Annotated in this window: 53 protein-coding genes and 1 other RNA gene (1 of these 54 only partly in view); 18 read left to right on the top strand and 36 right to left on the bottom strand. The window is 55.8% G+C overall.

The genetic code is table 11. The features are described from left to right. From ABLU78_RS16915 to kbaZ, 9 genes are all read right to left on the bottom strand, one after another. Positions 1-962, bottom strand: partial view of an enterotoxin gene (locus tag ABLU78_RS16915; protein ID WP_032712578.1) — the 5' portion only. 928 nt of this gene lie to the left of the window's left edge; 962 of the gene's 1,890 nt are visible here — the first part of the coding sequence; the start codon lies at positions 960-962; the stop codon falls past the left edge of the window. A gap of 82 nt (positions 963-1,044) precedes the next feature. Then, positions 1,045-1,917 (bottom strand): tagatose-bisphosphate aldolase subunit KbaY, encoded by an 873-nt coding sequence (kbaY, locus tag ABLU78_RS16910; RefSeq protein WP_032712577.1) that lies wholly within the window; start codon positions 1,915-1,917, stop codon positions 1,045-1,047. Between the two features lie 12 nt (positions 1,918-1,929). Further along, positions 1,930-3,084, bottom strand: coding sequence for an SIS domain-containing protein (locus ABLU78_RS16905; RefSeq protein WP_015369550.1), 1,155 nt, complete (start codon positions 3,082-3,084; stop codon positions 1,930-1,932). Positions 3,085-3,365: 281 nt separating this feature from the next. Next, a complete protein-coding gene (gene nagA / locus ABLU78_RS16900) occupies positions 3,366-4,499 on the bottom strand; it encodes an N-acetylglucosamine-6-phosphate deacetylase (RefSeq protein WP_015703583.1) in 1,134 nt (377 codons plus the stop codon). Further along, complete coding sequence (agaF, locus tag ABLU78_RS16895) at positions 4,496-4,930, bottom strand: PTS galactosamine/N-acetylgalactosamine transporter subunit IIA (RefSeq protein ID WP_015369552.1); 435 nt, start codon at positions 4,928-4,930, stop codon at positions 4,496-4,498. The genes nagA and agaF overlap by 4 nt, the downstream gene beginning before the upstream one ends. A gap of 16 nt (positions 4,931-4,946) precedes the next feature. After that, complete coding sequence (gene agaE, locus ABLU78_RS16890) at positions 4,947-5,825, bottom strand: PTS N-acetylgalactosamine transporter subunit IID (RefSeq protein ID WP_015369553.1); 879 nt, start codon at positions 5,823-5,825, stop codon at positions 4,947-4,949. Then, complete coding sequence (gene agaW / locus ABLU78_RS16885) at positions 5,815-6,594, bottom strand: PTS N-acetylgalactosamine transporter subunit IIC (RefSeq protein WP_015369554.1); 780 nt, start codon at positions 6,592-6,594, stop codon at positions 5,815-5,817. The genes agaE and agaW overlap by 11 nt, the downstream gene beginning before the upstream one ends. Positions 6,595-6,604: 10 nt before the next feature. Next, positions 6,605-7,078: a PTS N-acetylgalactosamine transporter subunit IIB gene (gene agaV / locus ABLU78_RS16880; protein WP_015369555.1), complete on the bottom strand. Its 474-nt coding sequence runs from the start codon at positions 7,076-7,078 to the stop codon at positions 6,605-6,607. A 19-nt stretch (positions 7,079-7,097) separates the two neighbouring features. Beyond that, the gene (gene kbaZ, locus ABLU78_RS16875) at positions 7,098-8,393 is read right to left on the bottom strand and encodes a tagatose-bisphosphate aldolase subunit KbaZ (RefSeq protein WP_048229543.1); all 1,296 of its coding nucleotides are present in this window, start codon (positions 8,391-8,393) and stop codon (positions 7,098-7,100) included. A 249-nt stretch (positions 8,394-8,642) separates the two neighbouring features. Here kbaZ and ABLU78_RS16870 point away from each other — a divergent pair, with 249 nt between their 5' ends. Next, entirely contained in the window at positions 8,643-9,452 is an 810-nt protein-coding gene (locus ABLU78_RS16870; protein ID WP_015703580.1) for a DeoR family transcriptional regulator, read from the top strand. A gap of 67 nt (positions 9,453-9,519) precedes the next feature. On the opposite strand, the gene garD is transcribed toward ABLU78_RS16870, so the two are convergent. Continuing rightward, on the bottom strand, positions 9,520-11,091 hold the full coding sequence (gene garD, locus ABLU78_RS16865) for a galactarate dehydratase (protein ID WP_015703579.1): 1,572 nt from the start codon (positions 11,089-11,091) through the stop codon (positions 9,520-9,522). Between the two features lie 517 nt (positions 11,092-11,608). Between garD and garL the strand changes: the two genes are divergently transcribed. From garL to ABLU78_RS16835, 6 genes are all read left to right on the top strand, one after another. After that, a complete protein-coding gene (garL, locus tag ABLU78_RS16860) occupies positions 11,609-12,379 on the top strand; it encodes a 2-dehydro-3-deoxyglucarate aldolase (protein ID WP_032715882.1) in 771 nt (256 codons plus the stop codon). Between the two features lie 26 nt (positions 12,380-12,405). After that, positions 12,406-13,296, top strand: a complete 891-nt coding sequence (gene garR / locus ABLU78_RS16855) for a 2-hydroxy-3-oxopropionate reductase (protein ID WP_015369560.1) — start codon at positions 12,406-12,408, stop codon at positions 13,294-13,296. A gap of 65 nt (positions 13,297-13,361) precedes the next feature. Continuing rightward, the gene (garK, locus tag ABLU78_RS16850) at positions 13,362-14,507 is read left to right on the top strand and encodes a glycerate 2-kinase (protein ID WP_020077863.1); all 1,146 of its coding nucleotides are present in this window, start codon (positions 13,362-13,364) and stop codon (positions 14,505-14,507) included. Between the two features lie 32 nt (positions 14,508-14,539). Continuing rightward, positions 14,540-14,920, top strand: an RNA gene (gene rnpB, locus ABLU78_RS16845) — RNase P RNA component class A. Between the two features lie 237 nt (positions 14,921-15,157). Continuing rightward, the gene (locus tag ABLU78_RS16840) at positions 15,158-16,018 is read left to right on the top strand and encodes a mechanosensitive ion channel domain-containing protein (protein ID WP_048229542.1); all 861 of its coding nucleotides are present in this window, start codon (positions 15,158-15,160) and stop codon (positions 16,016-16,018) included. Positions 16,019-16,167: 149 nt separating this feature from the next. Next, entirely contained in the window at positions 16,168-16,578 is a 411-nt protein-coding gene (locus tag ABLU78_RS16835) for a hypothetical protein (protein WP_045359734.1), read from the top strand. A gap of 31 nt (positions 16,579-16,609) precedes the next feature. On the opposite strand, the gene ABLU78_RS16830 is transcribed toward ABLU78_RS16835, so the two are convergent. Both ABLU78_RS16830 and ABLU78_RS16825 read right to left on the bottom strand, forming a co-directional pair. Beyond that, complete coding sequence (locus tag ABLU78_RS16830) at positions 16,610-16,771, bottom strand: hypothetical protein (RefSeq protein ID WP_080968070.1); 162 nt, start codon at positions 16,769-16,771, stop codon at positions 16,610-16,612. A 23-nt stretch (positions 16,772-16,794) separates the two neighbouring features. Further along, positions 16,795-17,496, bottom strand: a complete 702-nt coding sequence (locus ABLU78_RS16825; RefSeq protein ID WP_015703573.1) for a pirin family protein — start codon at positions 17,494-17,496, stop codon at positions 16,795-16,797. Between the two features lie 104 nt (positions 17,497-17,600). Between ABLU78_RS16825 and ABLU78_RS16820 the strand changes: the two genes are divergently transcribed. Further along, complete coding sequence (locus ABLU78_RS16820; RefSeq protein ID WP_015369566.1) at positions 17,601-18,497, top strand: LysR family transcriptional regulator; 897 nt, start codon at positions 17,601-17,603, stop codon at positions 18,495-18,497. Positions 18,498-18,535: 38 nt separating this feature from the next. On the opposite strand, the gene ABLU78_RS16815 is transcribed toward ABLU78_RS16820, so the two are convergent. From ABLU78_RS16815 to ABLU78_RS16805, 3 genes are all read right to left on the bottom strand, one after another. Further along, positions 18,536-18,904, bottom strand: coding sequence for a DUF805 domain-containing protein (locus ABLU78_RS16815; RefSeq protein ID WP_015369567.1), 369 nt, complete (start codon positions 18,902-18,904; stop codon positions 18,536-18,538). A 125-nt stretch (positions 18,905-19,029) separates the two neighbouring features. Beyond that, a complete protein-coding gene (locus tag ABLU78_RS16810) occupies positions 19,030-20,016 on the bottom strand; it encodes a glutathione S-transferase family protein (RefSeq protein WP_048229540.1) in 987 nt (328 codons plus the stop codon). Between the two features lie 74 nt (positions 20,017-20,090). Next, positions 20,091-20,483: a DoxX family protein gene (locus tag ABLU78_RS16805; protein WP_015703571.1), complete on the bottom strand. Its 393-nt coding sequence runs from the start codon at positions 20,481-20,483 to the stop codon at positions 20,091-20,093. Between the two features lie 276 nt (positions 20,484-20,759). Between ABLU78_RS16805 and ABLU78_RS16800 the strand changes: the two genes are divergently transcribed. Continuing rightward, on the top strand, positions 20,760-21,695 hold the full coding sequence (locus ABLU78_RS16800) for an Rpn family recombination-promoting nuclease/putative transposase (protein ID WP_047053678.1): 936 nt from the start codon (positions 20,760-20,762) through the stop codon (positions 21,693-21,695). Between the two features lie 8 nt (positions 21,696-21,703). Here ABLU78_RS16800 and ABLU78_RS16795 read toward each other — a convergent pair whose 3' ends face one another. The 8 genes from ABLU78_RS16795 to exuT form a co-directional block, all read right to left on the bottom strand. Continuing rightward, positions 21,704-22,000, bottom strand: a complete 297-nt coding sequence (locus ABLU78_RS16795) for a YqjK-like family protein (RefSeq protein WP_015703570.1) — start codon at positions 21,998-22,000, stop codon at positions 21,704-21,706. Next, the gene (locus ABLU78_RS16790; protein ID WP_048229539.1) at positions 21,997-22,395 is read right to left on the bottom strand and encodes a phage holin family protein; all 399 of its coding nucleotides are present in this window, start codon (positions 22,393-22,395) and stop codon (positions 21,997-21,999) included. The genes ABLU78_RS16795 and ABLU78_RS16790 overlap by 4 nt, the downstream gene beginning before the upstream one ends. Positions 22,396-22,397: 2 nt before the next feature. Beyond that, on the bottom strand, positions 22,398-22,703 hold the full coding sequence (locus tag ABLU78_RS16785; protein ID WP_015369573.1) for a YqjD family protein: 306 nt from the start codon (positions 22,701-22,703) through the stop codon (positions 22,398-22,400). Between the two features lie 25 nt (positions 22,704-22,728). Further along, positions 22,729-23,097 carry a DUF1090 domain-containing protein gene (locus ABLU78_RS16780; RefSeq protein ID WP_032712569.1) on the bottom strand — a complete coding sequence of 123 codons (369 nt, stop codon included), beginning with the start codon at positions 23,095-23,097 and terminating at the stop codon, positions 22,729-22,731. 148 nt (positions 23,098-23,245) lie between these two features. Further along, on the bottom strand, positions 23,246-23,623 hold the full coding sequence (mzrA, locus tag ABLU78_RS16775) for an EnvZ/OmpR regulon moderator MzrA (protein ID WP_161798763.1): 378 nt from the start codon (positions 23,621-23,623) through the stop codon (positions 23,246-23,248). A gap of 8 nt (positions 23,624-23,631) precedes the next feature. Continuing rightward, on the bottom strand, positions 23,632-24,294 hold the full coding sequence (gene yqjA, locus ABLU78_RS16770) for a DedA family general envelope maintenance protein YqjA (RefSeq protein WP_015369576.1): 663 nt from the start codon (positions 24,292-24,294) through the stop codon (positions 23,632-23,634). A gap of 327 nt (positions 24,295-24,621) precedes the next feature. Continuing rightward, complete coding sequence (gene exuR, locus ABLU78_RS16765; RefSeq protein WP_015369577.1) at positions 24,622-25,398, bottom strand: transcriptional regulator ExuR; 777 nt, start codon at positions 25,396-25,398, stop codon at positions 24,622-24,624. A 127-nt stretch (positions 25,399-25,525) separates the two neighbouring features. Then, entirely contained in the window at positions 25,526-26,827 is a 1,302-nt protein-coding gene (gene exuT / locus ABLU78_RS16760; RefSeq protein ID WP_048229534.1) for a hexuronate transporter ExuT, read from the bottom strand. Between the two features lie 467 nt (positions 26,828-27,294). On the opposite strand from exuT, the gene uxaC reads away from it, so the two are divergent. Beyond that, positions 27,295-28,707 (top strand): glucuronate isomerase, encoded by a 1,413-nt coding sequence (gene uxaC, locus ABLU78_RS16755; protein ID WP_015369579.1) that lies wholly within the window; start codon positions 27,295-27,297, stop codon positions 28,705-28,707. Between the two features lie 18 nt (positions 28,708-28,725). After that, positions 28,726-30,213 carry an altronate dehydratase family protein gene (locus ABLU78_RS16750; RefSeq protein ID WP_015369580.1) on the top strand — a complete coding sequence of 496 codons (1,488 nt, stop codon included), beginning with the start codon at positions 28,726-28,728 and terminating at the stop codon, positions 30,211-30,213. Between the two features lie 529 nt (positions 30,214-30,742). Here ABLU78_RS16750 and sstT read toward each other — a convergent pair. The 4 genes from sstT to ABLU78_RS16730 form a co-directional block, all read right to left on the bottom strand. Next, positions 30,743-31,990: a serine/threonine transporter SstT gene (sstT, locus tag ABLU78_RS16745; protein ID WP_042897892.1), complete on the bottom strand. Its 1,248-nt coding sequence runs from the start codon at positions 31,988-31,990 to the stop codon at positions 30,743-30,745. 267 nt (positions 31,991-32,257) lie between these two features. After that, on the bottom strand, positions 32,258-33,226 hold the full coding sequence (locus ABLU78_RS16740; RefSeq protein ID WP_020077873.1) for a TerC family protein: 969 nt from the start codon (positions 33,224-33,226) through the stop codon (positions 32,258-32,260). 268 nt (positions 33,227-33,494) lie between these two features. Beyond that, positions 33,495-34,484: a Gfo/Idh/MocA family oxidoreductase gene (locus ABLU78_RS16735; protein WP_047740283.1), complete on the bottom strand. Its 990-nt coding sequence runs from the start codon at positions 34,482-34,484 to the stop codon at positions 33,495-33,497. A gap of 73 nt (positions 34,485-34,557) precedes the next feature. Continuing rightward, positions 34,558-35,058 carry a M48 family metallopeptidase gene (locus ABLU78_RS16730; RefSeq protein WP_015369584.1) on the bottom strand — a complete coding sequence of 167 codons (501 nt, stop codon included), beginning with the start codon at positions 35,056-35,058 and terminating at the stop codon, positions 34,558-34,560. A 70-nt stretch (positions 35,059-35,128) separates the two neighbouring features. Between ABLU78_RS16730 and rlmG the strand changes: the two genes are divergently transcribed. After that, positions 35,129-36,259: a 23S rRNA (guanine(1835)-N(2))-methyltransferase RlmG gene (rlmG, locus tag ABLU78_RS16725; RefSeq protein ID WP_047039095.1), complete on the top strand. Its 1,131-nt coding sequence runs from the start codon at positions 35,129-35,131 to the stop codon at positions 36,257-36,259. A gap of 133 nt (positions 36,260-36,392) precedes the next feature. Here rlmG and ABLU78_RS16720 read toward each other — a convergent pair whose 3' ends face one another. The 3 genes from ABLU78_RS16720 to lsrR all read right to left on the bottom strand — a co-directional run bounded on the left by ABLU78_RS16720 (position 36,393) and on the right by lsrR (position 41,203). Further along, entirely contained in the window at positions 36,393-38,414 is a 2,022-nt protein-coding gene (locus tag ABLU78_RS16720) for an NADPH-dependent 2,4-dienoyl-CoA reductase (RefSeq protein WP_048229531.1), read from the bottom strand. Positions 38,415-38,595: 181 nt separating this feature from the next. Then, complete coding sequence (gene lsrK / locus ABLU78_RS16715; RefSeq protein ID WP_047055034.1) at positions 38,596-40,194, bottom strand: autoinducer-2 kinase; 1,599 nt, start codon at positions 40,192-40,194, stop codon at positions 38,596-38,598. A 37-nt stretch (positions 40,195-40,231) separates the two neighbouring features. Then, a complete protein-coding gene (lsrR, locus tag ABLU78_RS16710; RefSeq protein ID WP_020077877.1) occupies positions 40,232-41,203 on the bottom strand; it encodes a transcriptional regulator LsrR in 972 nt (323 codons plus the stop codon). A 218-nt stretch (positions 41,204-41,421) separates the two neighbouring features. Between lsrR and lsrA the strand changes: the two genes are divergently transcribed. Genes lsrA through lsrG form a run of 6 tightly spaced genes read left to right on the top strand, consistent with a single transcriptional unit; the run spans position 41,422 to position 47,134 of the window. After that, a complete protein-coding gene (gene lsrA / locus ABLU78_RS16705) occupies positions 41,422-42,909 on the top strand; it encodes an autoinducer 2 ABC transporter ATP-binding protein LsrA (protein WP_048229529.1) in 1,488 nt (495 codons plus the stop codon). Further along, positions 42,906-43,940: an autoinducer 2 ABC transporter permease LsrC gene (gene lsrC, locus ABLU78_RS16700; protein ID WP_015369589.1), complete on the top strand. Its 1,035-nt coding sequence runs from the start codon at positions 42,906-42,908 to the stop codon at positions 43,938-43,940. The genes lsrA and lsrC overlap by 4 nt, the downstream gene beginning before the upstream one ends. Beyond that, positions 43,941-44,939 (top strand): autoinducer 2 ABC transporter permease LsrD, encoded by a 999-nt coding sequence (gene lsrD / locus ABLU78_RS16695; RefSeq protein WP_015703557.1) that lies wholly within the window; start codon positions 43,941-43,943, stop codon positions 44,937-44,939. A gap of 1 nt (position 44,940) precedes the next feature. After that, the gene (lsrB, locus tag ABLU78_RS16690; protein WP_004144833.1) at positions 44,941-45,942 is read left to right on the top strand and encodes an autoinducer 2 ABC transporter substrate-binding protein LsrB; all 1,002 of its coding nucleotides are present in this window, start codon (positions 44,941-44,943) and stop codon (positions 45,940-45,942) included. A gap of 11 nt (positions 45,943-45,953) precedes the next feature. After that, positions 45,954-46,841 (top strand): 3-hydroxy-5-phosphonooxypentane-2,4-dione thiolase, encoded by an 888-nt coding sequence (lsrF, locus tag ABLU78_RS16685; protein WP_002917724.1) that lies wholly within the window; start codon positions 45,954-45,956, stop codon positions 46,839-46,841. After that, positions 46,838-47,134, top strand: a complete 297-nt coding sequence (gene lsrG / locus ABLU78_RS16680; RefSeq protein WP_002917723.1) for a (4S)-4-hydroxy-5-phosphonooxypentane-2,3-dione isomerase — start codon at positions 46,838-46,840, stop codon at positions 47,132-47,134. The genes lsrF and lsrG overlap by 4 nt, the downstream gene beginning before the upstream one ends. Before the next feature lie 40 nt (positions 47,135-47,174). Here lsrG and ygjK read toward each other — a convergent pair whose 3' ends face one another. The 6 genes from ygjK to ebgA form a co-directional block, all read right to left on the bottom strand. Continuing rightward, entirely contained in the window at positions 47,175-49,526 is a 2,352-nt protein-coding gene (gene ygjK, locus ABLU78_RS16675) for an alpha-glucosidase (RefSeq protein ID WP_047055035.1), read from the bottom strand. Between the two features lie 17 nt (positions 49,527-49,543). Then, the gene (ygjJ, locus tag ABLU78_RS16670; protein ID WP_045387442.1) at positions 49,544-50,602 is read right to left on the bottom strand and encodes a protein YgjJ; all 1,059 of its coding nucleotides are present in this window, start codon (positions 50,600-50,602) and stop codon (positions 49,544-49,546) included. A gap of 13 nt (positions 50,603-50,615) precedes the next feature. Next, positions 50,616-52,049, bottom strand: coding sequence for an amino acid permease (locus ABLU78_RS16665; RefSeq protein WP_015369594.1), 1,434 nt, complete (start codon positions 52,047-52,049; stop codon positions 50,616-50,618). Positions 52,050-52,278: 229 nt separating this feature from the next. Then, the gene (locus ABLU78_RS16660) at positions 52,279-53,712 is read right to left on the bottom strand and encodes an amino acid permease (protein WP_348820609.1); all 1,434 of its coding nucleotides are present in this window, start codon (positions 53,710-53,712) and stop codon (positions 52,279-52,281) included. A gap of 94 nt (positions 53,713-53,806) precedes the next feature. Beyond that, positions 53,807-54,256 carry a beta-galactosidase subunit beta gene (locus tag ABLU78_RS16655; protein ID WP_047079807.1) on the bottom strand — a complete coding sequence of 150 codons (450 nt, stop codon included), beginning with the start codon at positions 54,254-54,256 and terminating at the stop codon, positions 53,807-53,809. Continuing rightward, a complete protein-coding gene (gene ebgA / locus ABLU78_RS16650) occupies positions 54,253-57,345 on the bottom strand; it encodes a beta-galactosidase subunit alpha (protein WP_048229526.1) in 3,093 nt (1,030 codons plus the stop codon). The genes ABLU78_RS16655 and ebgA overlap by 4 nt, the downstream gene beginning before the upstream one ends. Positions 57,346-57,507 lie beyond the last annotated feature (162 nt).

Here is a 57,507-nt window from a genome sequence, read left to right as displayed (position 1 = left end):
TGAGAGACGCGGATATCTCTGGGCTTATTATAACCACCCCATGGTGAAAGCCACAGCCCCACTGAACTTTGCATGCTGGCTGCTTTTTCCCGAACCTTACTGAACCCCTGGCTGAAAGCGGGGCCAAAGAGCCATCTGCCAGTACGATCGTCCCAACCATCATCCAGAAGAAAGGCATCTAATGTGACGCCGCGTCCGGTGATAAATTCCTTATTCCACTCATCCATCCGGCGTAGAACATCCTGCTCGCTATAGGTGGTGAAGAAGCCGATATCCATCCAGCTGTTATAGTGCAGATAGGGTTTATAGGGGCGGGGACGCACGGCATTAATAAAGAGGTTTACGCTGCGACGAAGCTGATTGGTTGCTGGAAAGGTGCCGAAGTAGGTCGTATAGCTGAGCGGTGTGGCAGGGTCGATAGCGGTTTTTAATTCTACATTCAGATTCGTGGTTGCCTCATAAGCCCAGGTATTTACGATAGGTTTATCGGGCAGTATAAAAAAGGAATCAGCAACGATCGGTGAACTATTAATAGCGCCATCGACATAGGGTGCCTGAGATTGTTTTTTAGTTGGGAAAAAGGTTATTTTCGCTACGTCTCTCGATTGGCCCACCGCCGCGATAGTGTAATCAATACTCGCGTAGTTTCCCTTTATCAGGTTCATCTTAACCGTGACATTAAAATCCGGGCGGGAGTAGTCGACGACAATAGAATCATTATGTTTCTCGACATGCTTTATTTTAAAATCAGCGGTGTGGATGATGGTTTCATCAGGTAGTGTGAGAAAAAACAGTTCCTGCGGTGAAAGCTGATGGGCGGATTTTTCATCTTTTACCTTCGCGGAGGAATCCGCATCGTTAAATGAAAGCGCCATCGACGCGTTATTTAATGTGTATTCAGCGGCGGCGGCGCCTTGAGAAATCAGCAGGGCCAGTAACGAAACAGTGAGCGCTTTTTTCATAAGAGAGATCCTTGTTGTCGTTCTATCAGAGGTCAATAACGTTAGCCCTATCGGGCTAACGCGTTTTAATATCGTATGATGTTCAGGCTTCTGCGGTCTGTAATAGTCGGTTAGCGGAACCGCACACGTTAATTTTACTTTTCACGATTTCTTTCATCGCATCCATGCCAACACGCATGTAATAACGCGGATCGTTCCCTTGCGGGTTTTCAGCAAACCAAGTTTTCACCGCGGCGGCGAAGGCGATTTTGAGTTCTGTAGCGACATTGACCTTGCAAATTCCCAGTGTGATAGCGCGGCGGACATAGTCATCCGGTACATCGCTTGCGCCATGCAGCACCAGGGGGACATCAACCACTTCCCGAATTTCTGCCAGCCGTTGGAAATCGATTTTAGGCGTTTTTTGATACAGCCCATGAGCGGTACCGATCGCCACGGCGAGGCTGTCGATACCTGTCAATTCGACAAAGCGTTTCGCCTCTTGCGGGTCTGTGAGAAATGCGCTTTCCGCATCAACGTTAAGATCGTCTTCCATCCCGCCAAGCCGTCCCAGTTCTGCCTCAACGCTGCAATCCAGCGCGTGGCAATAATCGACGACCGATTTCACCAGCTTCACATTCTCTGCAAACGGAAAATGGCTGCCATCGATCATCGCGCTGCGGACCCCGGCATTAACCTTACGACGAATATCCGCCAGCGATTCATGATGGTCGAGATGTAGCGCAATTGGCATAGCGTAGGTGGCGGAGTAGGCCTGGCAGAGTGCGTAAATTTCCTCGAGCGCGATATGCTTAAAGGTTCCCGGCGTGCCGGCAAGGATCACCGGCGATCGCATTTCACTGCACGTTTCAAGGATCGCCTGGATCGTTTCGGCGTTGTGAATATTAAATGCAGGAACCGCATAACCTTTACTCTGTGCATCCTGCAGAAGATATTTGGTGGAAATAATGCTCATGGCGCGCTCCTTTTAAGCCTGCCAGGGATGAATAACAACACCTTGTACGACGCGATTAACGGTACCGCTGGCGGAAGGCGTATCCGGGGTGTTACCCACGGCGAGAGATTGGTTAAGCGCGAAGATCTGGGCATACATCAGGAAGCAGAAAGCCAGTTCGACATCGCTGAAACGGCGTGATGGCGGGATGATGATATGCGGGCCTGCCTCGATAACAGGATCGGTTCCTGCGGCGATGGCCACTATCCGCATGGCCTGGCGATCGCGACGCAACTCAGCGAGAAGATCCAGATCGTACTGGCGGGTATAAGGGTGGTTGGAGATAAACATCACCACCAACGTTTCGTTATTCACCAGTGATTTAGGGCCGTGACGGAAGCCGGTAGGCGAGTCATAAAACGCGGTTAGCTTACCTGCCGTGAGCTCAAGTACTTTCAGGGCGGATTCGCGCGCAGCGCCCTGTAGCCCGCCACTACCGAGGTAAACGATCCTTTTCCACGCTTCGTTGCCGAAAACCCCAGCGTTAACATCGAGCAGCGAGTTAAGAATCGTCTGGCAGCAGTCAGCGACATCGCTGAATGTATGGCTATTAATGAGGTTGGGTGCGAACACTGCAAGGCAGCTGGCCATCATGGTGGTAATACTGCTGGTCATCGCAAAGCCGCGATCGTGAGTTTCTGGCGGCATTAATAGCGGCAGAGCGTTGTCGCTATCCAGCGCAGTTTGATACAGGCTACCTGCTTCGTTGCAGGTAATGGGTAAGTGATAACACTCTGTAACAAACTGATTCGCCAATTTCACTGCGGCCACGCTCTCTGGGCTATTACCTGAACGGGCGAATGAGACCAGCAGCAGTGGATGAGCGGGATCCAGATAATCCATCGGATTGGTCACCAGATCGGTAGTTGGAACGGCGCTAAAATTTTTACCGCTATGACGGGATAACCATGGCGCAATGATGTCGCCAATAAATGCTGAAGTTCCAGCGCCGGTAAGGACGATACGGAGATCGTTTTTTCGTAGTAGCGGCGTGAGAAAGCCGTCAATCTCCGCTCGTAAACGATCGATATGCTTTAAAGATTGGATCCAACTGCCTGGTTGCTGGCGGATCTCTTCTTCGGTCCAGGTACCAGTGGTTGATGGCGCAGGGGTGTATCTTTCTGACATAACGCAATCCTTATGGTGATGATTTCCGCTTTCGGTGTGGGCTAATGCAAGACTTTCGTTTCGTTTCACTTTGACTTGCTTTTAATGTGTTAAAATTTACATGAAAGAAATCGAAAGCTCAATGATGTGATTAACAATAAAACGAAAATAGCGATGCTTTGGCGTTATTTTTTACGTAACAAATTGAAATTATATGGTTTTTATTTGGATATGCCGTGAACTAAAAAGAAAGGAAAAGAAAGGTCTGCAGGCAAGCTGCAGACCAGAGGAGATAAGTGAACTTAAAGCGAAAACGCTTCGCCGCGGATCCAAATGTTTTCCACCCGCAGCTCGTTATCAACTGCAATCATGTCGGCCATTTTTCCCGGCTGTAACGATCCTAATTGCCGATCCAGCCCTAATAGACGCGCCGGGTGTAGAGAAGCCATATGTATAGCCCGTTCAGCCGTCATCCCGGGTAATGAACTGATGGTGCGCACGGCGGAATCCAGTGACAGGGTACTCCCCGCCAGGCTACCGCTGAGGGTACGAACGATCCCATCACGCATTTCTACCCTTTCGCCACATAAGGTGTAATTACCGTCAGGCATACCCGCCGCCTGCATAGCGTCGGTTATCAGCACGATACGATCTCCAGCGCAACGGCAACATAGCTGCATTGCCGCAGGATGTACGTGATGACCGTCAGCAATGAGTTCAAGCCAGGCGCGGTTATCGGTTAATCCAGCGCCGACCATGCCAGGTTCGCGATGATGTAAACCGCTCATGCCGTTGTAACAATGCACCAGGCCATCTGCACCGGCATCGAAGGCGGAACAGGTTTGTTCCCAGGTTGCCGCACTATGCCCCAGCATCACCCGTACACCTTGCCGTTTGAGATGACGGATCGCCTGCAGTGCCCCCTCTTTTTCCGGGGCAAGGGCGACGACGCGTAGCGTCTCGCGAGAAACCGCAATCAACCGATCGAATTCGGCAAGATCCAGTTCTCTGAACCATTGTGCCGGATGAGCGCCTTTATGCGGCGGCGTGAAGTAGGGGCCTTCAAGATAGCTGCCAAGAATTTGCGCTCCCGGACCGCCTGCGTGAACGCGTCGCGCAATACGTTCCAGCGTCGCATGGATTTCCGCTAACGGCGCGGTGACGGTGGTCGGCAACCAGTTGGCGACCCCCTCACGCGCTTTATGTTTCGCAAGGAGGTCTAACGTATCCGGTGCGTCATCCATGACATCTACGCCTGCGCCGCCGTGGACATGAATATCGATATATGCGGGACACAGCAGCTCGGCGTCGCGAGTGAGAACACCCGCGGGGATCGGCTCCAGCGCCACGATAACGTCATTTTCAAACCGTAGCTGATGGTCATCAAGCCAGCCTTGCTCTGTGAGTAAGCGCCTGGCGCGCAGTATGCGGCTCATATACCTTCCTCAACAGCATGATCTTCCCGGCAGCGTCCCAGCTCATCGACCAGACAGGTTAATCCGCGATGACCGCATTCCAGTGCCTGAAGACGAAAGGCTTCGCTGGTTAATCCTTCTCGTTCCAGCACCATCTCCAGCAGTAGCTGCAGGTTAGTGCCGGTAATGACTTCTCGTCCGCGTTTTTGCATCGCCAGCGTGGAGGCGACGCGAAATGGCGTGCCGCCAAGTAAATCAGTCAGAAAAACAATATCTTCTTCGCCATCCAGCTCGTTTACCGCCTGCTCCAGCTGTGCGGTCAGCAGGGCGGTCGTGGAGGATTCAGGAAAATCTATCGCAATGAATTGCGACTGTTCGCCAAGGATCTGTTTCATTGCCTTTTCCATGCCGCTGGCAAATCCGCCATGCCCGGTCAAAATGATTCCTAACATCGAAAACCTCTTAGCGTTACAGGAAGTGACAGAATTTACCTACAATGCCCAGCGCGACGGTGATGCCGATAAGGCGGAGCGGGCTCCAGCCGCGGCGCACCAGCCAGAACATCACCAGGGTATAAACTAGCGGTAAAAAGGCGGGCATCAGCTTATCGATGACATCCGTTTGCAGTTTAACCACGGCATCGCCGGCAGTGATTTCAAGCGTTGTGCTTAAACGAACATAAGTCGCTACCAGCGCGCCAATCACCGTCATCCCGACGATAGAGGCGGCATGGCCGACTTTTTTGGTATTGGCTTTAATGAGCGGAATCGCCGCTACCCCCATTCGGTAGGCATAGTGCGCCAGACCGAAGCGCAGGCCGAGATGGACCACGTTGAACAGAACGATAAAAACAACCGCGCCGAGGATCGACCCTTGTAGCGCCAGGCTGGCGCCAATGCCGCCGCAAATCGGCAATAGCGTTAACCAGAACATAGCATCGCCGATACCGCCGAGCGGCGCGCCAACGGCGATTTTGGTGTTCTGGATACTGTTAACGTCCTGCTTCGAGCGCTCCATCGCCAGAATTATGCCGATGACAAAGGTCACGAGGAACGGATGGGTATTAAAGAAGCCCATATGTCCTTTCATTGCCCGTGCCAGATCGCGCGGATTAGTGTGGATTTTCTTTAATGCCGGCAATAGTCCGTACAGCCAGCCGGAAGCCTGCATACGTTCGTAGTTGAAGGACGCCTGTAATAGCATTGAACGCCAGGCCACCCGATTAATGTCTTTTCTTGTCAGGTCGGCCCCAATGCTTTGATCTTCATAAACGTTTTCATTAACGCCAGTGAGCAGCGTCGTTTCGCTTTCGGCCACGTTGGGCAGCGTGTGTTGATTAGATGCCATCTTCGAATTCCTCTTTAGGCGCAGCAGGTTGAGTCGGTTCGGGAGATTTGCGTAGCAGGTCGATAAGCGCCATGGCCAGCGCGGCGGCAGCAATGGCTAACACCGGGAGCTTGAGCCAGGCCGCCGCGACGAACCCGATGATGAAATAGGGGATATAGACGTTTTTCATCATGATTTTTAGCAGTACGGCAAAACCGATTGCCGGCATGATGCCGCCAGCGACGCCAAGGCCATCGATTAGGCGCTCAGGGAGCACATCTATTGCGGTTTTGGCGTGTTCTGCGCCGAAGTAGATAGGCAGAAAAGCACAGAGAAAATAAAAGGTACCTAATGCCAGCAACGCCAGGTAATTCACACGCTCAATACCGCGGGTATCGGCATTTGCCGCCATGCGATCGCAGCGCGACATAACCCCTGACATCACTGAGAAAAGGAACGTTATCCCCATCTGAACCGCGACGGCGAAGGGGACCGCAACGCCGACGGCGACGTCGGGTTTAACGCCGGTGGTAATAGCGAAGGTGGTGCCGACAATGGTCCCGATAATGACGTTCGGCGGTTGCGCGCCAGCCAGTGGCGCCAGACCCATCCACACCAGCTCCAGCGTGCCGCCGGTTAATATACCGGTATGAAGATCGCCGAGGATCAGGCCCACTAAGGGGCCAAGGACCACCGGACGATGCATATGGGTTAAACCGTTGAACATATCCAGACCGGCGATAAAGGCAAGGATACCCAATGCAATGGCTTGAAAAAGCGAAATTTCCATGGCGAGCCCCTTAGAGCAGTTTATAAAGATCCATTGCCGGTTCTGTCGGAACTCCTTGAATGAAGCACTCAACGCCGGCGGATTTCAGACCGTTAAAGGCGGCAATATCATTGCCGTCGACAGAGACGGTTTTGGCAATTTGTCGTTTCCCGTCGGCGTAGTGCATATTGCCGACGTTGATGCGCGATACCGGCACCCCGCCGGAAACCAGCGTCAGAAAATCGGCGGGCGATTTACATACCAGCAATATTTTTTGCCGATCGGCGGCGCGATGAATGTTGTCGATGACTTTTTGCAACGACCAGAAGCGCACGGCAATCCCCTCTGCCAGCACCATCTCCATCAGGTTCTGTTGTACGGGGTCTTCAGCAACCTCGTCATTGGCAACAAGGACCAGATTCGCCCCCGCGAAACCGACCCACTGCACACCAACCTGGCCGTGGATTAAACGTTCATCAATGCGACTTAACACAATATTTGGCATCGCCGTTTCCTCTTCGTTGTTATCCGTTATGAGATGTCATGCCCTGACAGGCGTCATGGTATTGCTGCAAGATGTCCTGGACGTGGCTAATGATGAGTTCATGCGGCGTAGCGCTGAGCGCCCCCTCGCGAACTTTTACGTACTGTAAAGGCAGATACTGGCTAATGAGCGGAAGTGGAATGGCTTCATCGGCCAGATTGCGCACCAGATGCGCTAAAGCGGTGTCTATCTGGCTGTCCGGCCAGTAGTAGCGAACGCGATCGGAATAGCTGTAGCCGCGTGCTAACCGCCGTGCGTGGCCATCGCCGTGGTAGTGGCTTTGCCAGTATTCCGGACGATCGAGCATGACGTTTTCCAGTACCATGCGTAATCCCGAACAGGATTTTGCCGGTACGATTTCTTCTTCAATCGCTGCTAAAGCGAAAAGCGCTTCACGCAGCGCGAAAGTCAACGCCGGGCCGACTTTCAAAATCGCGAAATGATCGACTACCAGTTGGCGTAGCGCATGCGGGGTCTGATAATCCGTGGAATGCGCTTCAAAGAGCAATGTGGCATAGTCTTCTACCATAGCGCTGAGGGATTTTGCTTTTTCAGATTCGTAATCAATGACTTGTGCATGATCGAATTCCACGCCAGGCTGTACCACGAGCGCGATAATTCGCGGCCAAATACCCTCAAGCCCCACACTGGTAAAGGCGACCCTGTGTGCATCGAGAGTGGCGCGAGCCGCATCCGGGGTGGTGACTTGTAGGGTGTTGAGGGTTTCGTGAGCGCCACCGGGCACGGGAACCTCAGTGCCGATAACGTAAACGAGATCCGATTTGCCTTTCAGGGCAATACAGGTTTCTTCTGCGATTTTTGCCAGCCTTGCGGCGCGTTCAGCGACAAGGTAATCAGTTAAGGGAATGGGATCGTCTTTGCATGACATACTGCAATCGAGGTGGATTTTTTTAAACCCGGCGGCGACATAGCTTTTAATCAGATCGTCGGCGTGGGCCATGGCTTGTGCGACCGGAAGATGTTGCCAGCGGTTTGGCCCCAGATGATCGCCGCCGAGGATGAGCCCGTCGCGGGGGAACCCCAGTGTATCGGCAAGATGATAGATAAAGCCGCAGAAATCAGCGGGGGTCATACCGGTATAACCGCCAAACTGATCAACCTGATTGGAGGTCGCTTCAACGAGCAGGGGCGTATGGTTTGCCTGGGCAAAACGAATGGCGGACTCCAGTACCAGTGGATGCGCGGAGCACACCGCGTAAATACCATTCGCTTCACCCTGTTTGTGTCGCACCACCAATTGTGTAAGATGTTTCACTTTCCTCTCCAGGTCAGAAATCAACGATTCGATCTTTCGTTTTGTTTCGCTTTATAGTGCTTCAGCGTGCTTTAAAAATAAAACGAAAGATAATAGTTTTCCGATCTGTTTCACAAAAGAAACATAATGAAAGCTTTCAGCACGGTGTGGTTCCTTTTTTGCCGTGCCAATAGCGCTTGCATTCTGCTAAAAGAAAGGCGTTAATAGTCAAAACGAAATGAAACGAAAGATACAGCCAAGGATATTGTTATGAACAGCAGCGAGTCATCTGCCGAAAAGCGCATTGCGGGAACAAGTGAAAGGCGTGAGCAGATCATCCAGCGGTTGCGACAGCAGGGAAGCGTCCAGGTTAATGACCTGGCGGAGGCGTATGGTGTATCGACGGTCACGATACGCAACGATCTGGCGTTTCTGGAAAAACAGGGCATTGCGGTGCGAGCATACGGCGGCGCGCTGATTTGCGATAGTCATACTCCAGGCGTTGAACCTTCAGTTGAAGATAAAAGCGCGCTTAATACGGCCATCAAACGCCAAATTGCCAGCGCCGCCGCTGAGCTGATAAAACCGGGACACCGAATTATTCTCGACTCAGGCACTACCACCTGTGAAATCGCGCGCCAGCTCCGACAGCATAGCGATGTTATCGCGATGACTAATGGAATGAATGTCGCCAACGCGTTGTTAGAAGCTGAAGGCGTAGAATTACTGATGACGGGGGGGCACCTGCGTCGCCAGTCGCAGTCATTCTATGGCGATCAGGCTGAGCAGTCCTTGCAGAACTACCACTTTGATATGCTTTTCCTCGGGGTGGATGCGATAGATCTGGAACGTGGGATCAGCACTCATAATGAGGATGAAGCCCGCCTGAACCGTAAAATGTGCGAAGTCGCGGAGTGTATCGTCGTTGTGACTGATTCCAGTAAATTCAATCGTTCCAGTTTACATAAAATCATCGATACGCAGCGCATTGATATCATTATTGTCGATGACGGGATTCCGCAAGAAAGTCTGGAGGGGTTACGTAAGGGCGGGATTGACGTTATTCTCGTCAAATCATAATTCGGTGTAAGTTGCCAGCCGGGGTATGCTCTATAACCCGACTGGCGATAGACGCTGACTTTTAGGGTCACGTCACCGGCGCCGGGTTAAACACCGCCAGCTGGTTATGCAGACCCCATTGATCGGAGAAGGTTTTCTTACGTCCGCTGGCGACGTCGAGAATGAACTCGAACAGTTTCTGCCCAACCTCCTCAATCGTCTCTTCGCCGGTCGCGATAGTACCGGCATTGATATCCATTAAGTCGTACCAGCGGTTGGCAAGCTCGGTACGGGTCGCCATTTTAATCACCGGTACCGCCATCAGCCCGTAAGGGGTGCCGCGCCCGGTGGTGAACACCTGAACGGTAATGCCGGAAGCCACCTGTTGAGTACCGCAGACAAAATCGCTGGCCGGTGTCGCCGCATAGATAAGCCCGCGTTTCGTCGGGCGCTGACCCGGCGAAAGGACTTCGACGATGGCGCTTTTACCTGATTTGGCAATTGAACCCAGCGCTTTTTCCACTACGTTGGCCAGACCGCCTTTCTTATTACCCGGTGACGGGTTGGCGCTGCGGTCGGTTTTCCCCAGCTCCAGATAGTTATCGTACCAGGCCATCTCTTCCAGCAGGCGCTTGCCAACTTCTTCGTTGATGGCGCGCGGGGTTAACAGATGGATAGCATCGCGCACCTCGGTCACTTCCGAGAACATTACCGTCGCGCCGCAGCGCACCAGCAGATCTGAGGCATAGCCCACCGCCGGGTTGGCGGTCACGCCGGAGAAGGCGTCGCTGCCGCCGCACTGCATACCGACCACTAAGTCCGAAGCCGGGCAGGTCTCACGCTGACGAGCATTGAGTTTGGCCAGGTGGCGCTCGGCAACCTGCAGAATATCATCGACCATCGATTTAAAGCCGACATGCTGTTCGTCCTGCAAACGCACTACGCTTGCGCTATCGACGGCGATCGGCTGCACGTCTTCGGTTCCCTGCAGCAGACGTTCCGGCTGCAGCTTTTCACAGCCCAGACCAATCACCATCACCTCACCGCCAAAGTTGGGGTTCAGCGCGATATTGTGGATGGTGCGAATCGGTACGATCGCCGCCGGGGCGTTAATCGCCACGCCGCAGCCGTACAGATGGTTTAGGCCGACCACGCCGTCGACGTTGGGGTATTTTGGGAGCAGATCGCGTTCGATGATCTTGACCACATAATCCACCACACCGGCGACGCAGTGCACGCTGGTGCTGATCCCCAGCAAATTCTTAGTTCCCACGCTGCCATCGGCATTGCGATAGCCTTCAAAAGTGTATCCTTCCAGTGGCGGCAGCGGTTCCGGGACTTTGGTCGCCAGCGGTAAGGTGTTGAGCGGCGGCGCGGTCGGCAGCTCAACCAACGACTCATCAATCCAGCTTCCCTTTGGTATATCGCGAACGGCGAAGCCAATCACTTCGCCGTAGCGGATGATTTCACCATGGGCAGGAATATCGACAAGGGCGACTTTATGACCTTGCGGGATATGTTCAACGAGGGTCAGGCCATCCGGAAAACGCGTTCCGGCGGGTAAACCGCGATCGTTAACAATAATCGCCACATTATCGGTAGGGTGCACTTTTATATAAAACGCCGTCGGCGACTGTTGTCGAATCTCAATCTCAGCCATTGTCCAGTGTTCTCCAGAACGGTGCTAATAATAAAAATAAAACGTTAATTCAGCTTGTGCCTATCAGAATGATGAAATACAGAATGTCAGGAGTTATAGCAGCAAAATGTGATCTTGGTCACTGCTTGCGGTGACGGTTGCCAGCATTGAACGGCAATCCTAAGAACTGTGGATTAGCGCCCATAACCTATGGCATTTGCATAACGAAAATGATTATTAAAGCGCTTATATTGTGATTATGCATAGTGCCTGGTCACGGTGGGATGATTATACTGAGTCATGTTTTTGAGGAATCTGATATGTGAATAGATGGCTTCAATATCGTCAATAAAATAAATAGCCCGCTGAAAATAATAAAAGGTGTTCTGTGTCAGAAGAATATCTAAATGATTCTGCATTGGACCAGAGAAAAAGGAATGCCAGCCCGCTATTTAACTCTGCTAATTATATTGGTGGTTGGCGAGATGAAACGTATAGAACAGTAGAAGTAAGCAATGATTAACCCAAGGTAAAAATCATGGATAACGCAATTTTCCCGAATAAATTTAAGGCCGCGCTGGCGGCCCACCAGGTACAAATCGGCTGCTGGTGCGCTCTGGCGAATCCGATTAGCACCGAGGTATTAGGGCTTGCTGGTTTCGACTGGCTGGTGCTTGACGCGGAGCATGCGCCGAATGATGTGACCACACTTATCCCGCAACTGATGGCGTTGAAGGGCAGCCACAGCGCGCCGGTGGTCCGCGTGCCGACCAATGAACCGATTATCATCAAGCGCATGCTGGACATCGGTTTCTACAACTTCCTCGTGCCGTTTGTCGAAACCGCTGAACAGGCGGCGCAGGCGGTAGCATCGACCCGCTATCCGCCGGAAGGCATCCGCGGGGTCTCCGTTTCTCATCGCGGCAATATGTTCGGCACCGTAGCGGACTACTTCACTCAGTCGAATAACAACATCGCCATTCTGGTGCAAATTGAGAGCCAGACCGGGGTGGACAATGTCGACGCGATCGCCGCGACCGAGGGCGTTGATGGCCTTTTCGTGGGGCCAAGCGACCTGGCCGCAGCATTAGGCCATCTGGGCAATGCCGCACATCCTGACGTCCAGCGCGCCATCCAGCATATCTTCGCCAGCGCGAAGAAACACGGTAAGCCGAGCGGCATTCTTGCACCGGTGGAAGCCGATGCGCGCCGCTATCTGGAGTGGGGCGCGACCTTCGTCGCCGTCGGTAGCGATTTAGGTGTCTTCCGTTCAGCAACCCAGAAACTTGCTGATTCTTTTAAAAAATAATCACCAGGATGAAGAGAGAGAACATTATGACAATCAAAGTGGGTTTTATTGGTCTTGGCATCATGGGCAAGCCGATGAGCAAAAATTTGCTGAAAGCGGGTTATTCGCTGGTGGTATCCGACCGTAACCCTGAAGCCATTGCTGACGTGATTGCCGCGGGCGCAGAGACTGCGAGCACGGCGAAGGCCATTGCTGAGCAGTGCGATGTAATTATCACCATGCTGCCAAACTCTCCGCACGTGAAAGACGTTGCGTTGGGTGAAAACGGCATTATCGAAGGCGCGAAACCGGGCACCGTGGTGATTGATATGAGCTCCATTGCGCCGCTGGCGAGTCGCGAAATCAGCGAAGCGCTGAAGGCCAAAGGCATCGATATGCTGGATGCGCCGGTGAGCGGCGGCGAACCCAAAGCGATCGACGGCACCCTGTCGGTGATGGTTGGCGGCGACAAGGCGATTTTCGATAAATACTACGACCTGATGAAAGCGATGGCGGGATCCGTGGTGCATACCGGCGAGATTGGTGCAGGCAACGTCACCAAGTTGGCCAACCAGGTAATTGTGGCCCTGAACATCGCGGCAATGTCGGAGGCGTTAACTCTGGCCACCAAAGCCGGCGTTAACCCGGAACTGGTTTATCAAGCGATCCGCGGCGGCCTGGCAGGTAGCACCGTGCTCGATGCTAAAGCGCCGATGGTGATGGATCGCAACTTCAAGCCGGGCTTCCGTATCGATCTGCATATTAAAGATCTGGCCAATGCGCTGGATACGTCTCACGGCGTCGGCGCCCAGCTACCGCTAACGGCGGCGGTGATGGAGATGATGCAGGCGCTGCGCGCGGATGGCCTGGGCACCGCTGACCATAGCGCTCTGGCGTGTTACTACGAAAAACTGGCGAAAGTGGAAGTGACTCGCTAACAAGAAGGGCGTGTTCCCGCGCCCTGTCATTCTTGCCTTGCGCGGTACAGTCAGGCGACATAACTATGAAAATCGTAATTGCCCCAGACTCTTATAAAGAAAGCCTTTCTGCCAGCGAGGTAGCTCAGGCGATAGAAAAAGGATTTCGGGAAATTTTCCCCGATGCGCAATATGTTTCTGTTCCGCTTGCCGATGGCGGCGAGGGAACGGTTGAGGCCATGATTGCCGCCACGCAGGGTACGGCGCATACGGCGCTGGTCACCGGGCCGCTGGGGGAAAAAGTGAATGCCCGCTGGGGCATGTCCGGGGACGGCAAAACCGCATTTATTGAGATGGCCGCGGCCAGCGGGCTGGCGCTCGTGCCGCCTGAGAAACGTAATCCTCTGATCACCACTTCTCGCGGTACCGGCGAGCTGATTTTACAGGCGCTGGAGCACGGCGCGACCAGCATCATTATCGGCATCGGCGGTAGCGCGACCAATGACGGCGGCGCCGGGATGATGCAGGCGCTGGGCGCAAAGCTCTGTGATGCCAACGGCAGCGACATCGGTAATGGCGGTGGTTCCCTTAACTGCCTGAATTCAATTGATGTTTCGTCCATGGACCCACGTCTTAAACACTGTGCTATTCGCGTGGCTTGCGACGTGACAAATCCGTTGATTGGCGAACAGGGGGCATCGCGCATTTTTGGCCCACAAAAAGGGGCGACCGAAGCGCTCATTGTCGAGCTTGATAATAATCTTGCCCACTACGCCTCGGTTATCAAAAAATCGCTGCGCGTGGAGGTGAAAGATGTCCCCGGCGCCGGAGCGGCGGGGGGAATGGGGGCCGCGCTAATGGCTTTTCTGGGGGCTGAACTGCGCAGCGGGATTGAGATTGTGACGATGGCGCTTAATCTGGAAGAACATATTCACGACTGCACGCTGGTGGTAACCGGCGAAGGGCGACTCGATAGCCAGAGCATCAACGGCAAAGTACCGGTTGGCGTAGCCAATGTGGCGAAGAAATACCATAAACCGGTGATTGCTATTGCCGGCAGTCTGACCCGCGATGTCGGCGTGGTACATCAATATGGCATCGATGCGGTGTTCAGCGTACTGACCAGCATCGGCTCGCTGGAAGAGGCATTCCGCGGCGCATTCGACAATATTTATCGCGCTTCGCGAAATATTGCCGCGACGCTGGCGATCGGAATGCGTTGTGCGGGGTGACAAAGGCGCGCGAACCCTCTATACTTCGCGCCGAAGCTGACCAGACAGTCGCCGCTTCGTCGTCGTCCTCTTAGGGGGAGACGGGCGGAGGGGAGGAAAGTCCGGGCTCCATAGGGCAAGGTGCCAGGTAACGCCTGGGGGGTGTCACAGCCCACGACCAGTGCAACAGAGAGCAAACCGCCGATGGCCCGCGCAAGCGGGATCAGGTAAGGGTGAAAGGGTGCGGTAAGAGCGCACCGCGCGGCTGGTAACAGTCCGCGGCACGGTAAACTCCACCCGGAGCAAGGCCAAATAGGGGTTCATAAGGTACGGCCCGTACTGAACCCGGGTAGGCTGCTTGAGCCAGTGAGCGATTGCTGGCCTAGATGAATGACTGTCCACGACAGAACCCGGCTTATCGGTCAGTTTCACCTCTTCAATGTAAAAACCCCGCTCCGGCGGGGTTTTTGCTATCCGGAGGTTGGAACAAAGATGAATGACTGTCCACTTTTAAACAGCTTTCTGGCTGCATTGCAGGCCGCGCTCGTTGATACTGTCACGCTTTGAAAATGTATCTTCTATCCATTAATCTCAATCCCTCATTTGCAGCGGTCATCATTCAGCTTAATGGATAGCAGGTTTTACGTGTTATCCAGACAGGGGCGGTGGACGTGAAAAATGTAGTGTTATTCCCTCAACTCAAAACGGCAATAGCATGGCTGGTTGGTCATGGCGAGACGATTATGCAGTTTGCCTGGAATATCGTGGCGGCGCTGATTATTCTTTTTATCGGGAGAATGCTTGCAAAAGTCCTCGCCAAAACCTTCGAGAAAATTCTGCTGCGACGCAACGTAGATGCGACAATCGTCCACTTCTTCGCCGCGCTGGTGCGCTATATCACCATGGCTTTTGCGATTATCGCCGCGTTAGGTCGAGTAGGGATTGAAACTTCTTCCATCATCGCGGTTATTGGCGCGGCGGGTCTGGCCATTGGCCTGGCGCTGCAGGGCTCGCTGTCAAATTTTGCCGCTGGCGTACTGCTGGTGACTCTGCGTCCATTCAGGGCGGGTAATTTCGTGCAGGTTGGTTCGGTATCAGGGATGGTGCAATCGGTACATGTTTTTTCTACGACGCTGCTTACTGTAGATAATAAAGAAGTCATTATCCCGAACGGTAAAATTATTGCCGATAGCATCGTTAACTACTCCCGCCATCCCTATCGCCGCATCGATCTTACGCTCGGCGTAGCGTGTCATAGCCAAATATCGCACGTTAAACAGGTTATCCAGACGCTCATCGATGATGAAAAGCGCATCGATCATTCTCGCGGTACCACCGTTCGCCTGATTGAGCTGGCGCCCGGTTCGCTTAACTTTACCATTCGCGTATGGGTGAAAAATGCTGAGTATTGGGATACCTATTTCGATTTTCTGGAGAATATCAAAAATACGCTTGATGAAAATAATATCTTGCTGGCCGCGCCACGCATGGATATTAATTTAACATCAGCGGATTTAGCACGTGTTCAATAAGAAAGAAGAATTTTATATTTTATACAATTCATTTGGTGAATATATTATCTGAATATTTACACTGGTGAACATGATTTTTTACACATCGTCATTATTGTTCAGGGAATAATAGGTCGTCTTATCACTACGTACTTATTCAGGATAACAAGATGAACAAACTTTCTCGGATGGTATTAATGATGGCTGTAGCCGCAGGGTTCTCCATGGCGGCACAGGCCGCTGAGGTTACCGCCGCGCCGGCGCCGGCTCAGGATCCTATCGTTCAGCATTTAAAATTGAGCCAGGATCAGGTCGCAAAAATTAAGAGCCTGCATCAGGAAATGGAAAAGAACGTCCAGCAGATTTCACAGAAAGATATTAAAGATGGCGTGTTATTTGACGTGATCGATTCTGGTAAGTGGAATGAAAAAGCGGTTAAAGATCAGCTGGCGGCCTTTAGCAAGGTTGAGCAACAGGTGCGCTATTATCGCGTGAAGTACTATTTCGGCGTAAATCAGGTACTGACACCGGAACAACGTACTCAGGTGAAAAAAGATCTCTCTCAGGCATTGAGCGAGTAATAAAGTCGGCCCCGCTATGGGGCCGATTTCTTCAGGCGGCGTTATCTTCATCCTGCAACCGCGTTTGCGCATCTTCCACGATGACTTCCAGTTCACTCAGCATCTCTTCATAGCCAAAGCCGATTGGGCTCATGGTTTCCACAGCGACTGGCTGGTCTAACGATTTTGCCTTTTTGCTTTTTTTCTTGCTCACTCACAAACTCCCGGGCTTCCTTGTTACACCGGTAAATCTATCAGCAAAGCGCGCAGCGGCGTATCGGCGACGAGGGTAATGTTAGCTTCGTCACGAATAAACGCGCCATCGCCGCAGGTTAATGCCTGTTTCTCTTCCTTTTTTGCCACGGCATGTACCGTCCCGTGAATCGACTGCAGATAGGCGCGCGGGCCGTGCAGTTGAACGTTGATCTCTTCGCCCTTCGCCAGCTGCAGATGATGAATCCACACCTGCTGACGCAGCTGTAAACTGTCGCCGCTGCCGTCCGGTGAGGCTAATAGCTGAATCGGCGAATCGCCAACCGTCATTTTCTGTACCAGCGGGTTTTCGCGCTCCGGACAGGCGTCGAGCCACAGCTGCATGCGCGTCAACGACTGCTCTTTACTGAGATTATGCTCGCTGTAACTGACCCCCGGTTGGGTTGAGAGCAGCAGGGCTTCGCCAGCTTTTGCCTGTATGTGGTTGCCGTCGCTATCGCGGTATTCCGCTTCACCTTCCAGAATCAGATTCAGGATATCGACCTTTGGGTAGGTGCGCGGCTGAAATGACGCGCCCGGCGCCAGCACTTCTTGATTGAGTACGCGCAATGAGGCGTAACCCAGCAATTTAGGGTCGAAGTAGTGGCCAAAGGAAAAGGTGTAGCGGGCCTGCAGCCAGCCGAAGTCTGCTTGACCGCATTGTTTGGCTGTTCGGGTTGTAATCATTTTCTTGACCTCTCTTTACACTAAATCAATGGTAAAGGTATGGACGCTGTATTGTTAGCCAGATATTCTGCCCGGTATGTTCAAAATTCCTGAATGAGAGCGAAATGGCGAAAGAGAGAGCATTAACGCTGGAAGCGTTACGCGTAATGGATGCAATAGACCGACGCGGGAGCTTTGCCGCTGCGGCTGACGAGCTGGGGCGCGTGCCTTCAGCCCTAAGCTACACCATGCAAAAACTGGAAGAAGAACTGGATGTGGTGTTGTTTGACCGTTCCGGCCATCGCACAAAATTTACGAACGTTGGCCGCATGCTGCTGGAACGCGGCCGCGTGCTGCTGGAAGCGGCGGACAAGCTGACCACCGATGCCGAAGCGCTGTCGCGCGGCTGGGAAACTCACCTGACCATCGTGACCGAAGCGTTGGTTCCTACCACCGATCTGTTTCCGCTGATTGAGAAACTGGCGACTAAATCCAATACCCAGCTGTCGATTATTACCGAAGTGCTGGCCGGTGCCTGGGAACGGCTGGAGCAGGGACGTGCTGATATTGTCGTCGCGCCGGATATGCATTTTCGTTCATCGTCAGAAATTAACTCGCGTAAGCTCTATTCGGTGTTAAGCGTTTACGTTGCCGCGCCGGATCACCCGATTCATCAGGAGCCAGAACCGCTTTCTGAGGTGACGCGGGTGAAATATCGCGGCGTCGCGGTGGCGGATACCGCGCGCGAGCGTCCGGTTCTGACGGTGCAGCTGCTGGATAAGCAGCCGCGTTTAACCGTCAGCACTATTGAAGATAAACGCCAGGCGCTGCTGGCGGGGCTTGGCGTGGCAACCATGCCGTATCCGTTGGTTGAGAAGGATATTGCCGAAGGGCGCCTGCGGGTTGTGAGTCCTGAATATACCAACGAAATCGATATCATTATGGCCTGGCGCCGCGACAGCATGGGCGAAGCCAAATCCTGGTGTCTGCGGGAGATCCCGAAACTGTTTACCGGCAGATAACGGGAAGATGCGCTCCTCCGCCGCGAGGAGCGCGTAAATCAGTAGGAGTAGGGTTTTGGATTTGGCCCAAAGCGATTGTTGCCGGGCGTGCCGTTCTGACAATTGAAAATCAAAATCACCAGCCAGCCGATGACCGGGATCAGCAGCAGCAGTAGCCACCACGCCGAGCGGTCGGTGTCATGCAGGCGACGAAACTGCACCGCCCACCAGGGTAAAAAAACCAGCACGCCGTAAATGGTCGTCAGGATGCCTTCACCCCCAGCACGTTGCCAGCCGAGCATCTTATCAATGATGCTTAGCACTGCGGTGAGAATGATGTTGACCAGAATAAACATCCAGTACTCTTTGCGCCGGGCACGGCCGCCAAAGCCAATATAGTTTCGTAATACTTTTAGATACCAGTCCATTTTCTCACGCCTTAGTTAACCATTAATCACTTGTTTTTAAAGCGATCAAAATAATCATAGGCGTGAATATCAAACTGGTAAATATCCGTTATCTGAATAAAAGGCGCCCTTCGGCGCCTTATCGATCAGCGGGAAAAACGATCCCGTCCGTGTGGTTCGTTGAGATCCTGCTGCGGGCCCACGGAGATGATCCCCGTCGGGTTGATGGTTTTGTGGCTGCGATAATAGTGATTGCGGATATGCGGGAAATTCACCGTTTCCGCAATCCCCGGCATCTGGTAGATATCGCGCAGGAAACCGTACAGGTTGAGATAGTCGCTGATACGGCGCTTATCGCATTTAAAATGGGTAACATACACCGGGTCGAAACGGACCAGCGTTGTCCACAGGCGGATATCCGCTTCCGTTAACTGGTTCCCGGTCAGGTAGCGGTGCTGACCGAGGATCTGCTCAAGGCGTTCGAGCGAGGTAAACAGCGCGTCAACGGCTTCGTCGTAGGCCTGCTGGCTGGTGGCGAAACCGGCTTTATATACCCCGTTGTTAACGTTGTCGTAGATCCAGCTATTGAGATCGTCGATCTTTTCTCGCAACGCCGGCGGATAATAGTCGCCCGCGCGCGCCCCCAAGCCATCAAACGCGGTATTGAACATGCGGATAATTTCAGCCGACTCATTGCTGACGATGGTCTGTTGTTTTTTATCCCACAGCACCGGAACGGTCACCCGGCCGGTGTAATGCGGATCGGCCTGCAGATAAAGCTGATAGAGGAACTGATGATGATAGAGCTGGTCGCCGGTCGCATCCGGGAAATCGTCGGCGAAGGTCCAGCCGTTTTCCAGCATCAGGGGATTCACCACTGAGACGGATATAAAGGGCTCTAATCCTTTCAACTTGCGCAGAATCAGGGTGCGATGGGCCCACGGACAGGCCAGTGAAACGTACAGATGATAGCGGTCTTTCTCTGCGGCGAAGCCACCTTCGCCCGCAGGGCCTGGCGCGCCATCGGCGGTGAGCCAGTTGCGGAAGGCTGAAACGGAACGCTTGAACCGTCCTCCGGTGGATTTGGTGTCATACCAGGTATCTTGCCAGACGCCCTCGACTAATTGTCCCATTACTTCCTCCTTCAGATAGCAAAAGCGAGGAGATAGCCCCTCGCTTTTTTAGATTTTTACTCAGTATAGTGCGCTTACCACTTTTTATTCAGCACGCGGTCGATGCTGAATGCGCCCGGACCCGTCACGGCCAGCAGCAGATAACCACCAGCGATGGTCAGGTTTTTCATGAACATCAGCGAGTTCACGCCTTCAGCAAAGTTGCTGTGGAACAGGAACGCGGTCAGCAGGGTAAAACCTGCAGTGAACAGCGCAGTAGTGCGAGTCAGGAAACCGAACAGAATCGCCAGACCGCCGCCAAACTCAAGCAGAATAGTCAGCGGCAGCAGCGCTCCCGGAACACCCATTGCTTCCATATACTGCTGCGTACCTGCATACCCGGTGATTTTTCCCCAACCAGCGGTAATGAACAGAATCGGCATCAGAATACGCGCTACCAGTACACCAACATCTTCTAATTTTTTCATTTCTTACTCCAGAAAACCCAAAGGGCGGCGATTTCGTTTTTTAGAGCAATCCTGCGTGGTTACGCGGGCTTGCTGTCGATGGAGAGGATATTAGCGAGCTTGAGAGGGGATTGTTAGCAAGGAAAACTGTAGTTCTTTTTCAAAGTTTCTGAGCAATTGGTGCGATCGGTGAAAATATTTTCCGAGGCGCCTCGCAGCGTGCGTGGCTATCGGTTGTGGTGGCGGGGATAAAAGAGGATATCTGTCGCCAACTTATTTTTGCATAGACAGGATGTCATGAAACAATTCAGCTCTACGCCTCACGATGCGTTGTTTAAAACATTTCTCACTCATCCGGAAACGGCGCGAGATTTTCTCCAGATCCATCTACCGGAATCGTTACGTATGCAATGCGATCTCAGTACCCTGCAGTTAGAGTCCGGCAGCTTTATTGAGGACGATATGCGTGCGTTGTACTCGGATGTGTTGTGGTCAATTAAAACGCAAAGCGGAAGCGGATATGTGTACGCGCTGATTGAACACCAAAGCACGCCAGACAAACATATGACCTTTAGACTAATGCGCTATGCATTTGCCATAATGTCTCGTCATCTGGATGCCGGTAATGAACATCTGCCATTGGTTATTCCGATGTTGTTTTATCATGGGCGGATTACACCTTATCCCTTTTCGATGTGCTGGCTGGATAGTTTTGCGCAACCCGCGTTAGCACGGGAGATATATGGGGATAATTTTCCATTGATCGATGTGACATCCTTCACGGACGATGAAATCCAACAGCATCGGCGTATAGCAATTTTGGAGTTCCTGCAGAAAAATATTCGCCAGCGCGATCTGAATGACCTGGTAGATCAACTTGTAGCCTTGCTGCTGCCGGGTTATACCACCGAGCATCAATTTAACGTGTTGATGAACTACATTGCCCGTTCCGGCCATTTGACCAGCCCTGGCAGATTTTTTCGTCAACTGGCGCAGGGAATGCCTGAACATAAGGAGCAACTGATGACATTAGCTGAATGGTTTGAAGAGCGTGGGCGCACAAAGGGAAGAAAACAGGGTCGTGAAGAGGGGCGTGAAGAAGGTAGAGAAGAAGGCGAACGTCAGGCGACGCGTAAAATAGCTCTTGCGATGCTTCGTAACGGCGTTGATAGCGCGCTGGTCAGTAAAACCACCGGTTTAAGCGAACAAGAGCTCAGCGCGCTGGCGCACTGAGCGAGCAATTAACGCGATGCGGACTGACGCAGAATCCCTTTGACCATCCGCCAGGTGCTCCAGATGCCGAGGCCGCGTTTGCCCCAGCGGATTAAAAAGCGCGGATGGCGCACTGACCAGATAGCCATTACCCCGCTGCCGACCATCGCCCATGAACGCAGGTGTTTCAGCGTTTGCCAGCCGCGATCGATAGGCGAGGTGGCTTCCAGCCAGTGACGATGGCTGGCGGCCAAATCCAGCCGCTGTTGCTGGATTTGGCGCAGCAGCAGCGCTTTTCGCTGGTCGCGTTCCTGTTGGCCGCTCATCGACGTTCGTCCTCAAGCAGCGCGCGATCGTTCGCCAGCTCGTCGCGGGTATGACGTAAAAACGTGGAGCGGCGAGCTTTCCTGAGGGTCCAAATTCCCCCTATCAATGAGGCGAGCAACAGGACGCTGGTGGTCGCGATCATCACATGCAGGCGGTACTGCGGATCGACGGCCCAGATGATCAGCACCAGCAGGCTCATCAGCCCAAAAGCGGCGAATAGCAGCGTTAGCCCGAGCATCAGCAACAGCTGGAAGAGGTTCGCTTTCTCCTCTTCCAGCTCCACGACGACCAGGCGCAAACGCGTTTCCACCATTTCGACCAGCAGCGTAATGATCCGCTTGCCGACGCCGAATACGCTCTGTCCCGGGCCCTGCGTGTGTTGAGAGTTTGCCATAATTAACGGCGCGACAGCAGTACGCCGACCACCAGCCCGACAGCTGCGCCAATACCCACGCCGGTCCACGGATTCTCGCGAACGTACTCATCGGCGCGAGCAGCGGTTTCACGCGTCTGCTTAACGATGGCATCGCTGGTGTCGCTGAGACGCACACGGCTGTCTTTCAGCACGCTTTCCGCTTTGCTACGCAGTTTGCCGAGTTCTTCTTTTGATTTATCGGTTGAGGAGTTCAGAACTTCTTCCAGCGTATCAGCCAGATTTTTCAGCTCAGCGCGTAGATCTTCTGCAACGTTATCTTTAGCCATCTTGTTCTCCTGTAGCGTTTACCAATTAATAATCGCGTGACTCAAGCGCTTTCAGTTCCTGCTGCGCTTCATCCAGTTTGCGTTCCCGTTTGCTAATTTTGTCTGCATCGCCTTTCTGCTTCGCCTCGCTCAGATCGCGCTGACGTTCGGCAACTTCGGCCTTCTGTTTAGCGATTTTCTGCTGATGTTCAGCCCTGACCTTACTGTCGCTGCAGTTAGCACGAACTTCCTGCAGCGCTCTGTTCAGGCCGTCAATGCGATGCTGATTATGGTGTTTTTCGGCATAGCTGATCTCCCGTTGGATACTCTGTTCTTTTTCCTGACAAGGAGAGGCTGCGAAGGCGCTGGCGCTAAGTGAGGTCAGTGCCAGTAATAGTGCGATGCGGTATTTCATGGATTCTACCTTCCATTGTGTGAGGGGATATCGGTGATATACCCAATCCAGTCAACAATACGAGCCAGGCGGTTCCCGCAGTCTTAATAATAGACACGAAAGCGGGACATCACCAAACCGTACGAAAAGATTCGGAATTTTTGACGCGTTATCCAAAACGGCGCGGAGCATCGCGCAGGCGGGATAACCAGGCGGTGGCAGAATTTTCTTCATCCACCAGAGCAATAATATAACCGTGAGGCAGAGCCCGGCCCAATACTTCTTTTGCCGCGGCGCCCTGGGCGTTGGAATCGAATTTGATCAGCAGGCCGTCTTTTTGCGGGGTGATGCTCTTAAAACGGATGCCGTTGGCGTCAAGATGATGCCAGACGGAAAAACCGTCCGGCATAGCGACGCCCTGGCTGACGGGACGGATGGCCAGAGTGGACTCATGCTGACTGACGGTCAGCCACAGCCAGACGCTGGCGCAAAGCAGCAGTGAGCCGCCCAGCATCCACCGCAGCTGGCGCCAGGAAGGACGTTTGATGACCATGCTCAGCTCCGACTGCTGTGTTTTTTCTTCCACAGTACAACCAGGGAGCCGATCAGACCGAAGACCAGCAGCGCAACCGGCAGCAGCATCAGGCACGACATCAGCTGATCTTCATACTTCAGGAATACCGGTGTTTTACCCAGCAGATAGCCGAGAGAGGTAAGAATCAACACCCACAGCAGGCCGCTCATCCAGTTAAAGAACTGGAAACGCGCGTTATTCAGACCGGAGATACCGGCAATCGTTGGCAGTAGGGTACGTACGAAGGCGATAAAGCGGCCAATTAGCAGCGCCGATAATCCGTGCTTGTGGAACAGGTGATGGGCTCGCTGGTGATAATGCGACGGTAAATGCGATAGCCAGTTTTGCACGATCCGCGTATTGCCCAGCCAGCGTCCCTGGATGTAGCTCACCCAGCAGCCGAGGCTGGCCGCCGCCGTCAAAAGCAGTAGCGTTTCCGGGAAGCCCATCGCCCCTTTGGCGATCAAAACGCCGACCAGCACCAGCAGGCTATCACCCGGTAAAAACGCCGCCGGCAGTAAACCATTCTCAAGGAACAAAATCATAAATAAGACAAAATAGAGCATGCCAATCATGGAGGGATTAGCGAGCGTTTCGTAATCCTGGGCCCATAAGGCATTCAGTAATTGGGTTAGTAGTTCCATTCACGATTCCTGGTACATCGGTTAACGGTACGTCTTATACATAGCGACTAGATTATTTTTTAGAGTATGGCCGCTGTTGAGACGTTCTGATCGGATCCTTGATTAAACAGTAAGTAAACACTTACATGCAGAACGACAAAATGCATCTAATTGTAACAAACTAGCTGACTTTCCGTCAGAGAAATTGCAGTTTGTTGCTGATTGATTTTGCGGGTTGCGGGGACGAGTAGCGAGAGGATTTACACAGGCTGACACTATATATGCTTTGCTTACCCTGTCGGGTTTGCGGGCAGAAAAAGGGGTTCTGCCCGTGGAGGGGATAATACGTTATTTTGCCCCGTTCGCTGCGGTATCGAGATGAACCACCGGATTTTCGGCAAACAGGTAGCGATCGGCATTGAATTCAAAGTCATCGCTGGTTTCGTTAAACAGCATCAGCTTGGTATTTTCCAGATGCTGCCACATCGCCAGCTTCGCCGCGTGAGGGTCTTTACGAATTAACGCCTTGAGGATTTGGTCATGATCGTCGCACCAGTTGTCGACGGTGCGCAGGTCGATGTGGTCGTGCAGTTTTTTCCAGTACGGGTTGTGTACCCGCTGGGTCCACATTTTTTCAACGATGGCGGCAAGGGCGGTGTTCTGGGTAGCCAGCGCGACCTGGACATGGAACTGCAGGTCCCATTCGGAATCACGGAAGCACTTCTCGTTGCGGGCTTTCTCCTGAATTTCCATTAGCTTCATGATGTCCTGTTTGGTCACCTGAGTCGCGGCGAATTCAGCGATATTGCTCTCAATCAACTGACGGGCCTGGAGTAATTCAAACGGACCATAGTTGGCGAACTCCAGCGATTCATCCACCACCTGTTGGTATTTCGGGTGGTTGGAAATAACGTGGATGCCGGAGCCTTTGCGGACTTCAACATAGCCTTCGACTTCCAGCATGATGATGGCTTCGCGAACCACGGTGCGGCTGACGCTTTTTTCATCGGCGATGAAGCGCTCTGCGGGCAGCTTATCCCCTACAAGGTAGACGCCTTGTTCGATACGCGTCTTTAGCTCAGCGGCAAGCTGCTGATAGAGACGGCGCGGTTCACTGATTTCCATATTCGCTCCCGAAAGATGGCGACAATATTCGATTTGTTATACCACTTTTACGCGCTTTCCACCACTGGAAGGCATAAAAAAAGCCGCCTTAAAAGGCGGCTTAGTCGGTGCAAAATCATCTCGCAGTCTAGCTTTGCGTCACCGGTTTACTGGTATTGAGCGGCGTCGAGTCATCGTCGGCCGGTTTGTTTTTCAGTACCGTCCAGATAACCAGCGCGCCCAGCAGGTCGAAGACCGCCAGCACCGCGAACAGCGGGCTGAAGCCGATGGTATCCGCCAGCGCGCCGACGACCAGCGCGAACATGGTGCTGGCCAGCCATGCCGTCATCCCGGTCAGACCGTTGGCGGTCGCTACTTCGTTACGGCCAAATACGTCGGAAGAGAGGGTGATCAGCGCACCGGACAAGGCCTGGTGAGCAAAACCGCCGACGCACAGCAGCGCAATCGCCACATAGGGGCTGGTGAACAGGCCAATCATGCCAGGACCAATCATCAGCAGGGCGCCCATCGTCACGACCATTTTACGTGAGACGATAAGATTCACGCCAAACCAGCGCTGGAACAGCGGCGGCAGGTAGCCGCCGACGATGCAGCCGAGGTCGGCGAACAGCATCGGCATCCAGGCGAACATGGCGATCTCTTTCAGGTTAAAGCCGTAAACCTTAAACATGAACAGTGGGATCCAGGCGTTGAAGGTACCCCAGGCCGGTTCTGCGAGGAAGCGCGGCAGCGCAATACCCCAGAACTGACGGTTACGCAGGATCTGCCACGGCGACATTTTTTTCGCGTTATTGGTCTGATGCTGAGATTCCTGGCCGCCGATGATGTAGTCACGTTCTTCATCGGTGAGTTTTTTCTGATCGCGCGGGTGTTTGTAGAAAATCAGCCAGGCCATTGCCCAGGCGAAGCTCAGTACCCCGGAAATAATAAATGCCATCTGCCAGCTATGCATGACAATCGCCCATACCACCAGCGGCGGAGCAATCATCGCGCCGATAGAAGAGCCGACGTTGAAATAGCCGACGGCGATGGAACGCTCTTTCGCCGGGAACCATTCGGAGCTGGCTTTCAGACCGGCAGGGATCATTGCCGCTTCCGCTGCGCCGACCGCGCCGCGGGCCAGCGCCAGCCCGCCCCAGCTACCTGCCAGCGCCGTTGAACCGCAGAATACCGCCCAGGCGATAGCAAAGAAGGCGTAGCCAATTTTGGTGCCAAGCACATCGAGCACATAGCCGGCAACCGGCTGCATAACGGTATATGCAGCGGAGTAGGCGGCGATGATATAAGAATATTGTTGGGTTGAAATGTGCAACTCTTCCATCAGCGTCGGCGCAGCCGCCGCTACGGTGTTACGAGTCAGGTAACCCAGCACGGTGCCCAGCGTCACCAGTGCGATCATATACCAACGTAACCCTTTAATTTTACGCATGTAAAACCTCATCGTTGTTGTCTCTCCGCAGCGTCTGCGGCCATCTTTCGTCCCGCCAGGGAAGGAGGATGGGGAAACGGAGGGTTCAGGACGTGAACTGAACCTTGCCATCAGTGGTTAAAGTGAAACCGGCATCCCTACCGTTTAAGCCGATGTTATTCACACCGGTAATGCATTCCGTCGGTTTATATGTTGCGACGGCAGAAAGATAACTTGTCATACAACTTTAAAAGTTGAGTACTGTCACAAAAGTGGGAAAGTTTGTAGGGACATTAATCGCGTCAATTAAAGCCAGTACTGGCGCGGCTTGCAGCGATGTTTACTCCTTTGGTGGTGCTTTTTTTGTCGACGTTTATTGATCTAACTCACGAAAAATACTTCGGCCTGTAGAAATTGGTGTGATAACTTTGTCAGCATTAGAGTCAATCATCTGATGGGCTCCTTGATGGGGCGAAGAGGACACGACAATGACACCGTTTATGACCGAAGATTTTCTGCTTGATACCGAGTTTGCCCGCCGCCTGTACCACGATTACGCCAAAGATCAGCCGATTTTCGACTACCACTGCCACCTTCCGCCGCAGCAGGTTGCCGAAAATTATCGTTTTAAGAACCTGTATGACATCTGGCTGAAAGGTGACCATTACAAATGGCGCGCGATGCGTACCAACGGCGTGGCGGAGCGCCTGTGTACCGGCGATGCTGCCGATCGCGAGAAATTTGACGCCTGGGCGGCAACCGTTCCTCATACCATCGGTAACCCGCTATACCACTGGACGCATTTAGAGCTGCGCCGTCCTTTTGGTATTACAGGTAAGTTGTTGTCGCCAGCCACGGCGGATGAAATCTGGAACCAGTGTAATGAGTTGCTGGCTCAGGAGTCGTTCTCCGCCCGTGGAATCATGAAGCAGATGAATGTGAAGATGGTGGGGACGACCGACGATCCGATTGATTCACTGGAGCATCATGCTGCGGTCGCTAAAGATAGTACTTTTGATATTAAGGTATTGCCGAGCTGGCGCCCGGATAAAGCGTTCAACATCGAGCAGGCCACTTTTAACGATTACATGAGCAAGCTTGGCGAAGTCTCCGATACCGAAATTCGCCGTTTCGCCGATCTGCAAAGCGCGCTGACTAAGCGTCTGGATCACTTTGCCGCACACGGCTGTAAAGTTTCCGACCACGCGCTGGACGTGGTGCTGTTCGCTGAAGCGAGCGATAACGAACTGGATAGCATTCTGGCGCGCCGTCTGGCGGGCGAAACGCTCAGCGAGCATGAAGTCGCGCAGTTCAAAACGGCGGTACTGGTGTTCCTCGGTGCGGAATACGCGCGCCGCGGCTGGGTACAGCAGTACCACATCGGCGCGCTGCGTAATAACAACCTGCGTCAGTTCAAACTGTTAGGGCCGGATGTTGGCTTCGACTCCATCAACGACCGTCCGATGGCCGAAGAGTTATCGAAGCTGCTGAGCAAGCAGAACGAAGAAAACCTGCTGCCGAAAACTATTCTGTACTGCCTGAACCCACGCGATAACGAAGTGCTGGGCACTATGATCGGTAACTTCCAGGGCGAAGGCATGCCGGGCAAGATGCAGTTCGGTTCCGGCTGGTGGTTCAACGATCAGAAAGACGGCATGGAACGTCAGATGACCCAACTGGCGCAGCTTGGCCTGTTGAGCCGCTTTGTCGGCATGCTGACCGACAGCCGCAGCTTCCTCTCCTACACCCGCCACGAATACTTCCGCCGTATTCTGTGCCAGATGATCGGCCGCTGGGTGGCTGCTGGCGAAGCGCCTGCGGATATCGCGCTGCTGGGCGAGATGGTGAAAAACATCTGCTTTAACAATGCGCGTGATTACTTCGCCATTGAATTGAACTAAGGCCAGAGGTCGGTTGATATGCAATACATCAAAATCCATTCGCAGGATAACGTCGCGGTGGCGCTGGCGGATATGACGTCAGGCAGCGTGGTGACGATTGATAACGATACCGTCACCCTTAGCCAGGATGTTGTCCGCGGTCATAAGTTCGCGCTGCGGGCCATTGCGAAAGGTGAAAACGTCATTAAGTACGGGTTGCCGATTGGTCATGCGCTGGCGGATATCGCGCCGGGCGAGCATGTTCATGCGCACAATACGCGTACCAATCTGAGCGATCTTGACGCGTATCGCTATCAACCAGACCGGGTTGAACAACCGGCGCAACCTGCGGATCGCGACGTCGAGATTTATCGTCGCGCCAGCGGTGAAGTCGGCGTGCGTAACGAATTATGGATCCTGCCGACCGTGGGCTGTGTTAACGGCATCGCCCGGCAGATCCAGAATCGTTTCCTGAAAGAGACCAACGACGCGGAAGGCACCGACGGCGTCTTCCTTTTCAGCCACACCTACGGCTGCTCGCAGTTGGGAGATGACCATATCAACACCCGTACCATGCTGCAAAACATGGTCCGCCACCCGAATGCCGGGGCGGTGTTGGTGATTGGTCTTGGCTGCGAGAACAACCAGGTTGATGCCTTCCGTGAAACGCTGGGGGATTTTGACCCGGAACGCGTGCACTTCATGATTTGCCAACATCAGGAAGATGAAGTGGAAGCGGGAATTGAGCATCTTCATCAGCTCTATGAAGTGATGCGCCATGATAAACGCGAAGCGGGTAAACTGAGCGAACTGAAGTTTGGCCTTGAGTGTGGCGGCTCGGACGGCCTGTCCGGCATTACCGCTAACCCAATGCTGGGGCGTTTTTCTGACTACCTGATTGCGAACGGCGGCACTACGGTGTTGACCGAAGTGCCGGAAATGTTCGGCGCTGAGCAACTACTGATGAGCCACTGTCGCGACGAAGAGACTTTCGGCAAACTGGTCACCATGGTCAATGATTTTAAACAGTATTTTATCGCCCACGACCAGCCTATCTACGAGAACCCGTCGCCGGGTAACAAAGCGGGCGGTATCACGACGCTGGAAGATAAGTCGCTTGGCTGCACGCAGAAAGCGGGTTCCAGCCAGGTGGTTGACGTTCTGCGCTACGGTGAACGTTTGAAAGTCCACGGGTTGAATCTGTTGAGCGCGCCGGGTAACGACGCGGTGGCGACCAGCGCGCTGGCGGGCGCCGGCTGCCATATGGTGCTGTTCAGTACCGGCCGCGGCACCCCTTATGGCGGTTTCGTTCCGACGGTAAAAATCGCTACCAACAGCGAGCTGGCGGCGAAGAAAAAGCACTGGATTGATTTCGATGCCGGGCAGTTAATTCACGGGAAAGCGATGCCGCAGGTGTTGGAGGAGTTTGTCGATCTGATCGTCGATATCGCCAACGGCAAGCAGACCTGCAACGAACGCAATGATTTCCGCGAACTGGCAATCTTTAAAAGCGGCGTCACGCTGTAACGACGGTGACTACCGCGGTGTTTGAAAGGTCGGATAAGCATAGCGCCATCCGACAACATTAAACTCCCCCCGGTCGCGCTTACGCTTACCGGGGCTACCAACTGAATAGGTCCGTAGATACTGTTATCGATTTGCAACTGTTTTGGTCCGGGAAAAACAGTTGTTTTTTTATTATTTCAGAGCAGATTGCGCTCCCGATATTTCTTCTGCGTTATGTCCCTCATGGCGCAGGGAGCGCACAGAGGGCGGCCAGTCGCCGCCGCCCTCTGTACTCCCGGGCTCTGGCCGCCAAAATCGCCACTTCGTGGTACCTTCGACTTATCCCGGCAGGCTTCGGGTCGGGCCGAGGCAGCGTCCCTGCAAATCACGGCCCTCAGCCCGCATCCATGCGGGCTGCCCCGGCCTTCCGGGAACGTCTCAGCGATTTTGAGGCCACCAACACTGGCAGTTTCAGCCAGCATGGTGAATAAATTAAAGGCAGGCCGCACGTACCGTAGGTCGGATAAGCGTAGCGCCATCCGACAATACGCTAACTACGCAGGGCGTTCTTCGCCAGCTGTTCGTCTTCGGCCATACAGGCCGCGGCGGTGAACAGCGCATCGGTTGACGAGTTGAGCGCCGTTTCGCAGGAATCCTGCAGCACGCCGATAATAAAGCCGACGGCGACAACCTGCATGGCGACATCGTTCGGAATACCGAACATGTTACAGGCCAGCGGGATCAGCAGCAGCGAACCGCCTGCCACCCCGGAAGCGCCGCAGGCGCACAGCGAGGCCACTACGCTCAGCAGCAGCGCCGTCGGTAGATCCACCGGAATATTCAACGTATGTACCGCCGCCAGCGTCAGCACGGTGATAGTAATCGCCGCGCCCGCCATATTGATGGTCGCCCCCAGCGGAATAGATACCGAATAGGTATCGCGATCCAGATTCAGCTTCTCGCACAGCGCCATATTCACCGGAATGTTGGCGGCGGAGCTGCGGGTAAAGAAGGCGTAGACGCCGCTTTCACGCAGGCAGGTCAGCACCAGCGGATACGGGTTACGGCGGATTTTCCAGAATACCAGCAGCGGGTTAATCACCAGTGCCACCAGTAGCATGCAGCCGATCAGCACCAGCAGCAACTGGGCGTAGCCCCACAGGGTATCGAAACCAGTCGTAGCCAGCGTTGAGGAGACCAGGCCAAAAATCCCCAGCGGCGCAAAGCGGATCACCAGCTTGACGATAAAGGTCACCGCGTGCGAGACGTCGTTAATCAGGTTTTTAGTGCTGTCGTTACCGTGGCGCAGCGCGAAGCCCAGCCCCACCGCCCACACCAGAATACCGATATAGTTGGCGTTCAGCAGCGCGTCGATAGGGTTAGCCACCATGCTCATCAGCAGCCCGCGTAGCACCTCTACAATCCCCGATGGCGGGGTGATGCTGTCCGCCGCGCTGGTCAGATGCAGCGTAGAAGGGAAAACAAAGCTAAACAGCACCGCGGTGAGCGCCGCGCTGAAGGTCCCCAGCAGATAGAGAAACAGAATCGGGCGGATACTGGTTTTTTGTCCGTGCTGATGGTTTGCGATCGACGCCATCACCAGCATTAATACCAGCACCGGCGCGACGGCTTTCAGCGCGCCGACGAACAGCGTTCCCAGCAGCCCGACCGCGATAGCGGCCGGTTTCGAGACCAGCGCCAGTATCACGCCAAGTACCAGTCCCAACAGGATTTGTTTCACCAGACTGCCCTGCGCCAGGCGCTGCAGCAGCCCCGACGGGCGGGTTTGTGTTGTCATAAATCATTCCTTCCAGTGATGTAGCAGTCCATCCCGGCGACGTATTATTTGTTACGTTTATGTCCGGATGTAAATGAATGTTTGCATGGTCGAGTATACGGAAAGAACGCGAGGGAGGAAGCGTATTCTACTGTTTCTTGCACGCCGATCTTATTTTTTAACTATATATTAACGTTTTTGTGACATGGATAAAGATTATGCGCGGGAAAGCTAACGCAGGGCAGCGTATCCCGGCCAGATACACAATATCTGGCCGGGAACAGGGGGTTATTGCAGCTGTTTCTTCTTATCGTTCTGTTTGTTCACCCAGGCGTTAATCAGCAGCGTCGCCGCCAGGATACCGCCCACCACGCCGAGGGAAACGGCGATCGGAATGTGGTAGAAATCGACGATTAGCATCTTGATACCGATAAACACCAGGATCACCGACAGACCATATTTCAGCATCGAGAAGCGTTCGGCCACGCCCGCCAACAGGAAGTACATCGCACGCAGGCCGAGAATCGCAAACAGGTTAGAGGTCAGCACGATAAACGGGTCGGTGGTCACCGCGAAAATCGCCGGGATGCTATCAACGGCGAAAATCACGTCGCTCAGCTCAACCAGGATCAGCACCAGCAGCAGCGGCGTGGCGAACAGCACGCCATTTTTACGGGTGAAGAAGCGCTCGCTCTCGATTTTATCCGTCATCCGCAGATGGCTGCGGATCCAACGCACCAGCGGCTTATCGCCGATCCCGGAATCATCTTCTTTCGCCAGCGCCATTTTCACCCCGGTAAACAGCAGGAACGCGCCGAACACGTACAGTAGCCATTCGAACTGCGAAATCAGCCAGCTGCCGGTGAAGATCATAATGGTACGCAGGACAATCGCCCCGAGGACGCCATACACCAGTACCCGGCGCTGTAGCGCAGGCGGCACGGCAAAGTAGCTAAAGAGCATTAGCCAGACGAAGACGTTATCGACCGCCAGTGATTTTTCGATCAGATAACCGGTGAGGAAGGCTAACGCCTGCGGATCGGCGACGGCGCGGCCCTGCGTTTGCACCAAATACCACCAGAAAGCGGCGTTAAACAGCAGGGAGAGGGTGACCCACAGGATGGACCAACCGGCGGCCTGCTTCATGGTCATGGTATGCGCACCGCGCCTTCCCTGAAGCAGTAAATCGATCGCCAGCATGATGACCACGACTACAGCGAATCCGCCCCATAACAACGGCGTGCCGACACTATTCATTGCGTTATTCCTTACATAAAAACAAAACGGCTGTCGTCGAAAGACGGCAGCCGCTGCGCTTTTATGCATAGACCTCGCCTTCCGGCAAGGTCTCACTTACAACAAGAGCGGACATGGATCCTTGGTCTTGTTGCCCGGCGACCGGATGCGGTTTTGCACGCATCGTAATGACGATCGACCGGCCAGGAAGTTACTCCCCTTTGCACGTAACAAAGTATTACAAGTTATAAAGGGCGTCAATGGAGGTCGAGGGCCCATTTACACTCCTTTACTCCACAGGCTGAGTATCCGCCGGGAAGACCACGCCGGTCTGGCGACGGATTTCGCTAAGCAGTTTTGCCGTAATGCGGCTGACTTCAAGCCCTGGATGAGCGACGTCGTTGGTTTCCACCAGCCGCGCGAACGCTTCCGCTTCATACAGCATAGTATTGATGTGCTGAGGCTGGGTGAGATCCTGCGCTTTTCCGCCGCGTGGAATAAAGGCCACCTTCTGGCATTCGGAGATTTTCTCAATCACCAACGCGCCTTCTTCACCCTGGATTTCGCTAGGGATAGTGGAGTCGCTGACCTTCGAGTGGTGCAGGGTGACATCGAAATCGCCGTAACTCAGCACTACCGTGCCCTGGCCATCAACACCGCTTGCCAGCAGGCTGGCGCTGGCATGGACCGCTTGCGGTTCGCCCCACAGCGCGACCGCCGAGGCGAGGCAGTAAAAACCGATATCCATAATCGAGCCATTGGAAAAGGCTGGGTTGAAGGTATTTGGATTTTCGCCGTCGAGATAGCGCTGGTAACGTGAAGAGTACTGACAGTAGTTGATGAAGGCTTTACGTAATTTGCCCACTTTATCGAGCGCTTCGCGCAGCAGCAGGAAGTTGGGCAGGCTGGCGGTTTTGAACGCTTCAAACAGCACCACGTTGTTTTCTTTAGCCACGGCAATCGCCGCTTCAACCTCTTGCAGGTTCGATGCCAGCGGCTTTTCGCAAATCACGTGCTTTTTATGGCTCAGGAACAGGCGAGTTTGCGGGAAGTGCAGCGAGTTCGGGCTGGCAATATAGACCGCGTCAACGTCAGGGCTCTGCGCCAGTTCATCGAGCGAGGTAAACAGATGCTCGACCGGGTAGTCATTAGCGAAAGCTTGCGCCTGTTCAAGGCTGCGGGAATAAATCGCGGTGAGTTTAAATTTACCGGTTTCATGGGCGGCATCGACAAACTGCTTAGTAATCCAGTTTGTGCCAACAACTGCGAAACGTATCATAAACGTTGACGAACTCCGTTAAAGGGGACCTTTCGTCACTCTAGCACGCCATGATGACAAAACGAGTGCGCTATCACGCAGAACGGTTTAACGAAAGGTGCGTCAGCCACAGGCGGGTATCGAACTCTAACTGGTGATACTGCGGCTCCATATGACAGCACAGCTGATAGAAGGCTTTGTTGTGATCCTTCTCTTTTAAGTGCGCCAGTTCATGAACCACGATCATGCGCAGAAACGCTTCCGGCGCGTCGCGAAACACCGTCGCTACGCGGATTTCCGCTTTGGCTTTCAGTTTGCCTCCCTGAACGCGGGAAATGGCGGTATGCAGACCAAGCGCGTTCTTCAGCACGTGGATTTTACTGTCGTACATCACCTTATTGATTGGCGCCGCCCCGCGCAGATAGCGGGCCTTCAGATCCTGGGTGTATTGATATAACGCCTTATCGCTGTTGACATCATGCCCCTGCGGATAGCGCTTTTGCAGTACCTCGCCGAGACGGTCTTGCTCGATTAAGGTGGTCACCTGCGACAGCAGCGATTCGGGGTAGCCCTGAAGGTAAGGTAGCGTGTTCATGGTGAAAAAAGTTTACTTCTCCGGAGAATTGAGCGATAACACGCGCGAATTTTAGCATTTCGGAGGGGCGATGAGCCAGGTAGAGTTAAACGGTGAGTTATTCACATTAGAGCGGTTCCCACCTAACGCTGAAGAAGAAGCGCTTCAGGCATGGGAAGCGGCGGATGAATATCTGCTGCAACAGGTGAATGACGTCGACGGCCTGACGCTCATCTTCAACGACGGCTTCGGCGCGCTCTCCTGCGCGTTGGCGGAGCGCAACCCGGTCAGCATCAACGATTCCTTTATTTCCGAGCTGGCGACCCGCCACAACCTGCGGATGAACGGTATCGATGAAGAGAGCGTGCGTTTTCAGGATAGCCTGAGCCCGCTGTCGGCCGCGCCGGCGCTGGTGCTGATTAAGGTGCCAAAACAGCTGGCGCTGCTGGAACAGCAGCTGCGCGCGCTGCGCGAAGTGGTGACGCCGGAGACCCGCATTATCGCCGCGGCGAAAGCCCGAGATGTGCACAACTCGACGCTGGCGCTGTTTGAAAAAATCCTCGGCACTACCACCACCTCGCTGGCGTGGAAAAAAGCGCGTCTGATCCACTGCGTTTTCACGGCCCCCAAGCTTGCCGATGCGCCGCAAACCTACAGCTGGAAGCTGGACGGTACGCCGTGGACCATCCATAACCACGCCAACGTTTTTGCCCGCAGCGGCCTGGACATCGGCGCGCGTTTCTTCCTTCAGCATTTACCGTCTGATTTAGAAGGCGAGATCGCCGATCTCGGCTGCGGCAATGGGGTGATTGGCCTGCAGGCGCTGGCGCAAAATCCAAACGCCAGCGTGATGTTCACCGATGAGTCGCACATGGCGGTGGCTTCCAGCCGTTTGAACGTCGAGCGCAACCTGCCGGACGATATCGCACGCTGTGAATTTATGGTCAACAATTCGCTTTCCGGCATTGAGCCCGACCGCTTTACGGCGATTCTGTGTAATCCGCCGTTCCATCAGCAGCATGCTATTACCGACCATATCGCCTGGCAGATGTTTAACGATGCCCGCCGCAGCCTGAAATACGGCGGCGAGCTGTACGTCGTCGGCAACCGCCACCTCGATTACTTCCGTAAGCTGAAGCGCGCTTTTGGTAATTGCACGACGATTGCGACGAACAATAAGTTTGTCATTTTGAAAGCAACGAAGGTGCGTAAGCAGCGCTGATTCTTGTTGTTGTTTCCCCCCGGCTTGCGGCTGTCGCCTTAGCCGGGCTACCGACTGTCGCCTTAGCCGGGCAACCGTTCGGGATTATCGTGGTAGCCCGGGGAAGGCGCATCGCGCCGCCCCCGGGACACGGCTAAATCGCCAGCGCCAGTTTTGTGCCCTGGGCAATCGCCCGGCGCGCATCCAGCTCCGCCGCCACGTCGCAACCGCCGATGAGATGTACCGTTTTCCCCGCCGCGCGCAGCGGATCCGCCAGCTCGCGGCGCGGTTCCTGACCGGCGCAGATCACCACCTGATCGACCGCCAACAGTTGGCGCTCGCCGCCGATAGTGACATGTAATCCTTCATCATCGATCTTTTCATAGCTGACCGCCGGGATCATTTTCACGCCGCGCGCCAGCAGCGTCGCGCGGTGGATCCAACCGGTGGTTTTGCCGAGCCCTTCGCCCGGTTTGCTGGCTTTGCGCTGTAGCATCACAATCTGTCGCGGGCTTTTACTCAGTTGTGGGCCTTCAACACTCAGCCCTCCCGCCGTTTGCAGGCTGGTATCGATACCCCATTCGCGGCAGAACTCGCCGATATCCTGGCTGGTGGCCACGCCCGACTGGCTTAAATACATCGCGGTGTCGAAGCCGATGCCGCCGCAGCCGATAATCGCCACCTTCGCGCCAACCGGCGCTTTATCACGCAAGACATTAAGGTAGCTCAGCACTTTGGGATGATCGATCCCGTCGATCGCCGGCAGGCGCGGGGCGATACCGGTGGCGAGGATCGTCTCATCGAACGCCAGCAGATCGTCTGTCGTGACGCGGGTGTTCAGGCGTAGATCGACACCATGAAGATCGAGCATGGTGCGGTAGTAACGCAACGTCTCGTGAAACTCCTCTTTGCCGGGGATCTGTTTGGCGATATTAAACTGGCCGCCGATCTCCGGGAGCGCATCGAACAACGTGACATGGTGACCGCGGGCGGCGGCGTTAACGGAGAAGGCCAGACCGGCCGGCCCGGCGCCGACGACCGCCAGCCGTTTAGGCGCGTTGGCAGGCAGGACCGGCATCAGGGTTTCATGACAGGCGCGCGGGTTGACCAGACAAGAGGTGACTTTGCCGGCGAAGATCCGATCGAGACACGCCTGGTTGCAACCGATGCAGGTATTGATCTCCCTGGCGCGATCGCGCTGCGCTTTCGACATAAATTCGGCGTCGGCGAGGAACGGGCGGGCCATCGATACCATATCGGCATCGCCGCGGGCGAGAATATCCTCTGCGACCTGCGGATCGTTGATGCGGTTGGTGGTGATCAACGGGATCGACACCGCGCCTTTCAGCTTGCGGGTGACCCAGCTGAAAGCTCCGCGCGGTACCGGCGTGGCGATGGTCGGAATGCGCGCTTCGTGCCAGCCAATCCCGGTGTTGATAATTGTCGCCCCCGCCGCTTCAATCGCTTTGGCCAGTTCGGTGACTTCCGCCAGCGTGCTGCCGTCGTTGACCAGATCGAGCATCGATAGGCGGTAGATGATAATGAAATCGTGGCCGGCGCGCTGGCGTACCGCCTTAACCACCTCTACGGCGAAACGCATGCGCCTGGCATAATCGCCGCCCCATTGGTCGTCGCGCTGGTTGGTGCGCGCGGCGAGAAATTCGTTAATCAGATAGCCCTCAGAGCCCATCACTTCGACGCCGTCATATCCCGCTTCACGCGCCAGCTGGGCGCAGTGGGCAAAATCATCGATCAGCGTCAGGATCTCATCGTGGCTCAGTTCATGGGGTGTAAAACGGTTAATCGGCGCCTGTAGCGCCGAAGGGGCTACTAGCGCGGGCTGGTAGCTGTAGCGCCCGGTGTGCAGGATCTGCAGGGCGATTTTGCCGCCTTCCTGATGTACCGCGTCGGTAATATGGCGATGGTGGGCCAGATGGCTGGCATCGTTGAGTAGCGCGCCGCCGGCCATGGTGACGCCAGAGGGCGCCGGAGCGATGCCGCCGGTGACGATCAGCGCCACGCCGTGACGGGCGCGTTCGGCGTAAAAGGCCGCCAGCCGCTGTGCGCCGTCCGGCAGCTCTTCCAGCCCGGTGTGCATTGAGCCCATCAACACGCGGTTTTTGAGCGTTGTGAAGCCCAGCTCAAGCGGGGCGAAAAGCGACGGATAGCGGCTCATAGTGGCTTCCAATGTAAAATTATTGTTATGTGGTCGGATGAGTTACTAATTTAGCCGTCGCGGAGAAAAAGGGAAAAGGGGAGTGCGGTGATTGTGATGGGATTCAAAGAACGGAAATCGTTGTCCCTCACCCCGGCCCTCTCCCAAAGGGAGAGGGGGAAAGGCGGATCGGTACCGGTGGTTAGGGTGACGGGGAAGACGCTACGCGCTGGCGGCGCTCCAGGCCCGGTGCCTGCCACATCGATGTTGTCAGCCCGCTATCGACAAGGCCAAGCTGATCGGCGTACACCGTCTGCCACTTGCTCATCATCTCCTGATACAGCTCGCGATGCTGCGGATTTGGGGTGAACTCGCGGTGCCAGCTCACTAACCGTTCTCCTGTACTGGCCATATCGCCATACAGTCCGGCGCCGGTTCCGGCGGCGATGGCGCAGCCCAGAGCGGTGGCTTCGCGGACCACCGGCACCCGCACCGGCAGGCCGGTGACGTCGCTGAGGATTTGGCTCCACAGCGCGCCTTTAGAGCCGCCGCCGGCAAACACCAGGCTCTCGAATGTCACCCCGGAGAACTGTGAAATCTGCGCCAGGTTGCAGGCGGAGACAATCGCCGCGTTCTCCTCCAGCGCGCGGAACAGGGTCGCTTTGTTGCACTTCTCCGGATCGATGGAGAGGTTAATAAACGACGGCGCGGCGTGGTACCACTGCTTAAAGTGCATGGCGTCGGAAAAAATAGGCATCACGCCATGGGAACCGGCTGGCACGCGGCTGGCCATCTCTTCCAGTAGTGAATAGGCATCAACGCCGAGCCGCTCGGCAATCAGTTTTTCTTCAGCGCAGAAGGCGTCGCGGAACCAGCGCATGGTCAGCCCGGTAAAGAAGCTGATCGATTCCGCCTGCGCCATGCCGGGAATGACATGAGGATTAACGCGAATATTCATCTGCGGATCGGTACGCACCTGCGGCAGGTTGACCACCTGCTGCCAGAAAGTGCCGCCGAGTACTGCAGTTTGCCCGGCGCGCACCACCCCAAGGCCCAGGCAACCGAGCTGGACGTCGCCGCCGCCCATCACTACCGGCGTCCCGGCGCGCAGGCCGCTCTGCTGTGCCGCCGTTTCGGTGACGGCGCCCAGCAGGGTACCGGTCTCTTTGACCGGCGACAGCATATCGGCGCGCAGCCCGGCCATATCCAGCAGCGCCGGACGCCAGTCGCGGCTGAACAGGTCGAGCATGCCGGTGGTGCCGGCGTTTGACGGGTCGACCGCCAGCTCGCCGGATAGCTTCGCCGCCAGCCAGTCGCTGATCATGGTGATGGTTGCCGCTTTGCGGTAGATATCGGGGCGGTGGTGCGCCAGCCATAGCAGGCGCGGCATGGCGCTAAGCGCCAGGGTTTGTCCCGAGACCTCGTATACCTCGGATTCAAAACGATAGTCGTGGATCTCCTTAAGCTCCGCCACTTCGCGGCTGGCGCGGGCATCGACGTTGGCGCAGGCCCAGATGGCCTCGCCGTCGCGGTCATAGAGGACGATCCCTTCGCGCATCGAACAGCAGGCGACGGACTGAATATCGGCGGCAGAGAGCCGGGCGGCATCGAGCGCCTGGCGAATGCACTGGCAGGCCAGCTGCCAGTTGGTGGTAAGGTCGAACTCCATCGAGCCGGGGACGTTATCGACGCTCAGGTGTTTCCATTCGGCCTGGCCTACCGCCAACTGGCGCCCATTAAGATCGAAAATGACCGCCCGAATGCTGCCGGTCCCGGCATCTAACGCTAACAGGTAACTCATGACATGCGCCTCGCTGTTGTCGCGCGGCGCCAGGCCGTCAGGAGGCCAGTGCGAGCACCGCGCGTGCTGTTGTCTCTTCCGTTACCAGGCCATTAATGCGCTTGCCAATCAGAGCGGCATGAATCGCCTGCGCTTTTTGTTCTCCCCCGGCGACGCCGACAATGGTTGGCAGCTGCGCCAGCTCATCAAGGGTTATGCCGAGCAGTTCCCGATGGATCTCCAGTCCTTCTACCGGCCGGCCGTCGGCCTGCAGGAAATAACCTAAAATGTCGCCGACCGCGCCTTTGCGCGCGTACATCAGCTGTTCGCCCTCGCTGATATAGCCGGAGCGTAAAATAGTGGCGTCGCGCCGCTGATCGATGGCGCCAATGCCAACCACCGCCGCGTCCGCCGCCGTCGCCGCCAGCATCACGTCGCGCACGCTCGACTCGCGGCGCAGGATCTCGGCGACCTCCGCCGAAGAGACCCGCAGCGGCGCCGGAATAATGCTGACGCTGCAGGCGGCATCAAGCTGGCCGATGCCGGTCATATAGGGGCCGACGCCGCCGGAGAGGGTCACCAGCCGCACCTGCTGCGAGCCGATAAAGCCGCTGAGATGCTGCAGGCAGCTCATGGTGGCTTCGCCGAAACCGACTGCCAATAATTGCCCCGGTTGCAGAATGCCCATCAGCGACTGCGCCGCGCCGATACCCAGCCGGGTATTCATCGGCGGGGTGTTGAGCGCCGGCAGAACGCGGGCAATCTTGAGGCCAAAACGCTGCTGGAGTTCACTTTCCAGCGCCAGACAGCCCTCATAGCGCGAGTTGATCTGCACGCGGATCACCCCGGACTGGCGGCCTTTCTCCAGCAGACGGGAAATCTTCAGCCGCGGCAGCCCCAAACGCTCGCCGATGTCATTTTGCGTCAGGCCGTCGTGGTAGTAGCACCACGCCACCCGCGCCACCAGCTCTTCCTCGGCTAACGCCAGCCCGGCGTAGCGGTTCTCTTCCGTAATGCGTTTTTCGCTCATAAATTGAACTCTTATAAAAATTTAGATCATATGTTCGCTATTGCGCGGTCGGAAAGTGTGAGCCGACTGGCAAAACGGATCTTTCATCGCTGGCCCATTTTTTCCTGACGATCTAAAGCACCAAAGTGTGATCTTCGCACGGTTGTAAATATAGTTCACCGTCTACGCTTTTGAACATTATTAAATTTAAAAATCATTTGTTCAATCGAGGCGCGATGATGAAGCCACTGCTTGAAGCTCGCCAGATTTGCAAACAGTTCTCCGGCGTTGCGGTGCTCAAGGGCATTGATTTCACGCTAGGCGCGGGCCAGGTGCATGCGCTGATGGGCGGCAACGGCGCGGGTAAATCGACGCTGATGAAGATCATCGCCGGCGTCGAAACGCCGGATAGCGGTGAACTGACGATCGGCGAACGCGCGTTTGCGCGCCTCAATCCGGCGCTGGCTCATCAGTTAGGCATCTATTTGGTGCCGCAGGAGCCGATGCTGTTTCCCAACCTCAGCGTGCGCGAGAACATTCTTTTCCGCCTGCCGAAGCGGGCGGATACCGCCGCGCGGTTGCAGGACAAACTGCAGCGGTTGAACTGCCAGATCAACCTCGACGCCAGCGCCAGCACGCTCGAGGTAGCCGATCAACAGATGGTCGAGATCCTGCGCGGGCTGATGCGCGAGGCCAGGATCCTGATCCTGGATGAACCCACCGCCTCTTTAACGCCGGGTGAAACCGAGAGGCTCTTTAGCCAGATCCGCGCGTTACAGGCGCTGGACGTTGGGATCGTCTTTATCTCACACAAATTGCCCGAAATCCGCCAGCTTGCCAGCCATATTTCGGTGATGCGCGACGGCGCGGTGGTGCTGAGCGGCGAGACCGCGGCATACCGCGACGAGCAACTGATTAACGCAATGACGCCGGTCAGCCGCGACCATGCGCTGAGCGACACGCAAAAGCTGTGGCTGTCGCTACCGGGCAACCGCCGTACTCAACCGCAGGACTTTCCCGTGCTGCGGGTGGAAGATCTTACCGGCGAAGGCTTTATCGATCTCAATCTGGAGATCCGCGCCGGAGAGATCGTCGGTCTGGCCGGGTTGGTGGGATCCGGGCGCACCGAATTTGCTGAAACCTTATACGGCCTGCGTACACCGCGCGCCGGGCGGATCTGGCTGGAGAACCGCGAGATTAGCTGCGACAGCACCCGCGCCAGGTTGGCCAGCGGGCTGGTCTATCTGCCGGAAGACCGCCAGGTCTCGGGGCTGTTTCTCGATGCGCCAGTGCGCTGGAACACGGTGATGTTCAATCAGCCGTCGTGGTGGCAGCAGGGGAAACGGGAGGCGGCGGTGGTTGAACGCTATCACCGGGCGCTGGGGATCAAGCTGGCCGATGGCGATCAGCCGGTGCGCACTCTCTCTGGCGGCAACCAGCAAAAAGTGCTGCTGGCGCGCTGTCTGGAAGCTAATCCGTTACTGCTGATTGTCGATGAGCCGACGCGCGGCGTGGATGTCTCCGCCCGCGCCGATATCTATCAACTGCTAAAAAGCGTTGCCGCGCAAAACGTGGCGGTGCTGATGATCTCTTCCGATGTGGATGAGTTCGTCGGCCTTGCCGACCGGGTGCTGGTGATGCATCAGGGCCGCTACAGCGGCGAGCTGGCGCGGCAGGCGGTGACCGTCGATCGCATGATGACCCTGGCCTTCGGAGGACAGGCATGAAAACGTTACTGAAGAATCGCGAACTGAGCGCCTTCTTTGCCATCGTGGCGCTCTTTGTCGTGCTGGTGGCGCTCAATCCAGCCTATTTCAGCCTGCAGACCCTGGCGATGATTTTCGCCAGCTCGCAGATCCTCTGCCTGCTGGCATTGGGCGCGACGCTGGTGATGCTGACCCGCAATATTGACGTGTCGGTAGGTTCGACCGTTGGGCTGTGCGCCATCGCCGTCGGCGTGGCGCTGAACTACGGTTACGGGCTGGCGACGGCTATCGCCTTCGCGCTGGCGATTGGCGCGCTGGCCGGAGCTTTTAACGGCCTGCTGGTGGTGGGGCTGCGCATCCCGGCGATCGTCGCGACGCTCGGTACGCTGGGGTTGTATCGCGGGGTGATGTTGCTGTGGACCGGTGGGAAATGGATCGAGGGTTTGCCCGACAGCCTGAAATCGCTCTCGGAGCCCGCGTTTATCGGCGTGTCGCCGCTGGGCTGGCTGGTGCTGGCGCTGCTGCTGGCAGGCGGCTGGCTGTTGTCGCGCACCGCATTCGGTCGTGATTTTTACGCCGTTGGCGATAACCTCGCCGCCGCGCGTCAGCTGGGCGTGGCGGTCAACCGCACGCGGATGCTGGCCTTTACTCTCAACGGTATGCTGGCGGCCTGCGCCGGGATCGTCTTCGCCGCGCAGATTGGTTTTGTGCCTAATCAGACCGGCAGCGGCCTGGAGATGAAAGCCATCGCCGCCTGCGTGCTGGGCGGGATCTCGCTGCTCGGCGGTACCGGCACGTTGCTTGGCGCGTTTCTCGGCGCCTTTTTCCTCACCCAAATTGACACCGTACTGGTGCTGTTCCGCCTTCCCGCCTGGTGGAATGACTTTATCGCCGGCCTGGTGCTGCTCGGCGTGCTGGTGCTCGATGGCCGCCTGCGCCAGGCGCTGGCCCGCCATCAGCGGGCGCTGAAGTACAGCCGTTTCCAGCCAGGTAACAAAGGAAGCAAACAGGTTGCCCGCTTTCCCGAACGCAAAAGCAAAGAGGTGGCTTAAATGAAGCTGAAGCTTAACTGGGAAAGCGCGCTGCTGGCGTTGCTGATCGCGGAAATCCTGCTATTCGGCACCTTGAATCCGCGCATGCTGGATATCAATATGCTGCTCTTTAGCACCAGCGACTTTATCTGCATCGGCATCGTCGCGCTGCCGCTGACGCTGGTCATCATCAGCGGCGGGATCGATATTTCGCTGGGCTCGACCATCGGCCTGTGCGCCATCGCCCTCGGGGTGATGACCCAGGCGGGCTGGCCGCTGTGGCTCGCGGTATCGCTGACGTTGCTCTTGGGGCTGCTGTGCGGGTTATTCAACGCCGCGCTGATTCACTACACCGGCATCAGCCCGCTGGTGATCACGCTTGGTACGCTATATCTGTACGGCGGCGGTGCGCTGTTGCTTTCCGGGATGGCCGGCGCGACCGGTTACGAGGGGATTGGCGGTTTTCCCGATAGCTTCACCGCCTTCGCCAATTTAACCCTCGCCGGACTGCCGCTGCCGCTGGTGCTATTCGCGATTATCACCTTTTTCTTCTGGCTACTGGCCCATCGCGGGCGCTTTGGCCGCCACCTCTTTTTACTCGGGCAAAACCCGCGCGCCGCGCGCTATGCCGCGCTGTCGGTGAACGGCATCCCGTACGTGCTGTATGGCCTGGTGGGCGTCGCCTCGGCGGTCGCGGCGCTGGTGATGGTCTCCTATTTCGGCTCGGCGCGTTCGGATTTGGGCCGCGACCTGCTGATGCCTGCGCTGACCGCGGCGGTGCTCGGCGGGGCCAATATTTACGGCGGCTCGGGATCGATACTGGGTACCGCGCTGGCGGCATTGCTGGTGGGGTATCTGCAACAGGGTTTACAGATGGTCGGCATCCCCAACCAGGTGTCGAGCGCGCTGTCAGGGGCGCTGTTGGTTGTGGTGGTGATGGGGCGTTCGCTGAGCCTGCACCGTGAATGGGTGCGCGCGACCTGGCGGCGTCTTTTCTCGCATAAAACAATCGGAGCATAAAATGAAATTAAAACTGATCGTGCTGGCGCTGGCGATGAGCGTAGTCACCGCACAGGCGGCGGACCGCATCGCCTTTATTCCTAAGCTGGTCGGCGTCGGCTTCTTTACCAGCGGCGGCAACGGCGCGAAAGAGGCGGGGAAAGCGCTGGGCGTGGATGTCACCTATGACGGTCCCACCGAGCCCAGCGTCTCCGGCCAGGTGCAGCTTATCAATAACTTCGTCAACCAGGGCTACAACGCGATTATCGTCTCCGCCGTCTCGCCGGACGGCCTGTGTCCGGCGCTGAAGCGGGCGATGCAGCGCGGGGTGAAAGTCCTGACCTGGGATTCCGATACCAAGCCGGAGTGCCGCAGCATCTATATCAACCAGGGTACGCCGCAGCAGCTCGGCGGCCTGCTGGTCGAGATGGCGGAAAAGCAGGTCAGCAAACCTGCCGCCAAAGTCGCGTTTTTCTACTCCAGCCCGACGGTGACCGACCAGAACCAGTGGGTGAAGGAAGCCAAAGCCAAAATCGAAAAAGAGCATCCGCAGTGGCAAATCGTCACCACCCAGTTTGGCTATAACGATGCCACCAAATCGCTGCAAACCGCCGAGGGGATCTTAAAAGCGTATCCGGATCTCGACGCCATTATCGCGCCGGATGCCAATGCGCTGCCGGCGGCGGCGCAGGCGGCGGAGAACCTCAAGCGTCAGGGCGTGGCGATCGTCGGCTTTAGTACTCCGAACGTGATGCGCCCGTACGTTGAGCGCGGCACGGTGAAAGCGTTCGGCCTGTGGGATGTGGTTCAGCAGGGCAAAATTGCGGTTAACGTCGCCGATCGATTGTTGAAAAAGGGCGATCTTAACGTCGGCGACAGCGTTGAGGTGAAAGATATCGGCTCGCTGAAGGTCGAACCGAATAGCGTGCAGGGCTACCAGTATGAGGCGAAGGGCAACGGTATCGTGCTGCTGCCGGAGCGCGTGGTGTTCAGCAAAGAGAACATCAACAACTACGACTTCTGACGGAGGAAAAGATGGCTGATTTAGACGATATCAAAGAGGGTAAGGACTTCGGCATCGACCGCCCGCAGCAGAATACGCTGTATACCCTGAAAGGCTGTGGTTCACTGGATTGGGGCATGCAGTCACGGCTGGCGCGCATCTTTAATCCGCACAGCAACCGCACGGTGATGCTGGCCTTCGATCATGGTTACTTCCAGGGGCCAACCACCGGGCTGGAGCGTATCGACCTGTCGATTGCGCCGCTGTTTGCCGACACCGATGTGCTGATGTGCACCCGCGGCGTACTGCGCAGCCAGGTACCGGCGGCCACCAATAAGCCGGTGGTGCTCCGCGCCTCCGGCGGCAATTCGATTTTGAGCGAACTCTCTAACGAATGCGTGGCGGTGGCGATGGAAGACGCGCTGCGTCTCAACGTTTGCGCGGTGGCGGCGCAGGTCTATATCGGCAGCGAATACGAACATCAGTCGATCAATAACATCATCAAACTGGTGGATGCCGGCAATCGATACGGTATGCCGGTCCTGGCGGTTACCGGCGTCGGCAAAGAGATGACCCGCGATGCGCGCTACTTTTCGCTGGCCAGCCGGATTGCCGCCGAAATGGGGGCGCAGTTTGTGAAGACCTATTTCGTTGAGGAAGGCTTTGAAAAAGTGACCGCCAGCTGTCCGGTGCCGATCGTTATCGCCGGCGGTAAAAAACTGCCGGAGCATGAGGCGCTGGAGATGTGCTGGCGGGCGATCGACCAGGGGGCGTCCGGGGTGGATATGGGGCGCAATATCTTCCAGTCCAGCGCCCCGCGCGCGATGCTGAAGGCGGTGAAAAAGGTGGTGCATGAGAATCTGAACGCGCGCGAAGCGTATCAGTTCTGGCAGGAAGAGAAACAGGGAGAGCTGAAATGAATGTGACGCTGGTGGAGATCAATATTAAACCCGAGCGGGTGGATGAGTTTCTTGAGGTGTTTCGCGCCAACCACGAAGGCGCGCTGCAGGAGCCGGGCAACCTGCGCTTTGATGTCCTGCAGGATCCCGAGGTGAAAACCCGCTTTTTTATCTACGAAGCCTATAAAGACGATGAGGCGGTGCTGGCGCATAAGAAGACGCCGCACTATTTAGCCTGCGTCGAAAAGCTGGAGGAGATGATGTCGCAGCCGCGGCAGAAGCGCAGCTTTATCGGCCTGTTACCGCAGGTGTGAGGTTCCCTCTCCCCTGTGGGGAGAGGGTTAGGGGAAAACGCTACGGCTTACGGAAAAACTCGTTATACAACATATATAAATGCGCCGCGCTCCACGAGAAGTTGGGCGCCCCCTGCTGGGCGCCGGTCAGCGGATTGTAGTTCTCCTGAATAGGGCCATCGGCGGTTAAGCCTTTGGCGTGCTGGAAGAAGGCGTCCGCCAGCTTCAGCGCCTCATCGCGATGACCGTAGCGCTCCATTCCCTTCAGGCCGAACCAGAACTGATCCACCCACACCCGTCCGCGCCAGTAAATATCGGCGCCAAAGGCCGGGTTGGTCAGCGCGGCGGTACCCAGCGGCACAAAGGTGTTGAACTCTTTCGGGTCGAGCATCACCGAAACCACATCGTCAGCATGTTGCTGCGTCGCCGCACCGTTAAACAGCGGCGACCAGCCTTCCGGCCCTTTGCCGCGCTCGACGATCGGTTTACCGGCGCAGCCGTTGGCCTGCGGTTGTTCTTCGATACGAATGTCGTAATAGAAGCGAGTCTGTGGGTCGAACATGCAGGTATTGATATAATCCGCCAGCTTCGCCGCCAGCGCCTGATAGCGCTTTGCCTCTTCCGCTTTGCCAAGAATGGTCGCCATCTGCGCCAGATAGTGGTTATCGCTGTACATATAGCTGGCCTGATCGACCGATTCCTGGAGCAGCGAATACCCCAGCAGGTTGCCGTCGCGGTCACGGTTTTCGGCGAATTTCACCGTCCAGTCGCTGCGTTTGCCGCCGTTGGTGACGTATTTATCCAGCTGTTCTTTATCGATAAAACCAAATACCGCCGCATCGTCGCGCCCGGACTCCCACGACGCCGCTACCTGCGCCGGAATTTCGAGGCTGTCGTAATCGCCTTTGGCCGTCACCTGCTCGTAGGCGCGAAGGCCCGAAAGCGTCTGCTCGGTTTGCCCTTTTTTCACCGTGAACAGCATGGCGCCGTCGGCGGTGTTGTGCGCCTTATCGCGGGTCGCGCCATATTCCGGCACGCCGTTACCGTTATGGTCGCGGTTGCGTAGCCACCAGTCGTGATAGGCCACCAGCTTCGGATACATCTCTTCCAGCCACGCTTTATCTTTGGTGACGTTATACACCTCCATCACCGACCAGGCCGCGAGGCTTGGCTTGGTGTTGCGTTCGTTCCAGTTGCCGCCGTCGCCGCCGCGCTCGGGGCTCAGGTTCCAGGCAATCAGGTCGGGCACAAATCCGGCATCCTGCGGGCGCACCTTATCATTGGCTTTAATCTGCCAGGAGAAGACGGCGCGGATATTCTCTTTGGCGATATCCGGGTTGAAGTGGGCCATGGCGTAGGCCTGTTTCCAGGTATCCCACGGCCAGGTCTGGTTGCCGGAGAACCAGCGGCCGGTCACGGATGGAGTGACGGTGTGGTAATGCACCGCGCCGCCCGGCGCGCGCCAGTTGCCGTTGAGCGTCTCAATAGCTTTCACCGCCACGCGGGTCTGTTCGGCGGTAGCGTCGGGGTTGCTGAGCCCTTTTTGCAGATAACCGTCCCAGCGCTGTTCGGAGGCGGTGAGATAGTAAGCCGGCCGCGCCAGAATATCGCGGATCTGCGCTTTTTCCCGCCGCGCTTGCTCCGCAGTGAGTAGGTGCGAATAGGTGGTGTAGAGGGTGGTGGAGCCGCGGATCTCCGCGCTGCTGGTAAAGCGGTGGCCGTCGATACGGGTCTCGGTTACCAGCGAACGGTGGATCTGATACTGCGATTCGCCGGAGGTCATCAGGTCGGAGGCGGCGCGAACCTTGCCAAAGCTGGCCGTCAGGCCGTCGGGCGTGGCGCTCAGACGGCGCTGATAGTCCGGGAAGGCTTCATCAATGGTTTTGTCCGATAGCGCTTTACCCTCTTTGGCGGCCAGTTTTTCCAGCAGTTCGCCATCCCACACCAGCTTTAGCGGAGTGTTGCTGGTGATTTTGGTCTCCAGCAGTGAAGTGTGGGCGCTGGCGAAGCGCAGCGTCATCTCCACCTTCACGCCGGGGGCGGTCAGCGTTTGTTTCAGCGCGCCCGGCAGGCTCCAGGCCTGCAGGGTGAAATCGACCTTTTTGCCGTTCTGATACACCGTCAGGCGATCGAAGTTGGTGGCCATAAAGTTGATGTACTCTTCGGTCAGCAGCGCCGGGCCGGGGAAGCCGCCCATGGTCGCCGGGCCGTCGGGCAGCAGGTGGCCGTGCCACGCCCCGAGGTCGAAAAAGGGGTTGAAGCGCTGGTGGTCATCGGCGTCGAAATCCTGCATATACTGCGGCGCGCCGCTGCGGTCGATGACGTTTTTAAACGCCTGCGCGGTGACGGCATGGGCGGAAAAACTCAGCATCAGCGCGCAGGCCAGCGGCGTCAGCGTAGTGGTGAAGTTCATGGTATCTCGGCTCCTTGTTACCAGTAGAAGTATTGCATCAGGAAAATTTTGTCGCTCGGGTCGCCGCTGGCGTTGCTGGTATAGAAACGGCTGTCGGCGGCGGTGGCGAAACGCCCGCCGCCATATTCGTACCAGATGCCAAATTGCATAAACGCGGTGGTTTCATCAGCGGCGTGGTCCGGGCGGTGTTTGGCGTAGCTGTATGCGGTGGATAAGTAGAGCCCGCTTAATGCTTCATACATGGCGCTGGCCATAAAGCCGGTTTCGCTGCCGGGGACATCCAGCCCTTTGGCGCGGCCGGTATGGTGCCAGGCGCGGAAGGCCAGATTGGGCGACAGAACGCCGGTCAGGAATAGCTGCCCGGTGCCGTCGGTCACTTCAAGGCCGTTCATCCAGGTGACGTCTTTGACGATGTCGTACTGTACGTAGCCGTTGATCATCGCCGGATAGGTGTACTTATCGTCATAGCGGTCATATTTGCCGAAGTGCAGCCAGGCCTTGCTTTCATCGTGATGCCCGGCCGGCGTGGCGGTGACGCTATAGCGGAAATCGCCGCTGCGGTTTTGTACCTTCAGCGCGTACATGATGTCGCGGGTATTGGGGATCACGTAACCCAGATCGGGGGTAAAGTCGCCCCACCACTGCAGGTCGTCCAGCGACGAGTCCTGGCGCAGGCTGAGCATGATCTCGGTGTTGTTATCGGTTTTATAGCCGCCATAGAGGCGGTTAAGGCCGCCTTCCACGCCGCCCCAGCTGTGGCCCGGCGTCCAGGCATTGCCCTGGCTATCGGCCTGTACCGTCCAGGCTTCGCCGTAGATCAGCCCGAACCAATGGCCGTTTTTGACCTCCAGCCCGCCCTCGATATAGGTGCCATCGCTGTATTTATGTTTGTCCTCGCCTTCTAAATCCATGTATCCGCCAACCCCCAACTCGCCGTAAAAGCGATAGGAGGTGGTGGTTAATTCCGGCGTTTTGGTATCGTCGTGCTCGGCCGGATGGACAGTCTCAGCGGCCGCCGCAGGGGCGCAAAAAGCCAGGGCAACGAGTGCCCCGTATAAGTAAGAGTTAGTTTTCATTTTTTTAAGGTATTTAAGAGGTATGGGAAGCCGGAGCCGCTTCTATTTGTTGTTGTTCCTGGGTTAATCCTTTGACGTATCTGCTGTATTTCCACCACGCGAAGCCAAGGAAAATCACGATCCCGCCGACGTTGTAGAAAATGATGGTCAGGATGTTGCCGCCGGTTGGGAAGGTTGAGGCGACGAAACCGATGGCGAAAATCACAATCAGCATGGATACCACCACGATGCCGGTAGTACGCGAGCCCATGCGGAAATCGCGCGGCAGATGGTCGAGCTTGCGGCGCAGGTTGAGGTAGGCCAGCATGATGAACAGCGGCGGCAGCATGGAAGCGGCGGCGGTCATGTTGATGATGGTGTTCATCAGATCCTGCACGGTGTTGGATCCCAGCGTCGGGATAATCATCAGCGGAATGACGATCAGATACTGGATCCAGGCTGCGCGCGCCGGGACGCCGTTCTCATTGAGCTCGACGGTTTTTTTACCAAAGATGCCGGAGGGGATTTCCGAGAAGAAAATTTTAACCGGGGTGGCGGTCCACATCAGCAGCGAGCCAAACATCGCGGTAAACGAAACGAGGCCGACGAAGCGGTTCATCAGAATTTCCGGCAGGCCAAAGTAAGCCGCCAGGCCGTGGAACACCTGCACCGATCCGCCGGTAAACTTCAGCTCTTTACTGCTGACGAAGACGTTGATCAGCACGGAGGAGATCGAGTACAGCACGCCGATGAAGATCCCGGCGAGGATGATCACTTTGACGAAGGATTTCGAGCCGCCTTTCACATCGTTGACGTATACCGCCACCGATTCCGCGCCGCCCGCCGCCATAAAGATCCACGTGGTAATACCAAGGAACGCCCAGTTGAAGTTAGGGATCATCGCCTCGACGGTGATCGGATCCGCTGGCTGCACGCCGCCCACCAGCGCGGTACCGGCCAGCAAAATATAGGAGAGCGTCAGCAGCAGCATCAGCGATGAGGTAACGGAGGTGATAGGCCCCAGCATTTTCGCGCCGTTGGTGGAGATCCAGGTGGAGAAAGCGAACAGCGCCATGCTCAACACGGTGGTGGCGAACGGCGTCAGAATGTATTCGTAGCCGAGGAAGGCGTAAGAGGCATAGGCGATCACGCGCGGCAGCAGCGAGGTGAAGAAAAACAGGTTTACGAACCAGTAGGTATAGGCGGTGATAAACGCCCAACGGCCGCCGAGCGAACTCTTCACCCAGGCGTAAACCCCGGCCTCGGAGTTTTTATTCAGTGACACGAACTCGGCGATAATCAGGCAAAACGGAATGAAGTAGAACAGGGTAGCGAGGAAGAACATCGGCGCCGACGCCAGCCCCAGTTCGATATTGTTGTTGATGACGTTATTGAAACTGTAAACGGCGGCAAAGGTCAGCGATAACAGGCCGAACTTGCCGATGGTATTACGTTTAGTATCAGACATAACACATCTCCACACATTGTCCTTCAGAGGGTCGCTGAAGGGGGTTGTGTTGTTTGTAGGGTAGAGGTAGTTAAGATTTAATGTCGATTTTAGTAAAAGTTTTAGTAAATAGAAGTAAAGAAACCGAATAGCTTTAACTCGATCACGAAAAAGGTTGAGTAATACGTAATCAGGCGAGGGATAAAAAAATCCCGCCAGCCGACGAGGGGCTGACGGGACGACAGGAACGTTATTTACCGGCGGCGGCAGCGTTAACCGGCGCCGCGGCGCGCAGACGTTGCTGCTTTTTTTCAAAGCGGGTGATCCACCACCACGCCAGGCCGGAGAAGACCGCGGTCATAAAGACGTTGATAAAGAAAGCGTTAACCAGATCGACGCCCGGCGGGAAGGCGGAAGCGGTCATGCTAACCACGAAAATCACTATCAGCATCGATACCGCGCTCATGCCCACTTTCCTTGAGCCCATACGGAAGTCGCGCGGCGTGTCATCGTGTTTCCAGCGGAAGACGAAGTAGGCGGCCATGATGAACAGCGGCGGCAGCATGGCGGTACCGGCGGTGAGATTAATGGCGGTGTTCATCATCTGCTGCACGCTGGCGGAGCCGAAGCCGTTAACAATCAACATCAGGAAAACGAACAGGAACTGCCACCAGGCGGCGCGTACCGGCACGCCGTGGGCGTTCAGCTCGGTGGTTTTCTGGCCGTAGATACCTTTCGGGATTTCCGAGAAGTGGATTTTGACCGGCGCGGCGGTCCACATCATCATGCTGCCGAAGATGGCGATAAACAGAATGATGCCGACGAAGCGGCCCATCAGCGCTTCAGAAATGTGGAAGTAGGCGCCGAGACCGGTAAAGATTTCCACCATTCCGCCGGCGTAGGTCAGGTTTTCACGGGCAACAAAGACGTTAACCAGCAGCGAACCTAAGGCATACATACCGCCAATCAGCACCCCGGCGGTGATGATGACTTTAATAAAGGATTTCTGCCCGCCCTTGGTGTCGTTGAGGTAGGCGGCAACGGTTTCCGCGCCGCCAGCGGCCTGGAAAATCCAGCACATGATACCGAGCGTCGCCCAGTTGATGGTCGGCTCCATCGCCGCCAGGGTAATCGGCTGCGCCGGGACGTGACCGGAACCCAGTGCGGTCAGCGCGCCGACGACGTAAATCGCGAACAAAGCGAACACGCCGTAGGCCACGCATTCGGAAATTTTACCCAGCCAGGTCGCCCCTTTGGTGGATATATGGGTGGCCATGGCGAACAGCACGATGGAGATAAGCGAGGTCACCATCGGCGAGAAGGGGATCGCGTACCCGGTGATCGCGTATGAGGCGTAGGCCACTACGTTCGGCAACAGCGAGAGGAAAAAGAACAGGTTCACAAACCAGTAGAGGAAGGAACCAAGATAGGCGGCGCGGGTACCCAGCGGCTGCTTCAGCCACGCGTACATCCCGGATTCGGAGTGTTTATTGGCCGAGACGAATTCGGCGATGATAAACACGAACGGGATAAAGTAAACGATAGTGGCGAATAAGAAGATAGGCGCGGAACTGAGACCTAACTCGATGTTATTATTGACGATATTTCGCACGTTAAAGACGGCGGTAAAGGCCATCGATAGCAGCGCGAACTTGCCGATTTTGGCACGTACAGACTCGGACATACGTCCTCCAATCATTCATCTACCCGTCTTAGCGGGCTGGAACCGAAAGGCCAACGGGCGTACCCGTTGACCTCCCTTGTCGCTTAACGCGGGTTTACTTATTGAGGAAGTATCCGTCTTCAACCGTGACTCGCAGCACCACTTTTTTTACCGGCGCATCGCAGATAAAGCGGTAGGCTTCGTCGATATCGCAAATCACCATCTGCCCTTCGTGAACCTTCACCGTTTCACCGATCCCTTTCAGGTATTCGCGATCGGTTTCGTCGCGGTAGCAGGCCACGGTTTGCAGATTTTCTTTGGCGGCAAACTCGATTTTCTGCTGACCTTGCAGGTAATAGTGAACCTCAAAGTAGCGGCGGTTGCCGACAAATAGCGCATCGGTCGTACTATCGGTTTCCACCCGATAGGAGAGCGAATCGCCAATGGAATGCGCCACGCCCGGGCGGATGTTGTTGATGTTATTGATGGCTTCCACGCAGCGCTGCCATTTGCGGCCGCTATGATAAACCTGCTTAAACTGTTCTAAATTATCGAGAATTCTCATTGTTCAGCCTCGCTGTGTGCAACGGGGGAAAAGAAACCGGCGCCGAAGCTATGGTTCGCCAGTACCTGCGAGGTGCCGCATCCGCCCTCCAGCGGCAGCAGCGTAAAGCCATAGTTAAAGGTGTTGAGCCAGACGCGCCAGCTATCCAGCACTTCGCTGCCCCAGGAGTTGGAGCCGAGGCCGAGCAGTTGTGCATCGATATTCAGGGTGATGTCATCGCTGCGCTGCAGTTCGTTGCAGTGCTGGGCGGCGTGCAGGTTTTCTGCCGTAAAGTGCCATGCGCTGACGTTGAGCGGATTGCGCGGAACGACCAGCAGACCGCTGCCGTGGCGGTCGCTGAACGATGCCCAGCGCACGTGCTGACGATTAGCGTTGTTCTGCGGGAATGGATAATTGACGAACATATCGTCGACGGTGGTATGCCAGATATCAATGATGTTGCTTTGCTGGCTGTCGGCGTAGTTCTCGCCCGGCCCGCGGCCATAGTAGTTCACCTGGTCGAACTCACCGTTAATGCCCAGCATAAAGCCGATGCACGGGACAATGTGTGGATAGTCGCCGTAGCGCTCGCCGGCCAACTCAACGTTGATGTGGCCCTGCGGGGTAATCTGCCAGCGATAGGTACAGCGCATACCGAAGTCGAACACCGGCGGCGCAATCACGCTGCGGGTGGTGATCACCACCGTTTCGCCCTCTATTTCAGCGCTGAATTCGCGCAGATGCTCCTGCATTATCTGCAGGTGGGCCGGCTGCCACAGTCCTTCGTATTCCTGTTTATGGTTATCAATCATGGGCTTGAAGAAGTTAATCTTCGGCTCGCGGGTTACCTGGTCGACGCCGTTGACCTGCCATTCGCTCAGTTTGCCGCTAACCTTGCTGAACACCACGCGGAAGTTATGGCCGCAGATGGTGTAGCTGAGGCGTTCATCGACAATCTGCAGCGGCGTGGCGCTGGCGTTTAACAGCGGCGTTCGCGCGGCGGTTCGCGCTTTAAGCGGGAACTGATAGACGGCGATATCGTGATTGGCTTCGCTATACGGGGTGCGCGAATCTTTGGTCACCATGATGTTGACGAAAGCTTCACGCTCGTCGAGCTGCGGCAGGGCGATTTGCAGGTCGCGGCCGCTGTTCGGTGCCAGGTCTTTCACTTTCAGCAGCTGACTGGAGAGCGTTTCGCCTTCGGCGCGCACTTCAACGCGCAGGGTGTAGTCATCGAGAGTGGAGAACCACAGTTTGTTTTCCACCCGCAGTTCGCCGCGGCAGATATCCCGCGCCTGTACTTTCACCGGGGCGATGACCTGTTTATATTCGCGCAGGCCCGGCCCCGGCGTCTGGTCGGAGAAAATCAGCCCATCGAGGCAGAAGTTGTAATTGTTCGGGTAGTCGCCATAATCGCCGCCGAATTTGTACCACACCGCGCCGTTTTCGTCGGTGGCCTGAATACCGTGGTCGCACCATTCCCACACGTAGTGGCCCTGGATGCAGTCGTGCTGGTAGAAGACGTTCTGGTATTCGGTTAAACCGCCGGGACCGTTGCCCATCGCATGGGCGTACTCACAGATAATGCGCGGTTTTTCATGTGGATGTTCGCCAAATTCGTTCATCAGCGGCACGCGGGTGTACATGGTAGAGATGATATCCACCACTTCGGCGTCGCGATCCTCTTCGTAGTGCACCAGCCGGGTATCATCCAGCGCTTTGGTGGCGTGGTACATGGCGCGGATGTTGCAGCCGTAGCCGGATTCGTTACCCAGCGACCAGATGACGATCGACGGATGGTTTTTCTGCGCGTGCACGTGGCGCACGATGCGCTCAACGTAGATGTGTTCCCAGGCCGGGTCGTCGGTGATGGCGCTGAGGTTGCCGACGTTGGCGAAACCGTGGGACTCCACGTCGGTTTCCGCCATCACGAACAATCCGTAGATGTCGCACATTTCATAGAAACGCGGGTCGTTCGGATAGTGAGCGGTGCGTACCGAGTTGATGTTGTGCTGCTTCATCAACAGCAGATCTTTTTCCACGCGATCCATGCCGACCGCGCGGCCTTTCAGATGGTCGTTATCGTGGCGGTTCACGCCGTGCAGCATTACGTAGCGGTTGTTGATGTAGAACAAGCCGTCACGCACTTTGATATCGCGGAAACCGACGCGCTGCGGAATGATTTCCAGCACCTCGCCGGCGGCGTTCTTTAACGTCAGCACCAGATGATAGAGATACGGGCTTTCCGCCGACCACTGCTGCGGCGCGCTCACATCAATTGTGAAGCCGGTATTTAGCTGCTGGCTGACCTGCAGTTGACCGACGTTGCCCGAATAAAGCGCTTTTTCGCCGTCGAACAGGGTATATTCCAGCGTTGCCGCCGCCGTCTGCGGAGCCAGGTTTTCCAGCGTCAGCTGGCAGGAGAGGGTCGCGTCGATGTAGTCATCGTTAAAATCGGTGCGCACGGTGAAATCCTGCACGTGCAGCGGATTTTTCCCCACCAGATAGACGTCGCGGAAAATGCCCGCCGACCACCACATGTCCTGATCTTCAATATAGGTGGAGTCCGCCCACTGCATCACGCGCACGCACAGCAGGTTGTCGCCGGTTTTCACCGCCGCGCTGATATCGAACTCGGCGGTCAGGCGGCTGCCTTTGCTAAAGCCGATGTACTGGCCGTTAACGTAGACTTCGAAATAGGTTTCGACGCCATCGAATTTAATGATGGTTTGTTTGCCCTGCCAGCCGTCGCCGAGGGTAAACAGGCGCTGGTAGGCGCCGGTCGGGTTATCGGTCGGAACATAGGGCACGTCGATGGGGAAGGGGAAACCTTCGTCGGTGTACTGCAGCTGGCCGTGGCCTTCCATCTGCCACATGCCCGGTACGGTAATCGGCCCCCACTCGTTCTGATAGCATGAGGTAAAGCTCTCCGGTACCAGCAACGGGTTGGTGAAGAAGCGGAAGTTCCACTGCCCGCTGAGGGACAGGAAGCGGCTGCTGGTTTCGCGGGCGAAGGTCCGCGCCTGGGCCAGTGAGTCGTAAGAGAAGAAATACGCCCGCGGCGGCAGCCTGTTTTCATGAGTGAGTTGAAGGTTTTCCCAGCGATTCATATCGCCTCCCTGAACGGCTTAATAAGATAAAACTCATTTTAGTAAAACTTTTACTAAATAAAATCGCCAGGGATGATTTACTTTAACTCGATCACAAAATGAACCGCTTTGTGTCGGGTAGCGGCTTCGCCTTACCCGACCTACAGAATGGCGTTCCGGGCA

The sequence above is a fragment of the Klebsiella sp. JN_Kp122 genome (assembly GCF_040062085.1).
In the GTDB taxonomy this organism is placed as follows: domain Bacteria; phylum Pseudomonadota; class Gammaproteobacteria; order Enterobacterales; family Enterobacteriaceae; genus Klebsiella; species Klebsiella aerogenes.
The sequence above is the reverse complement of the archived record's forward strand: the minus strand, read 5'-3'. Positions and strand labels throughout refer to the sequence as shown.

Excerpts from the sequence above, each read along its gene's own strand:
- kbaY (WP_032712577.1), bottom strand. The coding sequence starts at position 1,917 with ATGAGCATTATTTCCACCAAATATCTTCTGCAGGATGCACAGAGTAAA.
- ABLU78_RS16905 (WP_015369550.1), bottom strand. The coding sequence starts at position 3,084 with ATGTCAGAAAGATACACCCCTGCGCCATCAACCACTGGTACCTGGACC.
- nagA (WP_015703583.1), bottom strand. The coding sequence starts at position 4,499 with ATGAGCCGCATACTGCGCGCCAGGCGCTTACTCACAGAGCAAGGCTGG.
- agaF (WP_015369552.1), bottom strand. The coding sequence starts at position 4,930 with ATGTTAGGAATCATTTTGACCGGGCATGGCGGATTTGCCAGCGGCATG.
- agaE (WP_015369553.1), bottom strand. The coding sequence starts at position 5,825 with ATGGCATCTAATCAACACACGCTGCCCAACGTGGCCGAAAGCGAAACG.
- agaW (WP_015369554.1), bottom strand. The coding sequence starts at position 6,594 with ATGGAAATTTCGCTTTTTCAAGCCATTGCATTGGGTATCCTTGCCTTT.
- agaV (WP_015369555.1), bottom strand. The coding sequence starts at position 7,078 with ATGCCAAATATTGTGTTAAGTCGCATTGATGAACGTTTAATCCACGGC.
- ABLU78_RS16870 (WP_015703580.1), top strand. The coding sequence starts at position 8,643 with ATGAACAGCAGCGAGTCATCTGCCGAAAAGCGCATTGCGGGAACAAGT.
- garD (WP_015703579.1), bottom strand. The coding sequence starts at position 11,091 with ATGGCTGAGATTGAGATTCGACAACAGTCGCCGACGGCGTTTTATATA.
- garL (WP_032715882.1), top strand. The coding sequence starts at position 11,609 with ATGGATAACGCAATTTTCCCGAATAAATTTAAGGCCGCGCTGGCGGCC.
- garR (WP_015369560.1), top strand. The coding sequence starts at position 12,406 with ATGACAATCAAAGTGGGTTTTATTGGTCTTGGCATCATGGGCAAGCCG.
- garK (WP_020077863.1), top strand. The coding sequence starts at position 13,362 with ATGAAAATCGTAATTGCCCCAGACTCTTATAAAGAAAGCCTTTCTGCC.
- ABLU78_RS16835 (WP_045359734.1), top strand. The coding sequence starts at position 16,168 with ATGAACAAACTTTCTCGGATGGTATTAATGATGGCTGTAGCCGCAGGG.
- ABLU78_RS16825 (WP_015703573.1), bottom strand. The coding sequence starts at position 17,496 with ATGATTACAACCCGAACAGCCAAACAATGCGGTCAAGCAGACTTCGGC.
- ABLU78_RS16820 (WP_015369566.1), top strand. The coding sequence starts at position 17,601 with ATGGCGAAAGAGAGAGCATTAACGCTGGAAGCGTTACGCGTAATGGAT.
- ABLU78_RS16815 (WP_015369567.1), bottom strand. The coding sequence starts at position 18,904 with ATGGACTGGTATCTAAAAGTATTACGAAACTATATTGGCTTTGGCGGC.
- ABLU78_RS16810 (WP_048229540.1), bottom strand. The coding sequence starts at position 20,016 with ATGGGACAATTAGTCGAGGGCGTCTGGCAAGATACCTGGTATGACACC.
- ABLU78_RS16805 (WP_015703571.1), bottom strand. The coding sequence starts at position 20,483 with ATGAAAAAATTAGAAGATGTTGGTGTACTGGTAGCGCGTATTCTGATG.
- ABLU78_RS16800 (WP_047053678.1), top strand. The coding sequence starts at position 20,760 with ATGAAACAATTCAGCTCTACGCCTCACGATGCGTTGTTTAAAACATTT.
- ABLU78_RS16795 (WP_015703570.1), bottom strand. The coding sequence starts at position 22,000 with ATGAGCGGCCAACAGGAACGCGACCAGCGAAAAGCGCTGCTGCTGCGC.
- ABLU78_RS16790 (WP_048229539.1), bottom strand. The coding sequence starts at position 22,395 with ATGGCAAACTCTCAACACACGCAGGGCCCGGGACAGAGCGTATTCGGC.
- ABLU78_RS16785 (WP_015369573.1), bottom strand. The coding sequence starts at position 22,703 with ATGGCTAAAGATAACGTTGCAGAAGATCTACGCGCTGAGCTGAAAAAT.
- ABLU78_RS16780 (WP_032712569.1), bottom strand. The coding sequence starts at position 23,097 with ATGAAATACCGCATCGCACTATTACTGGCACTGACCTCACTTAGCGCC.
- yqjA (WP_015369576.1), bottom strand. The coding sequence starts at position 24,294 with ATGGAACTACTAACCCAATTACTGAATGCCTTATGGGCCCAGGATTAC.
- exuR (WP_015369577.1), bottom strand. The coding sequence starts at position 25,398 with ATGGAAATCAGTGAACCGCGCCGTCTCTATCAGCAGCTTGCCGCTGAG.
- exuT (WP_048229534.1), bottom strand. The coding sequence starts at position 26,827 with ATGCGTAAAATTAAAGGGTTACGTTGGTATATGATCGCACTGGTGACG.
- uxaC (WP_015369579.1), top strand. The coding sequence starts at position 27,295 with ATGACACCGTTTATGACCGAAGATTTTCTGCTTGATACCGAGTTTGCC.
- ABLU78_RS16750 (WP_015369580.1), top strand. The coding sequence starts at position 28,726 with ATGCAATACATCAAAATCCATTCGCAGGATAACGTCGCGGTGGCGCTG.
- sstT (WP_042897892.1), bottom strand. The coding sequence starts at position 31,990 with ATGACAACACAAACCCGCCCGTCGGGGCTGCTGCAGCGCCTGGCGCAG.
- ABLU78_RS16740 (WP_020077873.1), bottom strand. The coding sequence starts at position 33,226 with ATGAATAGTGTCGGCACGCCGTTGTTATGGGGCGGATTCGCTGTAGTC.
- ABLU78_RS16735 (WP_047740283.1), bottom strand. The coding sequence starts at position 34,484 with ATGATACGTTTCGCAGTTGTTGGCACAAACTGGATTACTAAGCAGTTT.
- ABLU78_RS16730 (WP_015369584.1), bottom strand. The coding sequence starts at position 35,058 with ATGAACACGCTACCTTACCTTCAGGGCTACCCCGAATCGCTGCTGTCG.
- rlmG (WP_047039095.1), top strand. The coding sequence starts at position 35,129 with ATGAGCCAGGTAGAGTTAAACGGTGAGTTATTCACATTAGAGCGGTTC.
- ABLU78_RS16720 (WP_048229531.1), bottom strand. The coding sequence starts at position 38,414 with ATGAGCCGCTATCCGTCGCTTTTCGCCCCGCTTGAGCTGGGCTTCACA.
- lsrK (WP_047055034.1), bottom strand. The coding sequence starts at position 40,194 with ATGAGTTACCTGTTAGCGTTAGATGCCGGGACCGGCAGCATTCGGGCG.
- lsrR (WP_020077877.1), bottom strand. The coding sequence starts at position 41,203 with ATGAGCGAAAAACGCATTACGGAAGAGAACCGCTACGCCGGGCTGGCG.
- lsrA (WP_048229529.1), top strand. The coding sequence starts at position 41,422 with ATGAAGCCACTGCTTGAAGCTCGCCAGATTTGCAAACAGTTCTCCGGC.
- lsrC (WP_015369589.1), top strand. The coding sequence starts at position 42,906 with ATGAAAACGTTACTGAAGAATCGCGAACTGAGCGCCTTCTTTGCCATC.
- lsrD (WP_015703557.1), top strand. The coding sequence starts at position 43,941 with ATGAAGCTGAAGCTTAACTGGGAAAGCGCGCTGCTGGCGTTGCTGATC.
- lsrB (WP_004144833.1), top strand. The coding sequence starts at position 44,941 with ATGAAATTAAAACTGATCGTGCTGGCGCTGGCGATGAGCGTAGTCACC.
- lsrF (WP_002917724.1), top strand. The coding sequence starts at position 45,954 with ATGGCTGATTTAGACGATATCAAAGAGGGTAAGGACTTCGGCATCGAC.
- lsrG (WP_002917723.1), top strand. The coding sequence starts at position 46,838 with ATGAATGTGACGCTGGTGGAGATCAATATTAAACCCGAGCGGGTGGAT.
- ygjK (WP_047055035.1), bottom strand. The coding sequence starts at position 49,526 with ATGAACTTCACCACTACGCTGACGCCGCTGGCCTGCGCGCTGATGCTG.
- ygjJ (WP_045387442.1), bottom strand. The coding sequence starts at position 50,602 with ATGAAAACTAACTCTTACTTATACGGGGCACTCGTTGCCCTGGCTTTT.
- ABLU78_RS16665 (WP_015369594.1), bottom strand. The coding sequence starts at position 52,049 with ATGTCTGATACTAAACGTAATACCATCGGCAAGTTCGGCCTGTTATCG.
- ABLU78_RS16660 (WP_348820609.1), bottom strand. The coding sequence starts at position 53,712 with ATGTCCGAGTCTGTACGTGCCAAAATCGGCAAGTTCGCGCTGCTATCG.
- ABLU78_RS16655 (WP_047079807.1), bottom strand. The coding sequence starts at position 54,256 with ATGAGAATTCTCGATAATTTAGAACAGTTTAAGCAGGTTTATCATAGC.
- ebgA (WP_048229526.1), bottom strand. The coding sequence starts at position 57,345 with ATGAATCGCTGGGAAAACCTTCAACTCACTCATGAAAACAGGCTGCCG.